Source organism: Eubacterium sp. ER2 (assembly GCF_000765215.1).
Lineage (GTDB): Bacteria > Bacillota > Clostridia > Lachnospirales > Lachnospiraceae > Claveliimonas > Claveliimonas intestinigallinarum.
In genome coordinates this window covers 1-57,671 of record NZ_JPJE01000010.1, presented here as the reverse complement: position 1 = coordinate 57,671, position 57,671 = coordinate 1, and the positions used below count along the sequence as shown (strand labels likewise).

At 54.5% G+C, this 57,671-nt stretch carries 50 protein-coding genes and 1 pseudogene (1 of these 51 running past the window's edge); 15 read left to right on the top strand and 36 right to left on the bottom strand.

Translation table 11 applies throughout. The features are described 5' to 3' along the window. The 4 genes from typA to hpf all read left to right on the top strand — a co-directional run. Window positions 1-725 carry the end of a translational GTPase TypA gene (gene typA / locus NI21_RS0104690; protein ID WP_033125087.1) on the top strand. The gene continues 1,102 nt to the left of window position 1, outside the view, so 725 of the gene's 1,827 nt are visible here — the last part of the coding sequence; its start codon lies off the left edge, out of view; it ends in the stop codon at window positions 723-725. Between the two features lie 24 nt (window positions 726-749). Then, the gene (locus NI21_RS0104685) at window positions 750-1,649 is read left to right on the top strand and encodes a phosphatase PAP2 family protein (RefSeq protein WP_033125086.1); all 900 of its coding nucleotides are present in this window, start codon (window positions 750-752) and stop codon (window positions 1,647-1,649) included. Window positions 1,650-1,667: 18 nt separating this feature from the next. Further along, a complete protein-coding gene (locus tag NI21_RS0104680; protein WP_033125085.1) occupies window positions 1,668-2,282 on the top strand; it encodes a hypothetical protein in 615 nt (204 codons plus the stop codon). Between the two features lie 104 nt (window positions 2,283-2,386). Next, window positions 2,387-2,923, top strand: a complete 537-nt coding sequence (hpf, locus tag NI21_RS0104675) for a ribosome hibernation-promoting factor, HPF/YfiA family (protein WP_033125084.1) — start codon at window positions 2,387-2,389, stop codon at window positions 2,921-2,923. A 37-nt stretch (window positions 2,924-2,960) separates the two neighbouring features. Here the strand turns inward: hpf and NI21_RS0104670 are convergent, their stop codons facing one another. Beyond that, window positions 2,961-3,608 carry a YigZ family protein gene (locus tag NI21_RS0104670; protein WP_330635922.1) on the bottom strand — a complete coding sequence of 216 codons (648 nt, stop codon included), beginning with the start codon at window positions 3,606-3,608 and terminating at the stop codon, window positions 2,961-2,963. A 150-nt stretch (window positions 3,609-3,758) separates the two neighbouring features. Here NI21_RS0104670 and NI21_RS0104665 point away from each other — a divergent pair, with 150 nt between their 5' ends. Continuing rightward, on the top strand, window positions 3,759-6,338 hold the full coding sequence (locus tag NI21_RS0104665) for a transglycosylase domain-containing protein (RefSeq protein WP_033125082.1): 2,580 nt from the start codon (window positions 3,759-3,761) through the stop codon (window positions 6,336-6,338). A 108-nt stretch (window positions 6,339-6,446) separates the two neighbouring features. Here NI21_RS0104665 and NI21_RS0104660 read toward each other — a convergent pair whose 3' ends face one another. From NI21_RS0104660 to ftsH, 4 genes are all read right to left on the bottom strand, one after another. Then, window positions 6,447-7,376, bottom strand: a complete 930-nt coding sequence (locus tag NI21_RS0104660) for an ROK family glucokinase (RefSeq protein WP_033125081.1) — start codon at window positions 7,374-7,376, stop codon at window positions 6,447-6,449. Between the two features lie 25 nt (window positions 7,377-7,401). Continuing rightward, complete coding sequence (gene hprK / locus NI21_RS0104655) at window positions 7,402-8,325, bottom strand: HPr(Ser) kinase/phosphatase (protein WP_033125080.1); 924 nt, start codon at window positions 8,323-8,325, stop codon at window positions 7,402-7,404. A gap of 47 nt (window positions 8,326-8,372) precedes the next feature. Next, entirely contained in the window at window positions 8,373-10,223 is a 1,851-nt protein-coding gene (uvrC, locus tag NI21_RS0104650; RefSeq protein ID WP_138303515.1) for an excinuclease ABC subunit UvrC, read from the bottom strand. 103 nt (window positions 10,224-10,326) lie between these two features. Further along, window positions 10,327-12,309, bottom strand: coding sequence for an ATP-dependent zinc metalloprotease FtsH (gene ftsH, locus NI21_RS0104645; RefSeq protein ID WP_033125079.1), 1,983 nt, complete (start codon window positions 12,307-12,309; stop codon window positions 10,327-10,329). Window positions 12,310-12,482: 173 nt separating this feature from the next. On the opposite strand from ftsH, the gene NI21_RS0104640 reads away from it, so the two are divergent. Together NI21_RS0104640 and NI21_RS0104635 are read left to right on the top strand one after the other, a co-directional pair. Continuing rightward, the gene (locus tag NI21_RS0104640) at window positions 12,483-13,976 is read left to right on the top strand and encodes a DUF1846 domain-containing protein (RefSeq protein ID WP_033125078.1); all 1,494 of its coding nucleotides are present in this window, start codon (window positions 12,483-12,485) and stop codon (window positions 13,974-13,976) included. Window positions 13,977-14,032: 56 nt separating this feature from the next. Then, complete coding sequence (locus NI21_RS0104635; protein ID WP_033125077.1) at window positions 14,033-15,649, top strand: CTP synthase; 1,617 nt, start codon at window positions 14,033-14,035, stop codon at window positions 15,647-15,649. A gap of 167 nt (window positions 15,650-15,816) precedes the next feature. Here NI21_RS0104635 and hemW read toward each other — a convergent pair whose 3' ends face one another. From hemW to argC, 14 genes are all read right to left on the bottom strand, one after another. Further along, window positions 15,817-16,953, bottom strand: a complete 1,137-nt coding sequence (hemW, locus tag NI21_RS0104630) for a radical SAM family heme chaperone HemW (protein WP_033125076.1) — start codon at window positions 16,951-16,953, stop codon at window positions 15,817-15,819. A 12-nt stretch (window positions 16,954-16,965) separates the two neighbouring features. Next, a complete protein-coding gene (lepA, locus tag NI21_RS0104625) occupies window positions 16,966-18,798 on the bottom strand; it encodes a translation elongation factor 4 (RefSeq protein ID WP_033125075.1) in 1,833 nt (610 codons plus the stop codon). Window positions 18,799-18,865: 67 nt separating this feature from the next. Beyond that, complete coding sequence (gene holA / locus NI21_RS0104620; protein ID WP_033125074.1) at window positions 18,866-19,849, bottom strand: DNA polymerase III subunit delta; 984 nt, start codon at window positions 19,847-19,849, stop codon at window positions 18,866-18,868. 64 nt (window positions 19,850-19,913) lie between these two features. Beyond that, window positions 19,914-22,208 (bottom strand): DNA internalization-related competence protein ComEC/Rec2, encoded by a 2,295-nt coding sequence (locus NI21_RS0104615; protein WP_081957974.1) that lies wholly within the window; start codon window positions 22,206-22,208, stop codon window positions 19,914-19,916. 2 nt (window positions 22,209-22,210) lie between these two features. Next, entirely contained in the window at window positions 22,211-23,164 is a 954-nt protein-coding gene (locus NI21_RS0104610; protein WP_052083932.1) for a GerMN domain-containing protein, read from the bottom strand. A gap of 37 nt (window positions 23,165-23,201) precedes the next feature. Beyond that, a complete protein-coding gene (locus NI21_RS0104605; RefSeq protein WP_347562497.1) occupies window positions 23,202-24,602 on the bottom strand; it encodes an ATP-binding protein in 1,401 nt (466 codons plus the stop codon). 22 nt (window positions 24,603-24,624) lie between these two features. Beyond that, window positions 24,625-25,314 carry a response regulator transcription factor gene (locus NI21_RS0104600; RefSeq protein WP_033125073.1) on the bottom strand — a complete coding sequence of 230 codons (690 nt, stop codon included), beginning with the start codon at window positions 25,312-25,314 and terminating at the stop codon, window positions 24,625-24,627. Between the two features lie 36 nt (window positions 25,315-25,350). Then, the gene (locus tag NI21_RS0104595; RefSeq protein ID WP_033125072.1) at window positions 25,351-26,007 is read right to left on the bottom strand and encodes a helix-hairpin-helix domain-containing protein; all 657 of its coding nucleotides are present in this window, start codon (window positions 26,005-26,007) and stop codon (window positions 25,351-25,353) included. 67 nt (window positions 26,008-26,074) lie between these two features. Continuing rightward, window positions 26,075-26,506: a DMT family transporter gene (locus NI21_RS0104590; RefSeq protein ID WP_033125071.1), complete on the bottom strand. Its 432-nt coding sequence runs from the start codon at window positions 26,504-26,506 to the stop codon at window positions 26,075-26,077. A 109-nt stretch (window positions 26,507-26,615) separates the two neighbouring features. Further along, window positions 26,616-27,794 carry an aspartate aminotransferase family protein gene (locus tag NI21_RS0104585; RefSeq protein ID WP_033125070.1) on the bottom strand — a complete coding sequence of 393 codons (1,179 nt, stop codon included), beginning with the start codon at window positions 27,792-27,794 and terminating at the stop codon, window positions 26,616-26,618. Beyond that, complete coding sequence (argB, locus tag NI21_RS0104580) at window positions 27,784-28,683, bottom strand: acetylglutamate kinase (RefSeq protein WP_033125069.1); 900 nt, start codon at window positions 28,681-28,683, stop codon at window positions 27,784-27,786. Before argB ends, NI21_RS0104585 begins: the two co-directional genes overlap by 11 nt. 5 nt (window positions 28,684-28,688) lie before the next feature. Continuing rightward, window positions 28,689-29,912 carry a bifunctional glutamate N-acetyltransferase/amino-acid acetyltransferase ArgJ gene (gene argJ / locus NI21_RS0104575; protein ID WP_033125068.1) on the bottom strand — a complete coding sequence of 408 codons (1,224 nt, stop codon included), beginning with the start codon at window positions 29,910-29,912 and terminating at the stop codon, window positions 28,689-28,691. A 34-nt stretch (window positions 29,913-29,946) separates the two neighbouring features. Then, the gene (locus NI21_RS0104570) at window positions 29,947-30,396 is read right to left on the bottom strand and encodes a GNAT family N-acetyltransferase (RefSeq protein ID WP_033125067.1); all 450 of its coding nucleotides are present in this window, start codon (window positions 30,394-30,396) and stop codon (window positions 29,947-29,949) included. 13 nt (window positions 30,397-30,409) lie between these two features. Continuing rightward, a complete protein-coding gene (gene argC / locus NI21_RS0104565; RefSeq protein WP_033125066.1) occupies window positions 30,410-31,450 on the bottom strand; it encodes an N-acetyl-gamma-glutamyl-phosphate reductase in 1,041 nt (346 codons plus the stop codon). A 432-nt stretch (window positions 31,451-31,882) separates the two neighbouring features. Here argC and NI21_RS0104560 point away from each other — a divergent pair, with 432 nt between their 5' ends. Then, the gene (locus tag NI21_RS0104560) at window positions 31,883-33,115 is read left to right on the top strand and encodes an argininosuccinate synthase (RefSeq protein ID WP_033125065.1); all 1,233 of its coding nucleotides are present in this window, start codon (window positions 31,883-31,885) and stop codon (window positions 33,113-33,115) included. A 270-nt stretch (window positions 33,116-33,385) separates the two neighbouring features. Here NI21_RS0104560 and NI21_RS0104555 read toward each other — a convergent pair whose 3' ends face one another. The 3 genes from NI21_RS0104555 to NI21_RS0104545 are packed head-to-tail and all read right to left on the bottom strand — an operon-like array spanning window position 33,386 to window position 38,196. After that, entirely contained in the window at window positions 33,386-34,801 is a 1,416-nt protein-coding gene (locus NI21_RS0104555) for an APC family permease (RefSeq protein WP_347562498.1), read from the bottom strand. A 24-nt stretch (window positions 34,802-34,825) separates the two neighbouring features. Further along, window positions 34,826-36,874, bottom strand: a complete 2,049-nt coding sequence (locus NI21_RS0104550) for a CocE/NonD family hydrolase (protein WP_033125064.1) — start codon at window positions 36,872-36,874, stop codon at window positions 34,826-34,828. A 41-nt stretch (window positions 36,875-36,915) separates the two neighbouring features. After that, complete coding sequence (locus NI21_RS0104545; protein WP_033125063.1) at window positions 36,916-38,196, bottom strand: nitrate/nitrite transporter; 1,281 nt, start codon at window positions 38,194-38,196, stop codon at window positions 36,916-36,918. A gap of 381 nt (window positions 38,197-38,577) precedes the next feature. On the opposite strand from NI21_RS0104545, the pseudogene NI21_RS17230 reads away from it, so the two are divergent. Together NI21_RS17230 and NI21_RS0104540 are read left to right on the top strand one after the other, a co-directional pair. Beyond that, window positions 38,578-38,775, top strand: a pseudogene (locus tag NI21_RS17230) (helix-turn-helix domain-containing protein); the annotation flags it as partial. Window positions 38,776-38,817: 42 nt separating this feature from the next. Then, the gene (locus NI21_RS0104540) at window positions 38,818-39,270 is read left to right on the top strand and encodes a hypothetical protein (RefSeq protein ID WP_242842814.1); all 453 of its coding nucleotides are present in this window, start codon (window positions 38,818-38,820) and stop codon (window positions 39,268-39,270) included. A gap of 98 nt (window positions 39,271-39,368) precedes the next feature. On the opposite strand, the gene NI21_RS0104535 is transcribed toward NI21_RS0104540, so the two are convergent. The 8 genes from NI21_RS0104535 to NI21_RS0104500 all read right to left on the bottom strand — a co-directional run bounded on the left by NI21_RS0104535 (window position 39,369) and on the right by NI21_RS0104500 (window position 47,005). Continuing rightward, a complete protein-coding gene (locus NI21_RS0104535) occupies window positions 39,369-40,367 on the bottom strand; it encodes a LacI family DNA-binding transcriptional regulator (RefSeq protein ID WP_033125061.1) in 999 nt (332 codons plus the stop codon). Between the two features lie 233 nt (window positions 40,368-40,600). Continuing rightward, window positions 40,601-41,527 carry a substrate-binding domain-containing protein gene (locus NI21_RS0104530; protein WP_369792772.1) on the bottom strand — a complete coding sequence of 309 codons (927 nt, stop codon included), beginning with the start codon at window positions 41,525-41,527 and terminating at the stop codon, window positions 40,601-40,603. Between the two features lie 19 nt (window positions 41,528-41,546). Beyond that, window positions 41,547-42,278, bottom strand: a complete 732-nt coding sequence (locus NI21_RS15820; protein WP_369792771.1) for an ABC transporter permease — start codon at window positions 42,276-42,278, stop codon at window positions 41,547-41,549. Window positions 42,279-42,463: 185 nt separating this feature from the next. Then, window positions 42,464-43,954, bottom strand: a complete 1,491-nt coding sequence (locus NI21_RS0104520; RefSeq protein ID WP_033125060.1) for a sugar ABC transporter ATP-binding protein — start codon at window positions 43,952-43,954, stop codon at window positions 42,464-42,466. Between the two features lie 17 nt (window positions 43,955-43,971). Further along, window positions 43,972-44,382 (bottom strand): D-ribose pyranase, encoded by a 411-nt coding sequence (gene rbsD / locus NI21_RS0104515; RefSeq protein ID WP_033125059.1) that lies wholly within the window; start codon window positions 44,380-44,382, stop codon window positions 43,972-43,974. Beyond that, complete coding sequence (gene rbsK / locus NI21_RS0104510) at window positions 44,379-45,275, bottom strand: ribokinase (protein WP_033125058.1); 897 nt, start codon at window positions 45,273-45,275, stop codon at window positions 44,379-44,381. Before rbsK ends, rbsD begins: the two co-directional genes overlap by 4 nt. 225 nt (window positions 45,276-45,500) lie before the next feature. Further along, window positions 45,501-46,004, bottom strand: coding sequence for a pyridoxamine 5'-phosphate oxidase family protein (locus tag NI21_RS0104505; RefSeq protein WP_033125057.1), 504 nt, complete (start codon window positions 46,002-46,004; stop codon window positions 45,501-45,503). A gap of 29 nt (window positions 46,005-46,033) precedes the next feature. Continuing rightward, window positions 46,034-47,005 carry a dipeptidase gene (locus tag NI21_RS0104500; RefSeq protein WP_033125056.1) on the bottom strand — a complete coding sequence of 324 codons (972 nt, stop codon included), beginning with the start codon at window positions 47,003-47,005 and terminating at the stop codon, window positions 46,034-46,036. A 59-nt stretch (window positions 47,006-47,064) separates the two neighbouring features. Here NI21_RS0104500 and NI21_RS0104495 point away from each other — a divergent pair, with 59 nt between their 5' ends. Beyond that, entirely contained in the window at window positions 47,065-47,814 is a 750-nt protein-coding gene (locus NI21_RS0104495) for a gamma-glutamyl-gamma-aminobutyrate hydrolase family protein (protein ID WP_033125055.1), read from the top strand. 16 nt (window positions 47,815-47,830) lie between these two features. Here NI21_RS0104495 and NI21_RS0104490 read toward each other — a convergent pair whose 3' ends face one another. From NI21_RS0104490 to NI21_RS0104480, 3 genes are all read right to left on the bottom strand, one after another. Beyond that, the gene (locus tag NI21_RS0104490) at window positions 47,831-49,168 is read right to left on the bottom strand and encodes an MATE family efflux transporter (RefSeq protein ID WP_081957971.1); all 1,338 of its coding nucleotides are present in this window, start codon (window positions 49,166-49,168) and stop codon (window positions 47,831-47,833) included. Between the two features lie 43 nt (window positions 49,169-49,211). Next, window positions 49,212-49,640: a MarR family winged helix-turn-helix transcriptional regulator gene (locus tag NI21_RS0104485; protein WP_033125107.1), complete on the bottom strand. Its 429-nt coding sequence runs from the start codon at window positions 49,638-49,640 to the stop codon at window positions 49,212-49,214. Window positions 49,641-49,887: 247 nt separating this feature from the next. After that, window positions 49,888-50,856 (bottom strand): Gfo/Idh/MocA family protein, encoded by a 969-nt coding sequence (locus NI21_RS0104480; RefSeq protein WP_033125054.1) that lies wholly within the window; start codon window positions 50,854-50,856, stop codon window positions 49,888-49,890. 186 nt (window positions 50,857-51,042) lie between these two features. Between NI21_RS0104480 and NI21_RS0104475 the strand changes: the two genes are divergently transcribed. The 3 genes from NI21_RS0104475 (at window position 51,043) to NI21_RS0104465 (ending at window position 53,134) form a co-directional block, all read left to right on the top strand. Then, complete coding sequence (locus tag NI21_RS0104475; protein WP_033125053.1) at window positions 51,043-51,225, top strand: hypothetical protein; 183 nt, start codon at window positions 51,043-51,045, stop codon at window positions 51,223-51,225. 61 nt (window positions 51,226-51,286) lie between these two features. Beyond that, the gene (locus NI21_RS0104470) at window positions 51,287-51,547 is read left to right on the top strand and encodes a spore coat protein (protein ID WP_330635926.1); all 261 of its coding nucleotides are present in this window, start codon (window positions 51,287-51,289) and stop codon (window positions 51,545-51,547) included. 300 nt (window positions 51,548-51,847) lie between these two features. Continuing rightward, entirely contained in the window at window positions 51,848-53,134 is a 1,287-nt protein-coding gene (locus NI21_RS0104465; protein ID WP_033125052.1) for an aminotransferase, read from the top strand. Between the two features lie 75 nt (window positions 53,135-53,209). On the opposite strand, the gene NI21_RS0104460 is transcribed toward NI21_RS0104465, so the two are convergent. Further along, on the bottom strand, window positions 53,210-54,502 hold the full coding sequence (locus tag NI21_RS0104460) for a cytochrome c biogenesis protein/redoxin (RefSeq protein WP_033125051.1): 1,293 nt from the start codon (window positions 54,500-54,502) through the stop codon (window positions 53,210-53,212). A gap of 146 nt (window positions 54,503-54,648) precedes the next feature. Between NI21_RS0104460 and NI21_RS0104455 the strand changes: the two genes are divergently transcribed. Further along, a complete protein-coding gene (locus NI21_RS0104455; protein ID WP_033125050.1) occupies window positions 54,649-55,980 on the top strand; it encodes an MATE family efflux transporter in 1,332 nt (443 codons plus the stop codon). A 90-nt stretch (window positions 55,981-56,070) separates the two neighbouring features. Here NI21_RS0104455 and NI21_RS0104450 read toward each other — a convergent pair whose 3' ends face one another. Together NI21_RS0104450 and NI21_RS16865 are read right to left on the bottom strand one after the other, a co-directional pair. Beyond that, window positions 56,071-57,111, bottom strand: coding sequence for a LacI family DNA-binding transcriptional regulator (locus NI21_RS0104450; RefSeq protein WP_033125049.1), 1,041 nt, complete (start codon window positions 57,109-57,111; stop codon window positions 56,071-56,073). 75 nt (window positions 57,112-57,186) lie between these two features. Then, the coding region (locus NI21_RS16865) for a hypothetical protein (RefSeq protein ID WP_033125048.1) at window positions 57,187-57,671 on the bottom strand (485 nt) is incomplete at its 5' end.

Below are 57,671 nucleotides of genomic sequence, written 5' to 3'. Positions count from 1 at the left end.
AGCTCCATCTGTCCGTCCTCATTGAGAACATGCGCCGGGAGGGCTACGAGTTCGCTGTCAGCAAGGCGGAGGTTCTCTACAAGAAGGATGAGAACGGAAAACTCCTGGAGCCCATGGAGATGGCCTACATCGACGTGCCGGATGAATTTACGGGCGTGGTCATCGAAAAACTGGGCCAGAGAAAAGGGGAGCTGCGCAGCATGGGTCCCATCGGCGGCAACTACACCCGGATGGAGTTCTCCATCCCCTCCCGCGGACTTATCGGCTACAGAGGAGACTTCCTGACGGACACAAAGGGAAACGGCATCATGAACACCGCCTTTGACGGATACGCCCCCTACAAGGGAGACATCCAGTACCGGAAGCAGGGCTCCCTCATCGCCTACGAGACCGGAGAGTCCGTCACCTACGGCCTCTACAGCGCCCAGGAGAGGGGTACCCTCTTTATCGGGCCCGGCGAGAAGGTGTACGCCGGAATGGTCATCGGCGAAAACGGCAAGACGGATGACATCGAGGTCAATGTCTGCAAGACTAAGCACCTCACCAACACCCGCTCCTCCAGCGCGGACGAGGCGCTCCGCCTGACGCCGCCGCGGATCCTCAGCCTGGAGCAGGCCCTGGACTTCATCGACACGGACGAGCTTCTGGAGGTAACTCCCGAGTCGCTGCGCATCCGCAAGAAGATCCTGGATCCCAAGCTCCGCAAGAGGAGCAATAATAAATAATCTTTCTGATCACAAGGAGCATTTATGGTTTTTTTATGGTTTCTGGAGTCGCTGCGCACCCCAGCCGCAGACCGGATCATGCAGTTTATCACACAGCTTGGGGAGGAGACAGCGGTCATACTGGTGCTCTGTCTCCTCTACTGGTGCGTCAGCAAAGGGCTGGCCCTCCAGATCGGCTTTTCCTACTTTCTGGCAGGGCTTGCCGTGCAGACTCTGAAGATCACTTTCCGGGTGCCCCGCCCCTGGGTGCTGGATCCTGCCTTCTCCCCTGTGGAGAGCGCAGTGCCTGCGGCCACAGGCTACTCCTTTCCAAGCGGCCACACCCAGAGCGCTGCCTGCCTGTACGGATCCCTGGGCCTCCAGACCTCCAGAAAGGGGCCGCGATGGCTCTGCTTTGCCGTCGTCCTGCTGGTGGGCTTCTCCCGCATGTACCTGGGATGCCACACGCCCTGGGACGTGCTGGGCTCCCTGGCCGTATCCGCCCTTTTTATATGGCTGACCCGGCGGTTCCTGCCCCGGCTGACAGCTGACCCGGTGTCCATGCGTGTCTTCTTCGCGCTGCTCCTTCTGGTCTGTCTGGGGATCACGGTCTTAGCCCTCCTCCTTCGCCAATACGGCCTCCTGCCCCAGGTGTACGCCGTGGACTGCTTCAAGGCTGTGGGCGCCGGACTGGGCTTTGCCGTGGGATGGTATCTGGAGACCACCAGGCTCCGGTTTCAGACCGCCGCTCCCTGTCTCTGGATGCAGGCTGTCAAATTCGCGGCCGGTATTTTCGGGATTTTTGTCCTGAACAGCACCATTCCCCTCATCACGGGCGAATGTGTGATTGCAAAAATCATAAAATACTTTATACTGGTATTATGGATCATGGTAATCTATCCCGCCCTCTTCAGCCGGGTAGTGCCGCCCTGTCCGAAAAACTAATACCCAAAGGAGGATTTTATGAAAAAGTATTTCGCCGCTTTTCTCTCCCGTCTGGCCATGTTCATGGAATTTTTTATCTCCATCATGCTGGCCGTCGGCATCATTCTTCTGTGCTTACGGCTTGCCAGCTCCCTGATCTACATACCGGACCTGGACAGGTACCCGAACTACGAAGATCTCCTTGAGGCCTGCTTTGAGCTCATCATCGGCGTGGAGCTGATACGGATGATGTACTACCACACGCCGGACACCGTGTTCGAGGTGCTCCTCTTTGCCATTGCCAGGCAGATCATCATCGACCACTCTTCCGCTTTTTCCAGCCTGATCGGCGTGTGCGCCATCGCTGTCCTGTTCGCCACGAGGAAATATCTCTTCTTCGGCTTTGACCTGGCAGAGAAAAATATGTTCCGGGGCTCGTCCCGGGTGCGGGTAGTCAATAAGATCATGGGGTGTCAGATCCCCCACGAGACGGACGCCGAGACACTGGAGGCTGTCCTGCGGGCAAAATGCAGGGCAGAGGATATTGAACCCAGAGAGGGGGCCTGCGTCTATTTTGAAGATACCGGCCTGCGGGTGGCCAAAATGCGTGACGGAAAAATTTCAAGAATTGAAGTAATACATGCTATACATTGACAGAAAAACATGTTATACTCCTTATATCAGATAGAAATGAATTGTCCTACATTTTTGTCAGACATTATTTCTCCTGAAATCATATCGTAAAGGAGTTGGACAGCATGAAATTTATCATTAGTGGAAAGAACATCGAGATCACGCCCGGCTTAAAAGACACCATTACACGCAAGCTCGGTAAACTGGAGAGGTACTTCACCCCTGACACCGAGATCATCGTCACACTGAGCGTGGAAAAGGAACGCCAGAAGATTGAGGTGACCATTCCTGTAAAGGGAAATATTATCCGCTCCGAACAGGTCAGCAGCGACATGTATGTATCCATTGATCTTGTGGAGGAAGTCATTGAGAGACAGCTTCGCAAATATAAAACAAAGCTCATCGCGAGACATCAGGACGGCAGCAATTTCAAGCAGGAATTCTTCGACGAGGAGGACGCTCCCGAGAGCGACGAGGAAATTAAGATCGTCCGCACAAAGCGCTTCGGCATCAAGCCTATGTATCCGGAGGATGCCTGCATCCAGATGGAGCTTCTGGGGCACGATTTCTTCGTATTCTGCAACGCGGAGACCGATGAGGTGAATGTCGTATATAAGAGAAAGAACGGAACCTTCGGCCTGATCGAGCCGGAATTCCAGTAAAAATACAGTCTTCCAAAATACAGGTCCTGGAATGAAATCATTCCAGGACCTGTATTTTTCCGTCTATGTCGCCGTAGAAGCACTTTCCCGCCTCCTCCAGCACCGCTTTCCCGTTTGTCCCGTCTGTCAGCTCCTCCTCCAGGGCAGGCCAAAGCGCCTCCGGCACCAGGGCGGTCAGCTCCACCTTCTCTGTGTAGGAGCTGTCCAGCACCGGTATGCCCCTCTCTCCCAGAATGTACTGTATCTTTCCCAGGCCGGTGTAATCTGTGGTGATCTTCAGTTTAACTCCCTGTATCCTGGTTATAATCAAAGAGGAGGCCAGTCCTTCCTTCGCCGCACCCTGGTAGGCTCTCACAAGTCCCCCTGTGCCCAGGAGGATACCGCCGAAATACCGGGTTACCACCACCGCCGTGTCATGGATGTTCTCCCCCAGGAGCACATCCAGCATGGGCCTGCCCGCCGTGCCGCCCGGCTCCCCGTCATCGCTGTACCGCTGTATGTCCTGGTGATCCCCGATGACGTAGGCGTAGCAGTTGTGCCTGGCGTCCCAGTACTTCTTCCTGACCGTTTCGATAAACTCCGCGGCCTCCTCCTCGCTCTTTACCGGGCGGACTGTGGCGATAAATCTGGACCTTTTCTCCGTGATCTCCCCTTCTCCGCCCCGGAATACCATTCTGTGATCCACTTTGCGTTCCTCCTCTGTTCTTTGCGCTGTCATCTACTACTATAACGGATTTCTTAAGTTTTTCCTACCTAAATATGAAGTTTTCATTTTTTTCTTTATTTCAATATGTATATTTGCTATAATGTCTAAAGTATGAAGGAGGCTGAATACATGAATTATGGAAAGAAAAAGGCTTCTAAAAAACAAAAGCAGATAACGTCGAAATCAACCATGCAGGGTAAGCGGGTCACTGTCCGGCTGTTGAAGGCTTTTATCCTGTGTGTTCTTGCTATATGTATCATCGGGATGATCGGCGGTCTGATTTTTGTGAAGAGGATCCTTGACAATTCACCGGAGGTCACACCTGACGATGTGCGTCCGAAAGGGTACACGACCATCGTCTACGCTGACGACGGGGCCACTGAGCTGGAGCGGTTCGTGGAGGCCGGCTCCAACCGCGAATACAAATCCATCGACCAGATCCCCGTGGATCTGCAGCACGCTTTCGTCGCCATTGAGGACGAGCGCTTCTATGAGCACAACGGTATTGACCCGCAGGGTATCCTGCGAGCCGCTGTCACGGGAATTACTTCAGGCGGCGACTTCTCACAGGGAGCCAGCACGCTGACCCAGCAGCTCATAAAGAACAACGTCTTTCCCGACTTTGTAAATGAGGAAACCTTTTACGACCGTCTGGAGAGAAAGATCCAGGAGCAGTTCCTGGCTCTGGACATCGAAAAACAGATGTCAAAGGACGAAATCATGGAGGCATATCTGAACACCATCAACCTGGGGCAGAACACCCTGGGCGTGCAGTCCGCCTCCAAGCGCTATTTCAACAAGGATGTATCCGAGCTGACGCTGTCCGAGTGCGCGGTTCTCGCCAGCATCACCCAGAACCCGTCCCTCTACAATCCCATCACCAACCCAGACGCCAACGCGAAACGGCGCACCGAGGTTCTGAACAAGATGCTGGATCAGGGATATATCGACCAGGCGGCCTACGATGAGGCGGCAGCCGACGACGTGTACGCCAGAATTCAGGCTGTCAACGCGGCCATCGGAGAGGATTCACCTTATTCCTATTTTATAGACGCCCTCTCCGAGCAGGTCATCGACGATCTCATGTCCCGCCTCGGGTACACGGAAAGCCAGGCATACAACGCCCTCTACAGCGGCGGCCTGACTATCATCTCCACACAGAACACTGCCATGCAGCAGATCTGCGATGAGGAGATGAACAATGACGCCAACTTCCCATGGCTGAAGGAGTACGGTCTCTCCTACGCGCTGACCGTCACCCGGGCGGACGGCACCATAGAGAACTACGGCTCTGAGAGCGTGGAGGCGTACAGGGAAAACACCTATGGCATTGAAAACGCCCTCATCTTTTCCTCCGAGGACGCTGCCAGAGCTATGGTGGAGGAGTGGAAGGCCACGATTGCCCAGGAGGGCGACACCTATGACGAGCGCATCACCATCACGCCTCAGCCCCAGGCTTCTGTCACCATCATCGACCAGGCCACCGGCCAGATCAAGGCCATGGTAGGCGGAAGGGGCGCCAAGGAGACAAGCCAGAGTCTGAACAGGGCCTACAGAGGCTCCACAAGGCAGCCGGGTTCCTGCTTCAAGATCCTGGCCACCTACGCCCCCGCCCTGGACACGAACCAGATCACGCTGGCCAGCGTCTTTGACGACCAGCCCTGGCATTACTCAAACGGCACGGAATTCAAGAACGTGGGCAACAAGTACTACGGCAACGTCACCGTCCGGGAGGCCATCGCCCAGTCCATGAACTCTGTGGCCGTGCAGACCATACAGCAGATCGGTCCCCAGCTGGGATATGAGTACGCAAAGAACAACTTTTCCATGAGCTCACTTGTGGAGAGTGATATGTACGAGCCCATCGCTCTGGGAGGTCTGACAAATGGTGTATACAACTATGAGCTGTGCGCGGCCTTTGCGTCCATCGCCAACGGCGGCGTATACAACACGCCAACCCTATACTCAAAGATCCTGGATCACGACGGCAATGTGCTGATCGAGAACCCCACGGAGTCTCATCAGTCCGTCAAGGACAGCACAGCCGCTCTCCTCACAAGCGCCATGCAGAGCGTTGTGGAGGAGGGAAGCGGATCAGCCGCTGCCCTGGACAACATGCCGGTAGCCGGCAAGACGGGAACAGCGGACAGTGACAAGGATATCTGGTTCTGCGGCTTCACCCCCTATTACACCTGTGCGGTGTGGGGCGGCTACGATGACCCGAAATCCATGACCAACATTGACACTACCTTCCGTTTCCGGATCTGGAAGTCCATTATGAGCCGCATCCACGCGGGTCTGGAGACAAAGCAGTTTGAGATGCCCACATCGGTGGAGCAGAAGACCATCTGCACAGTGACCGGGCAGCTCGCGAGGCCTGGATGCCCCTCAAGGACAGAGTTCTTTGCGTCAGACAATTCACCTACAGAGACCTGTCCGGGACACGGTTCTACGGGATCCACCGACGACACAGGAACTGACACCACCACTGATGGCAGCACTTCCGACACTAGCGGAGGCAGCACCACCACGACCACACCGGGCAGCGGCGGAGATACTACCCCCACTCCCGATCCGGGCGCCGGAGGCGGCGGAGGTGGCGGCGAAACCACCAATCCTGATCCGGGCACCGGAGGCGGAGGTGGCGGCGAAACCACCAATCCTGATCCGGGCACCGGAGGCGGAGGTGGCGGCGAAACCACCGGATAGAAATCAAAATAAAAGCAGGTGCGAATGAGCAGCAGCTCATTCACACCTGCTTTTATTTATACCTCTTTTTTCTACATCTCTGCCTATATCCACCCGGCTCTGTCCGTGTCAGATGATCAGCCTTGCCGCTCCGCAGATACCGGCGTCATTGCCCAGTGTGGCCAGCACGATCTTTGTATCCTTGTTGGCAAAGAAAGCCTTCTCCTGGAAGGGCTTCTCGATGAAAGGCAGAAGGGCAGGTCCCGCATTGGAAACGCCGCCGCCGATGACGATCATCTCGGGATCCACGATCACTGCCATGTTGGCGAGGGCATGTCCCAGATAAGCTCCAAACTCCTCCGCAATCTCAATCGCCACTCTGTCGTCCTTCTTCACCGCGTCAAAGACTGACTTTGCGCTGAGGTTTTTCCCCTCCAGCAGCGTCTTCCCGTGTAGCTTTGCAAGGCGCAGCTTTGCAAGACGGGCGATTCCTGTGGCGGACGCGTACTGCTCCAGACATCCGGTCTTCCCGCAGCCGCACTTTTCTGTCTCGCTGTAGTTCACACAGATATGTCCGATCTCGCCGCCGGCTCCGTTTGCCCCTGCAATGACATGTCCCTGGCAGATCACGCCGCCGCCCACGCCAGTGCCCAGCGTCACCATAATCATGTTGCTGCAGCCCTTTCCGGCTCCCAGCCACATCTCGCCCAGGGCCGCCACATTGGCATCGTTTCCGATTTCAGCCCGGATTCCCGGCAGAAGCTCCTCCATCTCCTTTTTAACATTTTTATAGCCCCATCCGATATTGGCGCTGTTCTTTACAATTCCTTCACTAACCGGAGCCGGCACGCCGACTCCCACGCCCGCTGTCTCCTCCGCGGAAATTCCTTTTTCCTCCATCTTAGCGCGGACAGAGGCCGCGATATCCGGCAGGACCTGCTTTCCCTCATTCTCTGTGTGAGTCTTGATCTCCCATTTCTCGTACAGCTCTCCCTCCGTGGAAAACAGTCCCATCTTCACGGTTGTTCCGCCAATATCTACTCCAAAACAATACTTCATCTTCTGACTCCCTATTCCTTATTTTCTATTTCTTTGCCAGGTTCCTCTGCACCCTTTTGTACAGCTCCTCCGCCGCGTTATAGCCCATCTTCTTCTGTCTGTAGTTGATGGCCGCCGTCTCCACGATGATGGAGAGGTTACGCCCGGGACGGATGGGAAGCTGATGGCAGACAACCTTGTTGCCGAGGAACTCTGTGTACTGCTCCTCCATACCAAGCCTGTCGTATTTCTTCTCCCTGTCCCAGTCCTCCAGGGTGATGACCAGCTCGATATTCTGGGTCTCCCTGACGCTCTGCACGCCGTAGAGCATTTTGACATCCACAATACCGATACCGCGCAGCTCGATAAAATGCTTTGTCACGTCGGGCGCGGTTCCCACCAGGGTGTCGTCACTGACCTTGCGGATCTCCACCACGTCGTCGCTGACAAGACGGTGTCCCCTTCTCACCAGCTCCAGAGCCGCCTCGCTCTTGCCGATGCCACTCTCGCCCATGATCATCACGCCCACGCCGTACACATCTACCAGTACGCCGTGGATGGAAATGCAGGGCGCCAGCTGCACATTCAGCCAGCGGATCAGCTCTGCGGTAAAGGCGGAGGTCTTCATCTCCGTGGAGAAGATGGGCACATCCAGCTCCTGCGCCTTCTCCAGCAGCTCCTGATCCGGCTTCAGGGCACGACAGAAGATAATGCAGGGGATCTTGTAGGCGAGCAGCGTCTCGTAGACCTTGATCTTTGTGGCCTCATCCATCTGCTCTAAAAACGTATATTCCACATATCCGATAATCTGCACTCTCTCCGCGTCGAAATGGTCAAAGAAGCCTGTAAGCTGCAGAGCCGGCCTGTTGATATCCGGCACCTCCACATATTTGTCAGCCAGCCCCACGTCGGGAGTCAGATTTTTCAGGTTCATCTTCTCGACGATCTTCTGAATTTCTATTTTTGACATGTCTTATCTCCTTTTCTGTTTTTAAATACTATGACAAGTATAACACATCAGTGAAAAAACTTATACACCTCCTGCGCTGATTTTTCATTCATGCTGGGCAGTTTTTTCAGGTCCTCCACATCCGCCTGCCGTATCTCATCCAGGCTGGCAAAATGCTTCATCAGATCCTTTCTCCTGGCCGGCCCCACCCCGGGGATATCGTCCAGGACAGAATGAACCTGCTCCTTGCTGCGCAGCTTTCTGTGAAACTCTATGGCAAACCGGTGGGCCTCGTCCTGTATCCTGGTGATCAGCTTAAAGCCCTCTGAATTCCGGTCAATGGGAAGCTCTTTATTATTATAGTAGAGTCCTCTGGTACGATGGCTGTCGTCCTTCACCATACCGCACACAGGTATGTTCAGGTGGAGCTCATCCAGCACCTGGAGGGCGATCCCTACCTGTCCCTTTCCTCCGTCCATGAGGATCAGGTCCGGAAAGGCGGTAAAGCTTCCCGTCTCCTTCCCCTCTTCCCGCTCCTCCAGGCCGTGGCGGAACCTTCTTGTCAGCACCTCTTTCATGCTGGCGTAGTCGTCCGGCCCCTGGACGCTCTTAATGCGGAATTTGCGGTAATCGTTTCTCTTTGGCTTTCCCTTCTCGTAGACCACCATAGAACCGACAGAGGCAAACCCGCTGATATTGGAGATGTCATAGGCCTCCATCCGGTTCAGGTGCTCCAGGCCAAGAAGGCGGGCAATCTCCTTCACCGCGCCGATGGTGCGGCCCTCCTCCCGCTTCAGCCTCTCCCTGTCCTTACTGAGCACCAGGGCAGCATTCTTTTCCGCCAGCTCCACCAGCTTCTCCTTTGTCCCTTTTTTGGGCACACGGATATGCACCCTGTGGCCTCGCTTCTGGCTCAGCCATTCCTCCAGGACCTCCCCGTCCTCGATCTCAGTCTGGGTCATCAGCTCCGCCGGTATATAGGGTGTACCGGCGTAGAACTGCTTGATAAAGCTGGAGATGATCTCCCCTGTGGTCTCGTCCCCGCTCAGCTTCAGATAAAAATGGTCTCTCCCGATCAGCCTGCCGCCCCGGATAAAGAAGACCTGCACCACCGCGTCCTCTTTGTCCGTGGCTGCCGCCAGGATATCCCTGTCGTTGCCGGCTGTGTCGGTAATCTTCTGCTTCTGGGCGATCTTCTTCACGCTTCCCAGAAGCTCCCTGTACTCGATGGCCTTCTCGAACTCCAGGTCCTCGGAGGCCTTCATCATCTTCTCCTCCAGCTCCTTCAAAATAACCTCATAATTTCCTCCCAAAAAGCGGAGCACCTCGTCTATGGATTTCCTGTAGGTCTCCTGGGACACGTACCCCTGACAGGGGGCGTCGCACTGGTGGATATGATAGTTCAGGCAGGGCCTCTCCTTCCCCGTATCTCTGGGAAGGCGGCGGTTGCAGCTCCTCACCTTGTACAGCTTGCGGATCAGCTCGATGGTGTCCTTGACAGCCCCCGCGCTCGTGTAGGGGCCAAAGTATTTCGCCTTGTCCTTCACCATGCGCCTGGCCATCATGATCCGGGGAAAGGGCTCATCCACCGACACCTTGATAAAGGGATAGGCCTTGTCGTCCATGAGCATGGTGTTGTATTTGGGCCTGTGCTCCTTGATCAGATTACACTCCAGGACAAGGGCCTCCAGCTCCGAATCTGTCACAATGTACTCAAAGCGGGTGATGTGGGTCACCATCTGCTCAATCTTCACGCTCTTGCCTCGGCTGCTCTGGAAATACTGCCGCACCCGATTCTTCAGGCTGATAGCCTTCCCCACATAGATGATCTCATCCTTCTCATCGTGCATCAGATACACGCCGGGCTTCCCCGGCAATTTTTTCAGTTCTTCCTGTATATCAAAATTACTGTTTTCCATATTCCTGCTTTCCATGGTTAACATTATACTGTCCCGCATGAAAAAGGACAAGGGAAAATCTTCCCCTGTCCTAAACTCAAGCCTTAGTTATCTCACAATCCGCTTATACTGTGCTGTTGTTCTCAGTTTCGCTCTCATCTGTTGCCGTCTCTTCAGTGTTGCCCTCCACCGGCTTCATGGAGATGCGGGCCTCCTTCGGCTCCTCGCCGTCCTGCCTGTCCTCAGTCTCGGGAAGTCCCTCTACCTCCCGGAAGATCTTCATAAACTCTTTTCCGGTGATGGTCTCCTTCTCAATCAGGAAGGCAGCGATCCTGTCCAGCGCCTCCCTGTGCTCGCTCAGCAGCCTCTTGGCCTCCTCATAGGCCCCCTTGAGCATCTTCATCACTTCCTGGTCGATCTCAGAGGCTGTCTCCTGGCCGCAGTTCAGGACCGGTCTTCCATCCAGATAGCGGTTCTGGATCGACTCAAGGCCGATCAGGCCAAATCTCTCGCTCATGCCGTACTGGGTGATCATGGCCCTGGCAATGCTTGTGGCCTTCTCGATATCGTTGGAGGCTCCGGTTGTGACTGTGTCAAAGACGATCTCCTCGGCGGCACGGCCTGCCAGCATACCTACCAGCATGGCCTCCAGCTCCTTCTTCGTGTTCAGGAACTTCTCCTCCTCAGGCGTCTGCATCACATAGCCGAGGGCTCCCATGGTCCTGGGGACGATGGTGATCTTCTGCACCGGCTCCGCGTGCTTCTCGAGAGCGCTCACAAGGGCGTGCCCCACCTCGTGGTAGGATACGATCCTTCTCTCCTCCTGGCTCATGATACGGTCCTTCTTCTCCTTGCCCACAAGGACTGTCTCCACCGCCTCAAAGAGGTCGCTCTGAGAGACAGCGTTTCTGCCGTGCTTCACCGCATTGATAGCGGCCTCGTTGATCATGTTGGCCAGGTCTGAGCCCACAGCGCCGGATGTGGCCAGGGCAATGGCCTCCAGATCCACGGTCTCATCCATGCGCACGTCCTTGGCGTGAACCTTCAGCACGTCGATACGGCCCTTCAGATCCGGCCGCTCCACGATGATCCGCCTGTCGAACCGTCCCGGGCGCAGAAGCGCCGGATCCAGGATCTCCGGACGGTTGGTGGCTGCCAGAAGAAGCAGTCCCTTATTTGTGTCAAATCCATCCATCTCCGCCAGGAGCTGGTTCAGTGTCTGCTCCCTCTCGTCGTTGCCGCCAAGCTGGGTGTCGCGGCTCTTTCCGATGGCGTCGATCTCATCGATGAAAATGATACAGGGCGCCATCTGCTGGGCCTGCTTGAAAAGGTCGCGGACTCTGGAAGCGCCCACGCCCACATACATCTCCACAAAGGCCGATCCTGACAGGGAGAAGAAGGGCACCTTCGCCTCCCCCGCTACCGCCTTGGCAAGCAGCGTCTTTCCGGTTCCCGGAGGTCCCACAAGGAGGGCGCCCTTGGGAAGCTTGGCCCCCACGCCGGTATACTTTCCCGGATTGTGCAGGAAATCCACTACCTCCTGGAGTGACTCCTTGGCCTCGTCCTGGCCCGCCACATCCTTGAAGGTGACGCCTGTCTGCTTCTCCACATACATCTTGGCGTTACTCTTTCCAATACCCATCATGCCGCCGCCCTTGGACATCTTCTTTGTAAACCACACGCAGAGGCCCACAATGCAGGCAATGGGAAGGAAGGTAAAAATGATACTCAGCAGCATGGAGGATGTGGTGTCAGGTATCTCCTGGTTCACCTCCACTCCCGCATCCAGCAGGCGGTCCACAAGCTGGTCATCGTTGACGATACCCGTGTAGTATTCCTTCTGCACAGTGTCGTCCTTTCCCTGCTTGGCTGTTATATCGATCTGGTTGGCTCCTATATCAACCTTTTCTACGTCTCCGTCCTCTACCATCTTGATAAACTTGTTGTAGGATATCTCCTCAGCGCTCTCCATTCCCTGGAACTGGAAGAGGAGCAGCACGAGGATCGTTGTGATCAGCGTTACGATCAAAACGAACGAGGCTCCCTGCCGGTTGTTCCGGTTCGGATCCTGGTTGTTATTTCTGTTCTGATTGTTCTGGTTGTCCATATTTCTCCTCCTGTACGTATGTACCATCTTATTATAAGTATCCCCTGTTTTAAAATCAATAAAAACATTATGAAAAGATTGTAAACTCGGGCTTTCCTGTAGTATACTTGTGAAGGAAATGTGTATTTTTCTTTACATATATTACAGGGAAAATAAATGAAAGGAACTGACAAATGAAAATTGGATTTGACAACGAAAAATATCTTCACATGCAATCCTCCCACATCCGTGAGAGGATTGACAAATTCGGCGGGAAGCTCTATCTGGAGTTCGGCGGAAAGCTCTTCGACGACTACCACGCCTCCAGAGTGCTGCCCGGCTTTGCACCTGACAGCAAGCTTCGGCTGCTGAAGCAGCTGGCAGACCAGGCGGAGATCGTCATTGTCATCAGCGCGGGGGACATCGAGAAGAACAAGGTGCGGGGAGATCTGGGGATCACCTACGATTCAGACGTTATCCGCCTGCGGGACGAGTTCATCCGGGCCGGACTCTATGTGGGGAGCGTTGTCATCACCCAGTACAGCGGGCAGAGCAGCGCGGATCTTTTCAAGGCCCGGCTGGAGCGCCTGGGCATCCGCGTGTACCTCCACTACATCATTCCCGGCTATCCGGGAAATGTGCCTCTTATCGTCAGCGACGAGGGCTACGGAAAAAATGATTATATTGAGACATCCAGACCTCTTGTAGTCATCACCGCTCCGGGGCCGGGAAGCGGAAAGATGGCCACCTGCCTCTCTCAGCTCTACCACGAGCACAATCGGGGCGTCCAGGCGGGGTACGCGAAATTCGAGACCTTCCCCATCTGGAACATTCCTCTGAAGCACCCGGTGAACCTGGCCTACGAGGCAGCCACAGCGGATCTCAACGACGTGAACATGATCGACCCCTTCCACCTGGAGGCCTACGGCGAGACAACGGTCAACTACAACAGGGACATTGAGATTTTCCCGGTCCTGCGCACTACCTTTGAGCGCATTTACGGGGAGAGCCCCTACAAGTCCCCCACAGACATGGGCGTAAACATGGCCGGCAACTGTATCTGCGACGATGAGGTATGCCGCCAGGCCTCCCTCCAGGAGATCATCCGCCGGTACTACGACACCATGGACCGGTTTATCGCCGGCGCCTGCTCCGAGGAGGAGGTGTTCAAGATCGAGATGCTCATGAACCAGGCAGGGATCACCGCCCACGACCGTCCTGTTGTGGACGCGGCCCTGAACCGGGCGGAGCAGACCGGGGCTCCGGCCGCCGCCCTGGAGCTACCGGACGGAAGGATCGTCACCGGAAAGACAAGCGACCTGCTGGGCGCCTCCGCAGCTCTTCTTCTGAACGCGCTCAAGGAGCTGGCAGGCATTGACCACGCATGCCACGTGATCTCCCCGGAGGCCATTGAGCCCATCCAGAAGCTGAAGGTCAACTACCTGGGAAGCCACAATCCCCGGCTTCACACGGACGAGGTGCTCATCGCCCTCTCCGTCAGCGCGGCCACGGACAGAAACGCCCAGCTGGCTCTGGAGCAGCTGCCGAAGCTGAAGGGCTGTCAGCTTCACACCTCTGTCATGGTCAGCCAGGTGGACATCAATATCTTTAAGAAATTGTTTATACAGGCAACTTTCGAGCCAAAATATGAAAAAAAGACTGTTTTTCAGGAAGAAAAAGGTATATAATATGTTTTTTAAAAGAAATGAACCACGAAACATCTGACAGACAAAAGGAGGAAACTATGGCAGTAAAATATGTATTTGTGACAGGCGGCGTAGTATCGGGACTTGGCAAGGGCATCACAGCCGCATCCCTTGGCCGGCTCCTGAAGGCGAGAGGGTATACGGTGACCATGCAGAAGTTTGATCCCTATATCAACATCGACCCGGGAACCATGAACCCGGTACAGCACGGAGAGGTCTTTGTCACAGACGACGGGGCGGAGACGGACCTGGATCTGGGCCACTATGAGCGCTTTATCGACGAGAGCCTCACAAAGAATTCCAATGTGACCACAGGCAAGATCTACTGGTCTGTCCTGCAGAAGGAAAGGCGGGGCGATTTCGGCGGAGGCACCGTACAGGTGATCCCCCACATCACGAACGAGATCAAGAGCCGCTTCTACCGCAATCCTGTCGCAAAGGATACAGAGATTGCCATTATCGAGGTGGGCGGCACGGTAGGCGACATTGAGAGCCAGCCCTTCCTGGAGGCCATCCGGCAGTTCCAGCACGAGAAGGGACGGGAAAATGTCATCCTCATCCACGTCACCCTCATCCCCTACCTGCGGGCATCCCAGGAGATGAAGACAAAGCCCACCCAGGCCAGCGTCAAGGATCTGCAGGGCATGGGCATCCAGCCTGACATCATCGTGTGCCGCTCCGAGCATCCTCTGGACCAGGGCATCAAGGACAAGATCGCCCTCTTCTGCAATGTGCCGGCTGACCATGTGCTCCAGAACCTGGATGTGGAGTATCTGTATGAGGCTCCCCTTGCCATGGAAAAAGAGCACCTGGCAGAGGTTGTCTGCGAGTCACTTCACCTGGAGTGCCCTGAGCCGGATCTGAAGGACTGGACAGAGATGGTGGACTACTTAAAGAGCCCCAACACAGAGGTCACAGTGGCTCTTGTCGGAAAATATATCCAGCTCCACGACGCCTACATCAGCGTAGTGGAGGCGCTGAAGCACGGAGGCATCTTCTCCCGGGCCACCGTCAACATCAAGTGGGTGGACTCGGAGACTGTCACGCCTGACAACGTGGGCGAGCTTCTGGGCGATGTGAGCGGTATTCTCGTACCCGGCGGCTTTGGCAGCCGGGGCATTGACGGCAAGATCCAGGCCATCCGCTATGCCAGAGAGAACAACATCCCCTTCCTGGGCCTGTGCCTTGGCATGCAGCTTGCCATTGTGGAATTTGCCAGGGATGTGGTTGGCTTCCACGACGCACACAGCGCGGAGCTGGACCCGGACACCACGCACCCGGTCATCCACATCATGCCGGACCAGATCGGCATCGAGGACATCGGCGGCACCCTGCGTCTCGGCTCCTACCCCTGTGTGCTTGATAAGAGCTCCAAGGCCTACGCCCTCTACGGCAAGGAGGAGATCCACGAGCGTCACCGCCACCGCTATGAGGTGAACAACGACTACAGGGATGACCTCACCTCTCACGGCATGATGCTCTCCGGCCTGTCACCGGACGGACGCATCATCGAGATGATCGAGATCCCCTCCCACCCGTGGTTTATAGCCACCCAGGCTCACCCCGAGCTGAAATCAAGACCCAACAGGCCCCACCCGCTGTTCAAGGGATTTGTGGAGGCAGCGCTGAAATATCAGGGTGAGCACGAAAAATAGAACAAAAGAAAGACTGGAAATATATAGGGAAAAGCGAAAAAGTTCAGGAGCTTCCGCAAGGGCTCCTGAACTTTTTCTTTGTGGCGTCATCATAATGCTCTGCGCCGTTACAACCTCTGTTGCAACGATTTCCGCCGCTGTCTGCTCCCCCTTCCCACTTTTGCCTCCTACTCCTCATCCAACAGGAACTCGCTCATCACATAGTTGCTGACATCAATCCCTCTCTTCGTAAGCCGCACCTTGTCCCCGGCTGATTTTAGCAGTCCCTGGCCCTGCAGGCGCTCTATGACCGCTCCGTAGACCTGATCCATGTCCTCCTGAAACTGCTCCTGAAAGCGTCGGCGGGAGACCCCCTCCATCTTCCGCAGTCCCAGGAACATGAACTCCTCCATGGCATCCTTCCTGGTGAGGGTTTCCGGCTCCTCCCCTTCCGTCCAGCGCCTTCCGCCCATGAGGGAGGCAGCTCCCGGTCCGATGCCCAGATACTCCCGGCGATCCCAGTAGCCCAGATTGTGGCGGCACTCGTACCCGGGGCGGGCGTAATTGGAGATCTCATAGCGATGGAGGCCGTACTCCGACAGTATTTCCTCTGTCCGCTCATACATCCGCCTCTCTGCGTCCTCGTCCGGCAGCTCCTCTGCGTGCCTGCCACCTCCATACCTCTCATAGAAGGGCGTCCCCTCCTCTATGATGAGACTGTAGGCGGAAATATGGGCAGGTGGCGGGGTCAGTCCTGCCACAGCCCGCAGGGTCTTCTCCCAGCTCTCCTCTGTCTGAAAGGGGATGGCGGACATGAGATCCACATTGATATTGGAAAATCCCGTCTCCACCGCAGCCTGGTAGGTGTCCCTGAAGTCTCTCCATGTGTGGATCCGCCCCAGAGCCTCCAGCTCCCGGTCGTCCGCCGACTGCAGCCCGATGCTCAGCCGGTTGATGCCGGCCTGCCGCCAGGCCCTCAGCTTCTCCCGGGAAAGTCCCATTTCTTCTGCCCCGGACCCGGCCACGGTTCCCGGGTTGCACTCCAGGGTGATCTCCGCATCCCCGTCCACAGAAAAGGCCCCCCGGATGGCCGCAAAAATCTGCAGGATCTGCTCTCCTGTCAGGATGGACGGCGTTCCCCCGCCAAGGAAAATGCTGACAACATGATAAGCCTTCGCGATGTCCCGGTAAGACCGGAGCTTTTCGCAAAGGCTGTCCACATACTCCTGCCGCTCCCGCCGGCCTGCGGGGGCGGACAAGAAGTCACAGTATTTACATTTTCTGACGCAGAAGGGAATGTGGATATATAATTCCAGTTCTTTCATCTGCTTCTCCTCTTATTTTTCATCCAGCTTCAGCACGCTCATGAAGGCCTTCTGTGGGATCTCCACATTGCCCACCTGGCGCATCCGCTTCTTTCCTTCCTTCTGCTTTTCCAGCAGCTTTCTCTTCCGGCTGATATCGCCGCCGTAGCACTTGGCAAGCACGTCCTTGCGCAGCGCCTTGACCGTCTCTCTGGCGATGATCTTGCTTCCGATGGCAGCCTGGATAGGGATCTCAAAGAGCTGGCGGGGGATCTCCTCCTTCAGCTTCTCGCACATCTTCCTGCCCCTCTCGTAGGCAGTCCCGGCGTGGACGATAAAGGACAGGGCATCCACCTCCTCCTTGTTGATCAGGATGTCCAGCTTCACCAGCTCAGATCTCTGGTAGCCCAGCATCTCATAGTCAAAGGAGGCGTAGCCCCTTGACCGGGATTTGAGAGCGTCAAAGAAGTCGTAAATGATCTCGTTCAGGGGCAGGTGATACCGGAGAACCGCTCTCGTCTCCTCAATGTACTCCATGCCCTGGTACTCGCCCCGCCTCTCCTGGCAGAGCTCCATGATGGAGCCGATGTACTCGGAGGTCACCATGATCTCCGCTTTTACCATAGGCTCCTCCATGTATTCGATCTCCGAGGGATCCGGCAGGTTGGAGGGATTGGTCAGCTCGATGACCTCCCCGTTTGTCTTGTGCACCTTGTAGATAACACCCGGTGCCGTGGTCACCAGATCCAGGTTGTACTCTCTCTCCAGTCTCTCCTGGATGATCTCCAGGTGGAGCAGTCCCAGGAAGCCGCAGCGAAATCCAAAGCCCAGGGCCACAGAGGTCTCCGGCTCGAACTGCAGGGACGCGTCGTTGAGCTGCAGCTTTTCCAGGGCGTCTCTCAGATCCGGATACTTGGCCCCGTCTGCGGGATACATGCCGCAGTACACCATGGGCTGCACCTTCTTGTAGCCCGGAAGGGGCTCGCTGCAGGGATGGTTCGCGTCTGTCACCGTATCTCCCACCCGGGTGTCCTTTACATTTTTCAGGCTGGCTGTAAAGTAGCCCACCATGCCGGCCTCCAGCTCATTGCAGGGGATGAACTGCCCTGCTCCGAAGTAGCCCACCTCCACCACATCAGCGGTAGTGCCTGTGGCCATCATGTGGATGGACATTCCCTTGCGGATTGTCCCCTCCATGATCCGGCAGAAGACAATGACACCCTTGTAGGAGTCGTACAGGGAGTCAAAGATCAGGGCCTTGAGGGGCGCCTTCGGATCCCCTGTGGGGGCAGGTATCTTCTGGATGATCTGCTCCAGCACCTGATCCACGTTCAGGCCTGTCTTGGCGGAGATGAGGGGCGCGTCCTGGGCCTCGATCCCGATCACATCCTCGATCTCCTCGATGACTCTCTCCGGCTCCGCGCTTGGCAGATCCACCTTGTTGATGACCGGCATCACATCCAGGTCATGATCCAGCGCCAGATACACATTGGCCAGCGTCTGGGCCTCCACACCCTGTGCCGCGTCCACCACCAGGATCGCGCCGTCGCAGGCCGCCAGGCTCCGGGACACTTCATAGTTAAAGTCCACATGTCCCGGTGTGTCGATAAGGTTGAAAATATATTCGTGACCGTCCTTTGCCTTGTAGACGGTCCGGACGGCCTGGGACTTGATGGTGATGCCCCTCTCCCGCTCCAGATCCATATTATCCAGCACCTGGGACTGCATCTCACGGCTTGTGAGAAGGCCGGTCATCTCGATGATGCGGTCCGCCAGGGTTGATTTCCCATGGTCAATATGGGCAATGATACAAAAATTCCGAATTCTGCTCTGTTCTATTTCTCCCACTTCTATCGTTCCTTCCATAGTAAGTAATATTCCATTTCAGCTCCCATATCATAGCATGACTGCCCCGCTTTGCGCAAGCGCACTGTCATGCCTGAGCGCTGTATTTTACAATAAAGATCTCCACGCACATGGTGTTGTCCAGCCGCCCCGTCTTGGCCGCCTCCTCCATATCCGCGGCGTCCTCCAGTATACTGCGGATCTGCCGCCCGGAAAATCCTTTGCTCTGATCCATACATTTCCCAGCCACGTAGGGGTGTAGCCCCGCGCTCTGGGCAATCTGCTGCCTTCCGAGGCCCTTCTTCATCAGGTCCTTCACCTCCAGCAGGATGCGGAACTGCCTTGTCAGGAGGGCCAGGATCCGAAGAGGCGGCTCCTTCAGCGCCACCAGGTCATAGTAGTAGTCCAGTGCCTTTTTCTGCTGCTTTTTGGCCACAGCGTCCACCATGTCAAAGATCCGGTTTGTGATTTGGGTCGTGCAGATGTCCTCCACGTCCTGTATGGTGATCTCATCCTTAAAAGCCGTGTAGGAGAACAGCTTCTCCAGCTCCTTTTCCAGATTTTCCATATCTGTCCCAGCCTTTGAGATCAGATACCGCACCGTAGACTCCTGGATCCTTTTGTTCTCTCTTTTCACAGCCGAGGCGATCCACAGAAGGAGGGTCTTCTCGTCCTGCATGCCCATCTCCACGACGCGCCCTTTGTCCTTGACCGCCTTGTACAGCTTTCCCCGCTTGTCCACCTCTGTCTCGACAAAGAGAAAGATCACCGTGTCCGGCATGGTCTTAATATAGTCCGCCAGCTCCGGGGATGCGGTCTTGAAAAATCCCGAGTTCTCCACCACAATGAGCCGGTGGTCCGCAAAAAAGGGCATGGTCTCCGCCAGATCTATAATCTCCGGGACACTGGTATTTTTCCCCTCATAGTAGGAATAGTTCATAGTGTCCCCCTCAGGGATGATGGCCTTTGTGAGCCGCTGCTTGTATTGTTTCTTCAGGTAGGCCTCCTCCCCGTAGAGGAGATATACGTTTTTAAATTGTCCGGTCTTTATATCTTCATTTAAATTCTTCATGTTGACTATTATAAGCGATTTGTGCCGGTCTTGACAAGGGAAGATAACATCCGGGGCAGCGAAATCAGATCAGGAACCCGCGGATACTCATTTTCCTGCCGTCTGTCCGGATGGTCACAGCTCCGCTGCGTGCCGTCTGGTATACCAGGCAGCCAGCCTGCGAAAGCCTCTCCATCGTCTCCTTATGGGGATGTCCGTACCGGTTGTCCCGGCCGGCTGAAATAAGGGCCACATCAGGGGATGCCTGCCTTAGAAGCTCCTCTGATGTGGAATTTTTCGAGCCGTGATGGGCCACCTTCAACACATCGTATGTCTTTTCCAGCCTCTGTGCCAGCACCTCCTCGCCCTCCCCCTCCACGTCACCTGTAAGGAGCATGTCAAAGGCACCGCAGGATACGTCCAGCACAAGGGAGGCCCCGTTTCCCGGCATCAGCTCATCTCCTCTCCCGGGCTGGAGGCAGGTCACTGTGAGGCTGCCCCAGGACAGAGCACCTCCCCTGTCCATGAACGCAAGGGGAACGCCCCGCTTTTCAGCCTCCTTTGCCAGAGCCTGCAGCTTCTCATCCCACACTTCGGGAACAGGCAGCACAAGGCAGCACACCTTCACTCCCATCTCCTGCCTTCCCAGCAGCTCTTCCACCCCATTCATGTGGTCGCCGTCCCCGTGGGTCACGAATACATAGTCCAGCTTTCCCACACCTTTCGCCTTTAAAAACGGCTCGATCCGGTATCTGCCGGCCTGGTCCGTATCGCTGCTGCCCCCGTCCACAAGAATGCTGGTTCCGTCGTCCGCCCGGATAAAAATGCTGTCCCCCTGGCCCACATCCAGCACAGTGATCTCCGTCTGGCCCAGACTGCCCAGCCGGGAGGCAGGCCCGGCAAAGAGCAGGACTGCCAGCCCCGCCAGCACAGGGACGAAGGCTCTGCGCCTCTCCCGCGGGCAGTGCCGGTCCTCCTTCCTCTCCCTTCTTCTGGCCAAAGCCCAGAGAACCATGGTGATCCCCAGCGCCGCATAGTAGAACCAGACCGTATCCATCCCCGGCTGCCCTGTCACAAGGCGGCTCCCCGGGAGGGCAAGGGCAGCCCGGCAGCTGACCTCATAGACATCCAGTATCCTGCCGGATATCCAGAGGAGCGCCAGCCCTGCCGGCTCAACTGCCATGTACAGAAGGCTGCCCGCCATCCCCAGAAAAAGGAGGGCTGACATGAGGGGGATCACAAGCAGATTTAAGAGCACAGAGTAGACGGGAAACTCAAAATAGTGGTACAGTGTGACCGGAAAGAGGATCATCTGCACACCCAGGCTGGATTGCAGCGCCTGCACCAGACCTGTCTTTGCTTTCGCCAGCCTGCCCCTGCTCCCTGCCTGACGTCTCCTGTTCTCCTCCGCCTGCCGGTTCTTTCCTGGCAGCCGGATCAGCTCGCCGAGAAGCCACATCCCAAGGATCGCCCCGAAGGACATCTGAAATCCCCCGTCATAGAAGGACAGGGGCTGCCACAGGATGACCACCACAGCTGCCGCGGACAGGGCGGTGATCATGTCGTAGACCCTTCCTGTCATATCTGCTCCCACCCGTATGAGAAACATGACAAGGGAGCGCAGCACCGCCACGCCTGCGCCGATCATGAGGATGTACAGCAGCAGAAACCCAATGCCGAGAAGACCTCCCACCAGATAGGAGCCTGTGCGGCGCCTCAGAAACTGATAGGAGCCGATGCCGATAAAGGACAGGTGTAGCCCTGATATGGACAGGATGTGGGCAATGCCGTTGACCTGGTAGAGCTCCTTTGTCTCCGGATCCATGCCCTGCCGGTCCCCCAGGATCATAGCCGCCAGGATGCCGCCGTCCTTCTCTCCCGCCGCCTCCAAAAGAGCGGCTTTCCACGCTCTGCGGAACCTCTCAAGAGCGTCCCGCAGACGCCAGAAGGTGCCATCTGTCACCTCTACGCTCTGTGTCCACAGGCCTGCGTGTATGTTCTGTCTCTGATAATAAAACTTCTGATCAAAATTTCCGGGATTTCGCGCCTCATCGAAGAAAAAGAGCTGTCCCCTGGCGCGCAGGATATTTCCTGTCCGAAGATCCGTCTTATCAGGATCGTATAAGATCACGCCGGCCTCCCCCACGGTTCGGCCGGACTTTGTGATAGAATTCTCTCTTAGATAAAATACATTGTAATCTGCCTTCTCTTCCCTTTTCCACACCTGCCCTTCTATAAGGACCGTGTCCCCCTCCTCAAAGGCCGCCCGGGCAGGGGGATCCCTAAGCTCCTCCAGGAAAACGTCTCCGCCCAGGTGGACGGCGAGAAAAGCGGCAAGCAGGAAGAGCGAGCAAAAAATAAACAATCGTCTTTCTTTCAATATTATTCCGTTTCCTCCACCAAATCCGGATTTCTCTCCAGGGGATGGCTCAGATCCACCGCATTTCTGAATTTGATATCAGACTCTCCATTCACAGAGATCTGCACAGACTGAACCTCCCCGTCTCCGTTCTCCACAAGGGAATTCACTATGGAGTAGACTGCCAGCTCCGGGGAGACCTGGTAATCCTGGGAGAGAAATCCCTCATCAAAATTCACATAGCAGATGCCATCCTTTACAGAAACTCCCAGGAGGATCGTGTCCGACGGCAGCGTGTCCTGGCACTCCTGGGTCCGGGGCCCCTTCAGGAGCTGCTCCAGGATCAGCTTCTGCAGGGATGTATTGCTGTTGTACCTCACATTTACCGTCTCCCGCGCCAGACTGTTCCCATCTGCGTCGGCAAAGTACAGAGTCAGATCTGTCTTCTCATAGGAATTCAGGGCAGAGCCTATATTTCGCACAAAGTCCTCCGCCCCCATGTAGCCTGTCTCTGTCCCGTCCGCCTCCCGGAGAGGCTGATCGCCTATGAAGAAGCGGACCCTGCTGATGCCCTCGATCTGCGTCAGGGACTGAACCACAGCGGCCCGCAGCAGTACCTCGCTCTTCTTGGAGAGACTGCTGTAGGAGTCGCTGAAGGTCAGGTCCAGCTTCCCGTTCCGGAGATCCTTTACCTCCACGGACACCTCCTCAGGGATCGCACTCACATACCCCTCCGGGGCCCCGGGCTCTTTCATCTCCTCAAGGGCCTCCCGAACCATATCCCGGGTTTCTCCTGCGGACGGCTCCCAGGCCACCGGCATAAGAGACACGCTTCCCTGCTCCACATAGAGCAGATACTCCTCTCCCTGCTTCGGGGCGCTCCTATCCCCACCGCATCCGGTGAGAAGTCCCAGGGCCAGAAGAAGGGCCGCAGACAGGGCTGCCGCTCTCTTCACTGGTCTGTACAGATTTTTCATATGCAGAAACCTCCTTCCAATCTCCCTGTCCAGGCGATCAGACAACATAGCTCAAGGGGATGCGCACTGTAAATGTGGTTCCCTCCCCCACCTGGCTGTACACCTTGACAGCGCCCCGGTGAAGAACCACCGCATTTCTGGCAATGGCAAGGCCAAGCCCGGTGCCGCCGATCTCCCTGGAGTGGGATTTATCCACCCGGTAGAACCGCTCGAAAATGTGCTCCTGTGCCTCCGCCGGTATGCCGATGCCCGAGTCAGCCACCTCGATGTAGAAGAATTTATGGTCTGCGTTCAAGGACACATGAACCCATCCGCCCTCCACATTGTACTTCACAGCGTTCTCCACAAGATTTGTAATAGCAAGGGAAAGCTTTACCTCGTCAATTTCTGCGTTTACAGGCCGAAAGCTTTCAAAGACCACCTCGATGTTGGCCGCCGCCGCGATGGGCTGAAGCCGCTTCAGGATCTTCTCCACCAGTTCGTTGATGTTGGTCTGCTTCACATCCAGAGTGGAAGCCGTCTTGTCCATCTTGACAAGGGACAGAAGGTCGTTGATGATCTTGTCCTCCCGCTCGATCTCCTCCGAAAGATCCGCCATAAACTCCCTGTACAGCTCCACAGGCGCGTCCTCCTGCACAAGCAGGGAGTCCGCCAGCACCTTCATGGAGGTGATGGGTGTCTTCAGCTCGTGAGACACGTTGGCCACAAACTCCTGCCTGGAATCGTCTAGTATCTTCAGACGGCCCAGCATCTTGTTAAAGGCCTCAGACAGAAGACTTGTCTCTGTGTATGCATTTTCGTGGAGATAGTTGGTGTCATAGCCCTCGCTGACCGCCTCGATGGAGGAGGTGATCCTGGCAAAGGGGCGGACCATGACAGAGCCCAGTATGACAGCGAGAGCTGCTACCAGGAGGGCTGTCACTCCCACAGCCACCCAGGCTGTGCCTCCCAGCACGCTCAGGCCGTCCAGGACAGAGTCAGCGGACACGCTGGCAAGCAGAACGCCGGACACCTGCTCGCTTCCCGGGACGAACACCGGAGAAGTCACCTCAATATACTGGTTGTCCCGGTCGTAGATCTTCGTTCCCTCCCCCTCAAAGCACTGCATCACATCCTCGGACACAATGATCTTCCCTGTATCCAGGTCGTATGTATCCTCCGTGATCTGATACTGACTGTTGATCAGCATGATGCGGCCATTGTAAATACCTGACATCTGCTCCAGCTCAGCCTCCAGCACCTCCGAGAGACCTGTATCCAGGTATCCCCCGGCGCCGATCTGATTGCACAGGATCGTGCACTGGTTCTGCAGCTGGGCGGTCCGCACATCGACCGCCCTGTTTTCATAGCTTTCCAGGATAACTGCTTTCAAGACAAGGCAGGGAATGATCCCCACTGCTATAAAAAGAAATATGATTCGAAACTTCAGACTTTTCAAAAAATGATTTCTGAAATATAATCTAACCCCTGAAATAGTAACCAACTCCCCACTTTGTGTACACGTATTTCGGATCGCTGGGCTGCGCCTCGATCTTCTCCCTGAGCCTTCGGATATGTACATCCACTGTGCGCACGTCGCCCGGGTACTCGTAGCCCCACACAAGGTTCAGCAGATTCTCCCGGCTGTACACCTTATTCGGATGGGTAGCCAGAAGCTCCAGAAGGTCGAACTCCTTGGCAGTCAGGTTAATCTCCCGATCACCGATCACCACTCTGCGGCTCTCGCAGTCAATCTTCATATCTCCCTTGACCACCAGCTTTCCGTCTTCCTTCTGATCCTTCTTCTTCCTTGTGCGGCGAATGATGGCCTTGATCCTGGCCTTCACCTCCAGGATGTTGAAGGGCTTGGTGATATAGTCGTCAGCCCCGTACTCCAGCCCCAGGATCTTGTCCATGTCCTCTCCCTTGGCGGTCAGCATGATGATAGGGACGTCCGAGTACTCCCGAATCTGTCTGCACACCTCAAAGCCGTCATGCTTGGGCAGCATGACGTCCAGGAGGATAATGTCGTATGTATTTTCGGCGGCCAGCTTTAAGGCCTCCTCCCCGTCGTAAGCGCAGTCCACTTCCATGTCGTCCTGCTCCAGACTGAACCGTATTCCCTTCACGATCAGTTTTTCATCGTCCACAACCAATACTTTCCAACCCATAATGTCTCCCTTAGCTTTTTTGTTCTTCTTCTGTCATCACACAGTGATCTCATCCTTCAGCTTCTCGTAGATGCCTTCCTTGATGCCGTCCACCTTCATAATATCCTCCGGCGCTTGGAAAGCTCCCTCTTCCTCCCGGTAGGTGATAATGGCCTCCGCCCGGGTCTGTCCGATCCCCGTGAGGGTCATCAGCTCCTCCAGACCAGCGGTGTTCAGGTTCACCTTTCCTCCGCCCTGCTCCCGGGAAGAAGACGCCGCCCCCCAGGAGTCGTCCTGAGGAAACGTGCCCGCCTCTGCCTCCTCCTTTGAGGGGACATAGATCTTCTGTCCGTCCTCCGCCTGCTGGGCCAGGTTCAGGCTCTCCGGGCTGGCCCCCTCCAGAGTGCCTCCGGCCCTCTCTATGGCCTGGTACACGCGGGCCCCCGCAGACAGCTCATAGACGCCCGGGGCGGCCACCTGGCCGCACACATAGACAAAGATGGCGTCAGTCTCCTGTTCCGGCTCCTGCCCCTTCTCCCGGGTCTCCTCACCTGTCTTCTCCGGGGAGTCCTCCTCGCCTGAAGAGGCCTCCTCCCCGTCTTCTTCCAGAGAGATCTCCTCTATGCCGGAGGTCTCTTCCTTCTTTTCACATCCGTTTAAACAGCCGGTCAGGATCACAAGAATCCAGAGAACCGCTGTCAGTCTTCTACGCATAATTTACTCCTTTACAGCCGTATCCCAGCTGCGGACACCCCTCTTATGCTTAGATAAAGCCATTGTACTATTTCCACTGAAAAATTGCAACTCCAATCAGAGCCAGGGCCATGCCTCCCACCTTCCGCCATTCCAGGGGCTCCTTCTCCACACCAAAAAGCCCTGCCAGCTCGATGAGATAGGCCACGATGAGCTGGGCGATGACGATGAGAAGAGCCGCCTTTGCAGGCCCCAGCTGCTCCATGCTGCGGATGACAGTCCAGGTGATCCCCGCCCCGATGACGCCTCCCAGGAGCATATATTTCGGTTCCACCCGGGCGATGGCCCCAAAGCTGTCCCTCCCCGCAAAGAACCAGACCCCCAGACAGACCGCCAGGGCAGAGAACTGCACCCAGGCATTGCTCACATACTCCCCCGTGGTCTTGGTGACCTGGGTGTTAAATACGCCCTGCACACTCATGAGGGCGCCCGACAATAGTGCAATAAAAAAGCCGGCCATAGAAAATCACTTCCTTCCTCTTGATCAGAAGTTAGTATTTCCCACAGCCAGCCTGTATATTCCGCCGAAATCTGTATTTATCCGGTCATTTTCTTTTGTGGATCTTCTCCTAGAGCGCCTTCTCCAGCTTTTCGATCATCTCGTCCACATGCTCCTCCGTGATCACAAGGGGCGGAACCATGCGGAGCACATTTCCCCCGGCGGTGATGACAAGAAGCCCCTCCTTCTGCGCCTTCACCACGACCTCGCCCACCGGCACGTTCAGGACAAGGCCCTGCATCAGGCCCTTTCCTCTGCGCAGCTTCACGGACTCTTTGCGCTCTGCCAGGGCGTCCAGCTGCTTCTCCAGGTAGGCTCCCACCTGCTTCACGTGATCGCAGAGCTTTTCCTTTTCAAAAATGTCCAGCACTGCGCTGACCGCCGCGCACACAAAGGGATTTCCCCCGTAGGTGGTGCCGTGGTCTCCCGGAGCCAGGGACTTCTCCGCCACCTTCTCTGTCATGGCAAAGGCACCCACCGGGACGCCGCCGCCGATGGCCTTGGCCATAGCCATGATGTCCGGCTTCACGCCATAGTCCTGCCAGGCGAACATGGTGCCTGTGCGCCCCATACCGCACTGGATCTCATCCAGGATGAGGAGCACATTGTTCTCATCGCAGAGCTTCCTCACGCCCTGCAGGAATTCCGGGTCAATGGGATAGATGCCTCCCTCGCCCTGGAGTGTCTCCATGATCACCGCGCAGGTGTGCCCGTTCATCTGCTCCTTCACGCTGTCCAGGTCATTGTACCGGGCAAATCGCACGCCCCCTATAAGGGGCTCAAAGGGAGTCCGGTATGCCTCGTTGCCTGTCACAGCCACAGCCCCCATGGTGCGCCCGTGGAAGGAGTGCTCCATGGCGATAAACTCATACCGGCCGGAGCCCTCTGTGTAGGCGTATTTTCTGGCCGCCTTCAGGGCTCCCTCTATGGCCTCGGTGCCGCTGTTTGTAAAGAAAACCCGGTCCATCTGAGCCGCCTTTGTCAGCTTTTGGGCCGCCTCAGCCGCCGGTTTGCTGTAGTACAGGTTGGAGGTGTGGAGCAGGGTGTCCACCTGGTTCTTCAGAGCCTCTGTGTACTCCTTGTGGCCGTAGCCAAGTCCGCACACAGCGATGCCTGCGGCAAAGTCCAGGTATTTTTTCCCCTCCGTGTCATACAGGTACACGCCCTCGCCCCTCTCCAGGACGATGGGATACCGGTTGTAGGTGTGCAGGAGCGACTGCTCCGCCTCGTCGATCCATTTATTTGTCATTGTAAAATCTGCTCCCTTCATCGTCTAAGATGGCGGTTCCGATTCCTCTGTTGGTGAAAATCTCCAGCAGGAGGCAGTGGGGGATCCTGCCGTCCAGGATATGCACTCTGGAAACGCCGTTTTCAATTGCGTCGATACAGTTGTTCAGCTTGGGAAGCATGCCGCCTCCGATGTAGCCCTCCTCCATCAGCTTTCTGGCCTCAGACACCTTCAGCTCCGAGATCAGTGTCTCCGGGTCCTTGGAATCCTTGTAGACACCTTCAATGTCTGTCAGGAAGGCCAGCTTCTCCGCATGCATGGCCCTGGCGATGGCGCAGGCCGCGTCGTCCGCGTTGATGTTGTAGGTGTTGTTCCTGTCGTCCAGTCCCACAGGGCACACGATGGGGAGGAAATCCTTCTCCAGCAGATCCCATAGGATGTCCGCGTTCACTTCCCTCACATCTCCCACAAAGCCGATGTCCTGGCCGTCGGAGAGCTTCTTTGTCACCCGCAGGAGGCCTCCGTCCTTTCCGCTGATGCCGATGGCCCGCACGCCCAGGCCCTCCACGAACTGGACCAGCTCTTTATTTACCTTTCCAAGAACCATCTCCGCCAGCTCCATGGTGGCCGCGTCGGTCACCCGCAGACCGTTGACAAAATGGGGCTCCATGCCCACCTTGCCCACCCAGCGGCTGATCTCCTTTCCGCCGCCGTGGACGATGATGGGCTTAAAGCCCACCAGCTTCAGCAGGGTCACGTCCTGAATCACTCTCTCCTTGAGGGTCTCGTCCACCATGGCGCTGCCGCCGTATTTCACAACAATGACTTTCCGGTTAAACCGCTGGATGTAGGGGAGGGCCTCGATGAGCACCTCCGCCTTGTCCAGATATTTCTGCATATTGTTATCCATTTTTTTTAACTCCTGTAATCCGCGTTGATTTCAATGTATCCGTGTGTCAGGTCGCAGCCCCAGGCGGAGGCGCTCTCCTGTCCCAGCTTCACGTCCGCGATGGCTGTCACCTCCGGCTGGGAGAGGATTTTCGTTGCCTCCTCCTCGCTGTAGTCCACAGCCGTGCCGTTCTCTATGATCTGGATTTTGCCTGCCTGGCTCTCAAAGAAGAGATCCACCTTTTCCGGGTCAAACTGGGCGCCGGAGTAGCCCATGGCGCAGAGGATCCTTCCCCAGTTGGCGTCGTGGCCCGCGATGGCTGTCTTGGTCAGATTGGAGCAGACGATGGATTTGGCCAGCACCTTGGCCTGCTCCTTGCTCTCGGCTCCGATGACCTTGGCCTCGAAGAGGGCTGTGGCACCTTCTCCATCCCCGGCGATCTTCTTTGCCAGGTACTCGTTGATCACGTGGAGAGCTGCCTTGAACTCCTGGTATTCCGGCGTACCGCAGGTAATCTCCTCGTTTTCCGCCATCCCGTTGGCCAGCAGGAGCACCGTGTCGTTGGTGGAGGTATCCCCGTCCACGGAGATCATATTGTATGTATCCGGCACATCCTCACTGAGAGCGCTCTGGAGAGCCTCCTTTGTGATGACTGCGTCTGTTGTGATAAAGGAGAGCATAGTGCACATGTTGGGATGGATCATTCCGGAGCCCTTTGCCATGCCGCCGATGGTGACGGTCTTATCCTTCACCTGGATAGTGACAGCAATCTCCTTCTCCTTTGTGTCTGTAGTCATGATGGCCCTGGCTGCCTCCGTGCCGGCCTCCAGGGTGGACGCCTTTTTCGGGGCCAGAGCCTCAATGCCGGCCTTCAGCTTTTCAATGGGCATCTGCTTTCCGATCACGCCGGTGGAGCCGATGAGCACTCCGGCCGGGTCAATGCCCAGCACCTCTCCGGCCTTGTCCGCCGTGTCCTTGCAATAGCCGAAGCCCTCCGCTCCTGTGCAGGCATTAGCAATTCCTGAGTTTACAATGATAGCCTGTGATTTCTTTTCACTCTTCACAACCTGCTGATCCCATTTCACCGGAGCCGCTTTCACCACATTTGTGGTAAAGGTCCCCGCTGTCACGCAGGGCACCTGGCTGTAGACCAGTGCCATATCCGTGCGGTCCTTGTACTTCAGCCCTGCAGCCGCGCAGGCTGCCTCAAATCCTTTTGCCGCGGTCACGCCGCCTTCTATTCTCTCCATGTTATCCACCTTCCTCTGAAAATATTTTTCTTTATTACTGTTCATTGAACGCCGTGATGTTGGCGTCATTCAGCACGAAATCGTAGTAGTTCAGATCTTCTCTCTCTGTCCAGCCGATGGTGTTCCAGAAGGCATTTCCGATGTCATTTTTTGTAAATGCAATAAGACAGACCTTGTTGATCTTCTCCGCCTTCAGGGCCTCCATGGCCCTCACCACCATGGCCTTTCCTATGCCGTGGCGCCGGTAGGCCTCGTCCACGCACACATGGTAGAGACAGCCTCTCCTGCCGTCATGTCCGCACAGGATGCTACCCACGATCTTCCCGTCCTTCTCCGCCACTACACTGGTGGTGGGATTTCTCATAAGGAAGCGCTCCACGCCCTCCCTGGAGTCGTCAATACTCCGGATGCCGAAGCCCTTGATCTGCTTCCAGAGGTGGTACACCTCCTCGTAATCATCTATTGTCATTTCCCGGATTGTCATGTCTGGTTACCTCCTATGGGAACATGGGCACAAGATCCAGCCCTGTATCCTCGGTCAGTCCGAAGGCCAGGTTCATGTTCTGCACCGCCTGTCCGGCCGCTCCTTTCACAAGATTGTCAATGGCTCCGATCATGATGATGCGGCCTGTCCTCTCATCGATCTTAAAGCCGATGTCCACGTAATTGCTGCCCTCCACCCACTTGGTTTCTGGGTAGACGCCCTCATCCAGAAGGCGGATGAATTTCTCATCCTTATAATATTTCTCGTACACGGCCTTCACGTCCTCATAGCTCACATCCTTTGTCAGCTTCGCGTACTCTGTGGCCAGGATGCCCCGGTTCATGGGTACCAGATGAGGCGTAAAGTTCAGCACCACCGGGTGTCCGCAGGCGTAGCCGAGCTGCTCCTCAATCTCCGGAGTGTGCCTGTGGGAGGCGATGCCGTAGGCCTTCATGTTTTCATTGACCTCACAGAAGAGGTTGGGCACCTTGGCCCCTCTCCCTGCGCCGGAGGTGCCGGACTTGGCGTCAATGATGAGAGTGTCCATGTCGATGAGCCCCTCCTTCGCCAGAGGGTAGGCCGTCAGGATGGAGCAGGTGGTGTAGCAGCCCGGGTTTGCGATGAGCCGGGCCTTCTTCACATCCTCCCTGTTGATCTCGCACAGGCCGTAGACTGCCTCCTTTATAAACTCCGGGCTCTTGTGTTCTATGCCGTACCACTTCTCGTAGGTAGCCACGTCCTTGATTCGGAAATCCGCGCTCAGGTCAATGATCTTCACCTTGCTTAGGATGTCCTCATTGACAAGGGAAGCGCACAGTCCCTGGGGGGTGGCTGTGAAGATCACGTCCGCCGCCGCTGCCAGCTCGTCCATGTTGTCATCCATGCAGACCGCGTCCACGATCTGGAACATATTCTGGTACACACTTGCGTACTTCTTATCTATATAGCTCCTGGAGCCGTACCACACGATCTCGGCGTCCTTATGTCCCATCAGGATGCGGACCAGCTCTGCTCCCGCGTATCCGGTGGAACCGATAATTCCTGCTCTTATCATCTTTCGCATATCCTTTCTTATTAAAATAGAATAACACTTGTTAAAGTTTATACCACTTTTCTTTCTGTGTAAAGTGGATTGCCGGAACTTTTTCCCCGCTGTACGTTTGTACTACATGATTATACATCCATAATGAATATTATGCAAGTTTTTTCTGTCATTATTTCCTGTGCCCCTCCTGTTTCCCTCTGTTCGCCCAGCGTTCCCTGCTCCCGCGCGCTCTCGTCTATCCCTCATTTTTATGCGGTTTCTCCCGGCGCAATCGGATTTTTTCCAAAAGCTTTGTATAATATACACTAAAATTCGTTTTTTTTGCATTACACTTGCATAATTATAAAATATGGTGTATAGTAAACCTTGCGATTTAGGTTATTTTAAGCGCGGCTCACAGCAGCGCAGAAAAATGAAAATACATTTCAGGAGGAAAATGCAATGAAAGAAAAAGTGGTACTTGCCTATTCAGGCGGACTTGACACAACAGCCGTCATCCCGTGGCTGAAGGAGACATTCGGATACGATGTTATCTGCTGCTGCGTGAACTGCGGACAGGGCGAAGAGCTGGACGGTCTGGAGGAGAGAGCGAAGATGTCCGGCGCTTCCAAATTATATATAGAAGATATTGTGGATGATTTCTGCGACAATTACATTGTTCCCTGCGTGCAGGCCCACGCAGTGTACGAGAACAAATACCTTATCGGCACGGCCATGGCCCGCCCCGCCATCACAAAGCGACTCGTTGAGATCGCAAGGAAGGAAGGCGCTGTCGCCATCTGCCACGGCGCCACAGGAAAAGGAAACGATCAGATCCGCTTTGAGCTGGCCATCAAGGCTCTGGCTCCGGACATCAAGATCATCGCCCCCTGGCGGATGACAGATCTTTGGACCATGCAGTCCAGGGAGGACGAGATCGAGTACTGCCGCCAGCACGGCATCGACCTTCCCTTTGACGCAAAGCACAGCTACAGCCGTGACCGCAACCTGTGGCACATCAGCCACGAGGGCCTGGAGCTGGAGGATCCGGCCAACGAGCCAAACTACGATGATCTTTTAGTCCTCACTGTACCTCCGGAGAAGGCACCGGACGAGCCGGAGTATGTGACTATGACATTTGAAAAGGGTGTTCCAAAGAGCATTAACGGCGTTGAGATGAAGGTTTCCGACATCATCCGCAAGCTGAACGAGCTGGGCGGCAAGCACGGCATCGGCATCATTGACATTGTAGAGAACCGTGTAGTGGGCATGAAGTCCCGCGGCGTCTACGAGACCCCTGGCGGAACTATCCTCTATGAGGCGCACCAGCAGCTTGAGGAGCTAGTTCTGGACCGCGCCACAACGGAAATGAAAAAGGAAATGGGCGACAAGCTGGCCCAGGTCGTATACGAGGGCAAGTGGTTCACACCCCTCCGGGAGGCCATTCAGGCATTCGTGGAGAGCACCCAGGAGTATGTGACCGGCGAAGTCAAATTCAAGCTCTACAAGGGCAACATCATCAAGGCCGGCACCACCTCCCCCTACTCACTGTACAGCGAGTCCCTGGCAAGCTTCACAACAGGCGATATGTATGACCACCACGACGCTGACGGCTTCATCACCCTGTTCGGGCTTCCGCTCAAGGTCCGCGCCCTGAAGATGCAGGAGATGAAAAAGCAAAGCGAGAGTAAATAATGAATTGGGGACGTAATGCTTTACAAAAGTGTTACGTCTCAAACTAATCCAACTGGTGTATAATTGTGTCAAACCACCACTGTGTTCACACACAATTTCCACTCATATCGTGATTAATCTGAAAAAAGCAAGAGCTTCTTCCGCGTAATACGTGAGAAACTCTTGCTTTTTTCGTGATACCAATCAAAACAGGCGGAGTCGCAACCGATTATATTTGACACAATTACACACCAGTTAGTCTAAATCCAGACGTAATACTTTTGCAAAGTGTTACGTCCCCATTTTGTTCTCCAGCCCGGATCGCTTCCAAAGCCACAGGCCGGACAACAGTACGAACAACGCGCCGCCGATCAGCTCAATCTCGTAAATGATGTTCTCACCTGTTGTGGACATCACCGGTAGGGCGGAGCATACGATGGCGATCCCGCAGATCACCAGCTCTGAATACCCAAGGAAGCAGCCCCACTTTTTATTCGTCGTCATCTGATACAGCTCCGGCTTATCCTCTTTTTCCTTCTTTATCTTAATGTACGCTGCAAACAGCAGCACATAGGGGAACAGGGATGTCAGCGCTGTCATGGTGACGAGCACGTTGTAGATGGTCTCCACTGCCGAAAAAAGATTGACTCCCGCCAGGAGCACTGTAATCAGCACAGCCTGGAACAGGATGGCTTTCTCCGGCACATCGTACTGGTTTTTCTTCATGAACTTATCCGAGAAGATCCCCGGCTCTGAATAGCCAAACAGCATCTTCACCGGCTGCACAATGTACAGGACAAGAGCTCCCAGAACAGACAGGGCGATACCAAACGCCAGGATCTGCACAAGAACCTGCGGCACTCCAAGGAGCTCACTTGCCTTTGCCAGAGCATCCAGTGTGCCTGTATAGGCGAAGATCTCCGAGGTGGGAAGCAGCATAGTCATGCAGACAGCTCCCACAACATAGAGCACGCAGATCAATCCCGCCGCGATCATGATAGCCCGTGGATAATCCTTCTGGGGGTTTTTCATGTCGGACACAAAGTTGGCTGTAAATTCCGCCCCTGTGTAGGCAAATGTAATGCCGGATATAGCCACAAGAGAATTCATATTCATTTTCGGCGTCAGCGTAGACACCGTGTACTCGGAAGCGCTGGGGGCAGCCTTCAGGACAACTACGGCCAGAATGGCCATGCCGATCAGAAAAATGGTCGGTATCACCGACCCGAAGGCCCCCACGCTTGTAAAGTATTTTCCAAGCTTCATGCCCCTCATACTGACAAAGGACAGCCCCCAGATCACCACCAGCGACATGATCAGCACAAATGGCTTATTGTCCGCCAGTTCCGGCTTCCCGATCATGTAGCTGATGTTAATGGCCAGAAAGGTCAGGAAGGAGGCGTACCAGAAGATCAGAGCTGTCCAGTGCATCCAGGACACGAGAAATCCGTACTTTGTTCCAAACGCGATCTTCACCCAGTCATTGAGTCCCCCATCTGTGGGATAGGCCGAGGCCAGCTCCGCACACATCAGCGCCTGTGGGATGAAAAAGATCAGCATAAAAATGACCCACATGGGGATTGCCCCCAACCCCAGGCCAAAGCTGTCTGAGGTTGATTTGGCAATCCATCTGATCCCGTAGAGTGCGGAGACATTCATCAACACAAGTTCCTTAAAACTGATTTTTTTATACTTGATGGTCCTCACCCCTTTCGGTTCTGTCTTCTGTCCTTAAAGACCGTTTCTCTTTACTTTATAATCGTAATCCCGGTGGAACACATGCTCCCCATTGATGGATGCATCCATATAGCCGGTGATGTAGAAGTTTTCCAGATCCGCAGTCTGGGTCACCACGATATCGCAGTCCGTAAGCCAGCCCTCCCGTCCGTTCTTCATCTTCTGATAAATTGTATATTTCGCTGAGAGGGGATCCTTGTTGCTCATGGTCAGCTCCCTCTTCAGATTGTGCTCTACAACTGTGCCGATATCGTCAAAGCGGTACACGCCCTCTCCGAACACTCCTCCCACGCCATCAGTGATGGAGGTCCACGTATCCGTGATCAGATCATATGTGATCTGCCGGTCCACATGTCCCGGCGAGAGTGTAGTCATTGGTGTGAGCGGCGCGCATCTTGCCTCCATGTCCGGTCCCTTGGCATCCTTTCCCTTAAACAGGGGCAGGGAAAATTTGGCAGTGGACAGATCCAGCTTCAGCGTAGCAAGCTCCGGCGATGGCCATATCATGGGCCAGAAGGAATTGGCAATGGCAAGTCTGATCCTGTGGCCGGCAGGGAAATTGTGTCCGCACACATCCAGCTGCACCCTGGCCTTATATTTCTTGCCCGGCTCCAGATAAACCACCTTCTCGTGGCCCTCCAGATGGGTCAGGTTCATCAGCCCATAGGACACTCTCGTGGCCGCTCCGTCGGGATGGATGTCACAGAGCTCAGCGTAGAGGAAGGCGTTTGGCTTATCGCTGGTAAGCTCCACCTCAAATTCCGGATAGCCTAATATTTCCACCTCTTCCTTTAAAATGTCAGAGTCAAATACCATGGCCATACCGTCGTCCACCCGCATATCGGCCGGGCTCTCTCCCGGAACTCCAGCTCCCATCCACTCGTTGGCCAGAAGCCCGTGATTGGGAAGGGTGCACAGATCCACCACTTCCTCCTTCGTGTTTGCCTCCTCCTGGAGATGTCCGTAGGTCATGGACAGCGTCTTTGTCTCCACATCCGCAGAGGGCCATTTGTCCAGTGCCACCCAACGGCCATCGCTGACAGGGTGTACCGTCTCCGGCTTCATGCTGTCTTCCAGCCATACCTGTACCATAGGGCAGTCCAGTGTATCATTGTCAATGCCTTTGAGCCATTTATCCCACCACTTTGTAGCCTCTCCCAGAAAATCGATGGCTGGCTGGGGAGCCCCGTCATGGGCAAACACGTGGGCCCAGGGTCCGATAAGCGCCTTTCTCGGAACGCTCAGCCCCTCCATCAGGGTGAGCACGCTGTTTGTGTAGGAGTCAGCCCATCCGTCCAGGGCAAAGACCGGCACCTTGATGTCATCGTAGTTCACGCTGACTGAGCCGTGCTTCCAGTAGTCATCCCTTGTCTGATGCTCCAGCCAGTTAGCCGGCCACAGAGGCATCTCCTCCAGGCGCCGGATAGACTCCTCATACCAGGTGTCCGGCTTGATCTCAGAGTCAATGGCACGGCACATGTAGGCCAGCATAATGTTGCCCCACCAGAAATTGTCATTCAGCAGACAGCCGCCTTTATAGTGAATATCCTGAGTATATCTGTCATCCACAAAGCCCACGCAGATAATAGCCTTCAGCCCTTTTGGCTGTCTCGCCGCCACCTGCAGGGAGTTAAAGCCGCTCCACGATTTTCCCATCATTCCCACATTACCGTCGCACCAGGGCTGCTGGGCAATCCACTCGATGCACTCCACCGCATCATCCTGCTCCTGCTTCAGATACTCATCGTAAAAGCACTGGTCAGACTCTCCCGCGCCCCGCATGTCCACGCGGACCACATTGTATCCCATGCCGGCGAAAAATCCGTACATGGGCTCGTCCCGCCCTCTCATGCCGTCCCGCTTGCGGTAGGGCTGGGTCTCAAACACTGTGGGCAACGGCTTGTCTGTCTTTGGATGCCAGACGCGGGCAGACAGCCTGCACCCGTCTGACATGGTGATCCACTGGTTCTCGATCACATCCCACTCATAGGGGAACTCCTCTCTCTTCATCACCCGTTTTGCTTTTGGTTCTACTTTTGCCATATTCACGAACCTCCTTTATTAATAAATATATGAAAATAGTTTTAGATTTCCTCACTTTTGGCCGCTGCCGGCTTTTTCGCATATTTTTTTGTCCAGATAACAGCCACGATGAGACCGATAATGCCCATCGCGATCATATACATATGGTTCAGGTGATAGCCTTGGTATCCCGGATATGTATCCAACAGCTTTCCTGCGATGGTGTAGCTCAGTACCTCTGGCAGATAGCCGAATGTGGATGCCATGCCGATAGCCACTCCTCCCAGCTCCACCGGGATTCCCGCCTCTGAGATAAAGGAAAAATACAGTCCGAAGTTGGAGAACATACCCGCATATACAAGCACGCAGGCTGCCACAACAAGGATCATCCTCGTGTCAGAGCTCATTCTTCCCGTCATATCCATGATGATCACTCCGGCTACCATGAGAACGTATCCCACGATCATGGTCTTGCTCTTTCCCACCTTATCCCCTGCAAACCCGCCGATGGTAGCGGCAAAGGGGCGAATATACTGAGACATGACTGTCAGGATCGCCGCAATCACAGCCGTAACTCCGATGATATTGCTGGCGTACGGTGTAAAATAGTAGGAAGACATATTAAATGTATAGCTTGTGTAGATCATAATAATGATCAGCCACATAACAGGCATTTTCAGGACGCTCAGGATCTGTTTGAAGGAAACCTGCTGTGAGGAGCCTGTCTCATCCACTGTATCCGGCTCCTTCAGGATAAATATAAAGATGATACCCACGATCAATGGCGCCAGGGAATAGAACCAGATGATGGCATCAATTCCCATATAGGGCATTGCCCTCGCCTCGAACACGCCGAAGATCGCAGTTGCCACAGCCAGATGCGCCGCATTGAACACGCCCCGGCCTCCCTCGAAAATGCCATAAGCCCTGCTCTGCTCCTCGTCCGTCGCCTGGATCCTTACAATCTTCATCAGGGCCGGCCAAAAGGTCAGGAGCGAGGTCACGCCCCACAGTCCGTAAATAGCCGCCAACGCGTAGAAGTCGCTCACCACCAGATGCAGAAGTCCTCCAAGACCTGTGGCAATCATGGAGAAAATCAGCAGCTTCTTCGCCTTGATCTTGTCCGCCAGAACCCCTCCTATAACATAGGAAAACACGCCGAGGAGGCCATAGGCGCTCCCCAGAAGTCCCATCTGCGTGTTGGTCAGATTATACATATTCTGATAGGTGTCATAATAGTAGGAGCGAAAATAGGGAAGTCCGTAAATAATCGATCCGGCAAATGCCAGCAAAAGGATCGTTCCCAGATTTTTCTTGTAGCCTTGTTTGGCCTCTTTAGCCATCCATACCGCCTCCATTCCAATCTCTCATTTTCATGTGTTCATATGCGCCGCGCCTCTTTTTTTACAAAGATCTTTACAAAGATTATAGCTTTATTGATAACAAATTCACAAATCCGGTCTTTTTCGTATTACGAAATTTTGTTCCCCACAAATTCTATTAAAGAGATAATTATTTGGCTTTTCATCTCCCTCCCTTCAATTTTCAATTTATTTTTATCGTTTTTCATCTATTTTTCTCAATATAGGATAGGAAACACTATTTTTAGTCAACTTTATCCATTCCGCTTTTATTTTCCCAAAAAACATTTGTCCATCTCACTGTTTATATGGTAAAATCTGTATTAAAATGAAGATTGTTTTTATGCAGAGAGGAATGATCGTATGAATTCTGGTTCTTTTTACACAACCTTAGGTCAGAAGCTCCGGGCCAGACGCCGGGCCAAGCATTTGACCTTAAATGATCTGGCAGAAAAATTGAACAAAAGTACAGCCACTATATCCAAATACGAAAAAGGGGAAATATTCATCAGTATTGACACTCTTGTAGACATCTGCAGAATCCTCAATATCGAAATCTCCTCCCTGTTGCCCGACACCTGCGTAACAGAGGATTCAAATGATTTGACACGATATCAAAAATATTTTTCAGAGCAGCTCTATCTCTACTGGTTTAACGGGGAGAAAAATAAACTGCAGAAGGCAGTTCTCATCAACCAGAAAATGTCCTTCAAGTCTACCATGTATTACGATGTGGCAGACACGGCAAACTATTATGATGCCAACTATGTCTATGACGGAAGGGTATCCTACACGGATTCCTGCATTGATTTTATCCTGAGCTGCACAGAGCCGCCATTTGACACCCTCACCCTCCGGGTTTCATCCCTGAACCGGCACACCTCCTACAAGATCGGTCTTCTCACGACCATCAGCTATTTCTACCAGAATATCGCCATGAAGGTCATTGTCTCGGAGACACCGCTGCCGGAGGACGAGGCGCTTATCTCCTCCCTGCGCCTGACGCCGGAAGAGCTGAAAAATATCAAGCGCACCAATTTCTTCTATGCGCAGTAAATTAGCGCTTGCTAAACACAAGAGGGGCTGCCTCTGAATAGCAATTCAGGACAGCCCCTCCCATATTTCTTGTTTTACCTTTTATTTTATTCTCTCTTCTATTTCTTCTGCTCTTTTTTCCTTCTCGTCGTATCCCGCTCCACCAGCTTCACATCGAACACATTCTCCTGCAGGAACTCCTCCCCCTCCACGTGCCGGATGATGATGCCTGCCGCCAGGGAGCCCATCTCCCTGATAGGCTGGGACACTGTGGTCAGCTCTGGCGTGCACATCCTGCTGAATTTGATATCGTCAAATCCAATCAGCTGGATCTCCTCCGGTATGCGCCTGCCCCGGGCCGTAAGCTCCTTGTATACAGAGATGGCCACCATATCGTTGCAGGCAATGATGCCATCTGTGTCCGGGAATCTTCGCATCAGCTCGCCTGCTGCCCGCCGTCCGGCCTCATAGTCGTAGGTGCAGTTCACGTACTGTTCCTTCAGACCGTATTTTTCGCATATGTCCAGATAGCCCTGGTAGCGCTGCCGGCCGCTGGAATAGGCCAAAGGTCCCCGCAAACAGACGATATTCTTACATCCGCACTCCACCAGATGCCGGGCCGCCAGACGCCCGCCCTTATAGTGGTCCGCCTCGATAAAGGCGGTGCCGCTCTCACCCTTCAGCTTTCTGTCCACCACCACCACAGGGATGGGGCAGTCCCCCAGCACCCGGCTGGTGCTGTCGCAATTGGTGGTGATGATGATCCCGTCCGCCTTCATCTGGACAAGCATCTGGATATTCATCATCTCCTTTTGCGGATCATCGTCAGAGTTGCACAGAAGGATCCGGTACCCGGTCCGGTATGCCTGCTCCTCCACCGCCTTGGAGAGCTCACTAAAAAACGGATTCTCAATGTCCGGGACGATCACGCCGATCATCCGGGACGACTTTTTGTAAAGGGCCCGGGCCAACTCATTGGGGCGAAAGCCTGTCTTTTCTATAGCCTCCAGCACTCTCTGCCTTTTTTTCTCATCCACGTTTGCGGTGCCGTTCATCACCCGGGAAACAGTGGCGGGGGACACACCTGCTAGCTTTGCCACTTCTCTGATACTGGTCATATATGGTCTGTTTGCTCCTTCCGTTTTGAAACCTGTTTCATACCCTTTATTATATTTTTCGCCCAACAGTCTGTCAACCCGGCCCGGCAGGGATCCGGAAAAGGCAGACGAGGGCAGCCAGACAGGGTTCCAAAAAGGGCAGACAATGCGCCAAAATGCCCGGCGGAACCGTATCAGTCCGCCGGGCATCCTCTTTTTTTTTCTTCTTTTTGCTCTTCTTTTATTCTCTTATTTTACTCTGTGATCAGCTCCACCTCAACCGGGATCTCCTTTTCCACTGTCTCGCCGTTTACCAGGCTGATGGCTGTCTCCACCGCTGTAGCGCCCATAAGGTCTGGCTTCTGTGCAACGGTTGCTGCCATTCTTCCCTGCTGGATGGCTGCCAGGGCATCGTCTGTGGCGTCAAATCCCACTACCACAATATCCCTGTTTCCGATGGCCTCCACCGCGCCCAAGGCCATCTCGTCATTGTGGGCAAACACGCCCTTGAGATCCGGCTGAGCCTGGAGGATGTTCTCCATGACAGTCATTCCCTCTGAGCGGCTGAAGTTAGCTGTCTGGCTGGACACAACGTCGAGCTGCTCATCTGCCACAAGGTGGAAGCCCTCTCCTCTGTCGATGGTGGCGCTGGCCCCGGAGGTTCCCTGGATCTCCGCTGTCTTTGCCCCCTCGCCGATGAGGCTCACCATATACTCTGTGGCCATCCTGGCTCCCTCCACATTGTCGGAGGCAATGGCACAGTCCACGTCCACTCCGTTGACTACGCGGTCCACGGAGATGACCTTGATTCCCGCCGCGACCGCGTCCTGCACGGCCGGAGCCACTGCGTCAGAGTCCACCGGATTGACAATGAGGACGCTGATATTTCTGGAGATCAGATCCTCGATATCACTTGTCTGCTTTGCCGCGTCATCGCCGGCGTCCACCACGATCAGATCTGCTCCCTCCTCCTCGGCCTTTGCCTCGGCGCCTTCGCTCAGAGTCACAAAAAATGGATTGTTCAGTGTGGATACGGAAAAGCCAATGCTGCCGTTTCCCCCGCTTCCTCCCTCTGTGATACTCCCCTCTTCGCCGTCGATGGTGATGGCGTTGCAGCCGGCCAGCGAAAATCCCATGACTGCTGTCAGCAGAAGTGCTGCCATTTTCTTTATTTTCATCATTGCTCTTCTCCTTTCTCTCCTAGCGTTTTCTGTCGGACAGCACCGCGATCAGGATCACGATACCCTTTACCACATCCTGGTAGTAGGATGAAACGCCCAAGATGTTCAGCCCGTTATTCAGGACAGCGATGATCAGTACGCCGACAAAGGTTCCCCAGATGCGTCCCCGGCCGCCGTTCATACTTGTACCGCCAAGAGCCACCGCGGCGATGGCGTCCAGCTCATACCCGTCTCCCAGGTTTGGCTGGGCAGATCCCAGTCTGGACAGGAGAATGAGTCCGGACAGCGCTGCCATACCGCCGGAGATGGCATAGACGGCAAGCTTTGTCCTGTGGATGTTCACACCCGCCAGCCGGGCTGCTTCCCAGTTGCTTCCTGTGGCGTACACTCTTCTGCCGAATGTAGTCTTCTCAAGAATGAACATAAAGAGGGCGAAAATCAGGATAAACAGGATTACAGGGATGGGAATGTGATAGAAATTCCCCTTTCCCACTACCTTTAAGGTAAAGCTGTCTCCCAGGTTGGAGATGGGCTTCCCGTCCATGAAGATCATGGTCAGTCCCCTGTAGACTGTCATAGTCACAAGGGTAGCGATAAAGGGCTGCAGTCTTCCCTTTGTGACAAGGATACCACTGATAAAGCCAAGTCCTGTCCCGATCACCAGAGCCAGCAGCATGGCAGCCCCCACGGGCATCCCGTTTGATATAAATCCCGCGCACAGCGCAGTGGACAGAGCCCACGGACAGGTCAATGCCCCCGGTCAGGATAACGCAGGTCATTCCAAATGCGATCAGTCCGTTGATGGAGGACTGCCTCAGCAGTGACAAAAAGTTTCCCACAGTCCGAAACTCCGGGCTGATGATACCGATGACTACCACTAAAAGGATCAGCGCGATCAGGGCGCCCAGATCCTGTATCTTATTGATCGTTTTCTGCTTATTCATTTAAATTCCCTCCTGTCGCCAGGATCATGATATTTTCCTGGTCCGCCTCTTCCTTACTCAGAATTCCCCGCACAAGTCCCTCTCTCACGACCATGATGCGGTCCGCCATTCCCAGCACCTCCGGGAGCTCCGTAGACACCATGATGATCGCCACGCCTTTTGCGGCAAGGTCATTGATGATATTGTAAATCTCCTTTTTTGCGCCTATATCCACGCCTCTGGTGGGCTCGTCCAGGATCAGCACCTTCGGATCTGTGTAGATCCACTTTGCGAAGACCACCTTCTGCTGATTTCCGCCGCTCAGTCTGCCGCACTCGTGCTCCGGCCCAAAGCATTTGATATGTAGTTCTTCGATTCCCTTTTGCACCAGCTCCCGCTCCTCTTTTTTCCTGAGAACGCCCCTCCTGGAAATGCGTCCCAGATTGGCGAGGGAGATGTTCTTGCGGATGCTCTCCTCCAGCATCAGGCCTTCGGTCTTGCGGTCCTCGGTGATAAAGCCGATACCGTTTTTCATGGCCTGCCCGGGATTATGGTTATGTATTTCCTCTCCGTTCAAAAAAAGCTTCCCGGTGACATGGGGCATATTTCCAAATATCGCCTGCATGATCTCTGTTCTTCCCGCGCCCATCAGGCCTGATACGCCAAGCACCTCCCCGGCATGGACTTCAAAGGACACATCCTTAAATACGCCCGGACAGGTGAGTCCCTCTACCTTAAAAACAACCTCTCCGATGCTGGCTTCGCGGAGGGGGTAACGCTCTCCGATCTCCCGGCCGATCATCATCTTCACCACATCGTTCATATCCGTGTCCTGGATACGTTTTGTATCAATGTAGGAGCCGTCCCGGAGCACAGTGATCCGGTCGCAGAGCTCAAAGATCTCCTCCATTCTGTGGGAAATGTAGACGATGGAGACGCCCTTTTCCTTCAGCGATCTCACCACCTGGAACAAAACCTCCGTCTCACTCTGGGTCAGCGCCGCGGTGGGCTCATCCATGATTATGACTTTGGCGTCCACCATAAGCGCCTTGGCGATCTCGATCATTTGCTGCTGCCCCACGGACAGCTCGCTCATTCTCTGCTGTGGATCAATGGACACGCCCAGTCTGTCCAGGATCTTTCTGACCTCGGCCCTCATAGCCTTCTTGTCGCACACGCCAAATCGGCCGTGTATCTCTTTTCCAAGGAACATATTTTCCTCCACTGTCAGATCAAACAGTACATTCAGCTCTTGGTGAATAAAGACAATCCCCGCCTTTTCCGCTTCCTGCGGATTTTTGTAGCACACCTCCTGTCCGTCCACAATGACCTGCCCGGCGTCCTTTGTGTAGACTCCCGTCAGGATCTTCATCAAGGTGGATTTCCCCGCACCGTTCTCGCCCATCAGCGCGTGGATCTCACCGTGATCCAGCAGAAATCCGGCTTCCTTAAGAACCGCGTTGCCGCCAAAGGACTTGTCAATTCCGCGCATTTCAATCTGCATGGTTCTCCCTCCTTTTCCTAAAAAATGCATCCCGACTGCAGGATGATATTTGCATTGGGTGTCGTCTCTCCTGTCCGAATCACTGCCCTACAGTCTCTGGTCAACCGTTTCAGCTCCTCATGGGGAACGAACTCGATCATCTCCCCGTCAATCCCCTCTCCCCTCAGATATTCCTCTATTTCTTTGAGCAGGGCGGGGCTTTTCTCTTTGATCTCCTCCGCCAGGATGACCTTCTCAATCTTCATGTCAGCGCCCGTCTCACAGAGCACATCCATAAAGGAGGGAAGTCCGAACCGCAGGGCCAGATCGATGCGCCTGGTGTCCTCCGGAATAGGGAGACCGCAGTCCCCGATGCAGATCCTGTCCGTGTGTCCCATGTGAGCCAGGACATCCGCCACCTCACTGTTCAAAATACCGTGTTTTTTCAACCTATCTTCCCCCTTAATTCTCGCTCCACTTCCTCAGCAGAGGGCATCCCGCTCTGAGCGCCGAACTTTTCTGTGGAAAGTCCTGCCGCTGTATTGGCGTACACAAGGGCGTCCCGGATGTCATCGCCTGCGCAGATCCGCACACAGAAGGCTCCGTTCAGCGTATCGCCTGCCCCTGTCGAGTCTGCCACCTCTGACTTTCTCGCCGGTACCCGCAGGATTTCCCCGCTCCTTAAACATGTCACCACGCCTCTGGATCCCTGGGTAATGACCAGCTTTTCCGGATATTTCCTGAGCATATCTTCCGTGTCCTTCTGCTCTCCAAAAATCAGCACTGCCTCGTGCTCATTGGGGGTCAGGTAAGTCACCATATCCACGATCTCCTCCGGAACAGCGGCTGCCGGCGCCGGGTTCAGCACGACCGGGATTTTCTTTTCGTGACACATTTTCACGGTGTAAATGACTGTCTCCAGAGGGATCTCGTGCTGGAGCACCACCATGTCATATTTTCCCAGCTCACCGCTGATGCTGTCCACATAGGCCTGATCCACTTTCCCGTTTGCGCCCGGAACCACTACGATTGTATTGTCATTTTCCGCCACTGTGATCATGGCCAGCCCTGTAGGGACTCCCTCCAGAACCCGGACGTGATCCGTTCTGACACCTGCGCCCTGCAGGTTTTTCAAGAGGAGCTTCCCGTTGTCGTCATCCCCCACGCATCCGAACATCTCCACCTCAGCTCCCAGTCTTGCCATGGCCACCGCCTGGTTGGCGCCTTTTCCTCCGGGTATGCGGCTGATGCTGTCCGCCCGGAGCGTCTCTCCCTTCAGAGGAATCCGCTCTGCCGTCACTGTCATGTCCATATTGATGCTTCCCACTACTGCAAGTTTCATCCCATGTCTTCTCCTTTCATTTCCTCTTTTTTTGAAACCGGTTTCAAATCTTTTGAAAAAGTAGGATCTCCATCTGAGATCCACTTCGTTTCATCGCATTTCCGGTCTCGTTCTTTCTTGAAACCGGTTTCAATTTCTGGCTATATTATAGGTCTACTTCCCTTTCCTGTCAATCTGTTTTGTTCTTTTCGTCAGACATGCACATTTTTCAGATTTATTTTTTGTCTATTTTTCACAATCCATTTTTTCTTTTACCAGCTCAATGGCCTCTTTTCCTGTCATGTGGTCAATGGTCATCTCCAGCATGCACAGGGGCTTCCACTCCCGGTCAATGGCCGCCGCCCGGTCCTGCGGTGTGCTCCGGGGCACATACTTTTGGGCCAGCTTTTCTATTGCCTGACGCTTTTCTGCCTCATCCTCCATGACCCGAACCCGGCCAAAGGCGATGACGCTCCTGAAATAGGTAGTGTACTCCTCCGGCACGATCCTGTCCTGATCGATGACACAGAAGGAAGCCTTCGGCTCCGCTGCGATGGCATCCAGCTTGTGTCCGCTTTTCGCGCTGTGAAAATAAAGCTTCTTCCCATCATACACGTAGCTGATGGGCACCGCATAAGGGTATCCGTCATCTCCCGCCAGCGCCAGCACGCCGGACGTGCCCCTCTTTAATATTTCCCCTGCCTCCTTCTCTGACAGGAGCTGTCTTTTTCTTCTCATTTCTCGAAACATATGTCCTCTTCCTTTTCTCAATGCCTGTTTTATCTTTCCTTCCAGATTCGGAGGGCGTTTTTATACCAGATCTTATCAAGCTGACTCTCCGACAGCCCCTCCTTCTTCAGCGCCTCCCACAGTCTTCCCATGCACCCTGTGTCGGGAATATCCATCCTTTTCATTCCGTCGAAGCCGTCAAAATCTGTCCCGATGGCGGGAAGATCCTCTCCCCCTGCCCGGAGCATGTGAAGCACGTGGGCCGTCATCTCCTCCAGCCGGGACTCCTCCGGCGTGCCAAGGAAGGGGCCGTAAAGATTAAGGCCCGTCACGCCGCCACGCTCTCCCAGAGCCCGCAGCATTCCATCTGTCAGGTTCCGGGGGTGGGCCGCCAGGGCGCGGCAGTTGGAGTGGGTGGCCGTCACAGGCTTTTTGCTGCATTTCATGACATCCCAAAACACGCCGTCAGACGCGTGGGAGACATCCACGATCATGCCCAGCTCGTTCATCCTCTCCACGACCCGGACGCCAAAGGGTGTCAGACCCCGTTCCATGACAGAGGGCTCCCGGCTGCCCGGGGCGCCGATACAGTTCTCGTAGTTCCAGAGGAGGGTGATGAGCCGCACATCCCTTCTGTAAAGCTCCTCCAGGCGCTCCAGGCTGCCGTTCAATATGCCGCCCTCCTCCACAGTGAGGACTGCGGCTGTCTTTCCCCTCCTGCGGATGGCTTCTATATCCCCCGGCTCCGCTGCGATCTCAAGCCGGCCGCCCCACCTTTCTGCCTGCTCGTGCAGATAATCTGTCATAGCCAGTACACGGCGGTACCCCGCATCGTACTGCTCCGCGGAGTTATTTCCCTCCATGGCGTCCCTGTAGGCAAAGCAGGCAAAGAACTGGGCGAGGGCTTCCTCCTCTTCCAGCTTCCGAATGCTGACAGATCCGTCATTTTCCAGGAGATCCCCCTCTCCTCCCAGGTCCAGAAGTCTCCACAGCGTGTCGCAGTGCAGATCGATCAAATTCATGTCTTACCTCCTCCTTTCGCACATATACTATACTACATTATTTTCGAGGAGGAAAGCGTATGACTCCTGTTCGTACCTCTGCCGGAACTCCTGTGATCGGGATCGTCACCTGTGGCTTTGCAGGGAACCGCCAGTTTGTCACAGACAGCTACATTTCTTCCGTGTGCCGCGGGGGAGGCTGCCCGGTCCTTCTGCCCTGCGTGGAGAACGGGAACCGGAGACTGATGGAGGTCATGGCCTCCTGCTGCCACGGATTTCTATTCTGCGGCGGCGGGGACATCACCCCCTTTCTTCTGGACCGCCCTCCCCTGTCTCCCTCCGGGGAGACGGACATAAAAACGGACATATTTCAGATTCTTTTCCTGAAATATGTCCTTTCCACGTCAAAGCCCGTCCTCGCCATCTGCCGGGGCATGCAGGTTTTGAACGCCGCCTGCGGCGGGGAGCTTCTCCAGGATCTCTCCTTAAGGGAGGAGCCGGTCCTGAACCACATGCAAAGATCCCGGCTGCGCAGCGATTTCTGCCATACTATCTCCGTCAAAAAAGATAGCATCCTACATAAAATCTTTGGAGAAACCACAGCTGTCAACAGTTTTCATCATCAGGCAGTCCTGACGCCGGGGGAAGGGCTCACAGTCACTGCCAGGGCTCCGGACGGAATCCCCGAGGGGCTGGAGATGCCCTCCCACCCCTTTGTCCTGGGAGTCCAGTGGCATCCCGAGTGCATGACCCGGTCCCTCAATATGCGCCGCCTGTTTCTCGCCTTTGTGGATGCGGCAAGAGGCCAGGACGGCAGGGAAGGGAGATAACAGCGGCAGGTCATTTTTACAGAGATTTCCGGATCTTTCTCCAGATGATGATGGAGAGGAGCACCGCAATGTAATCTGTGATGGCCTGCCCGTAGATCACCCCGTTCAGACCGGCCACCGCCTGCAGCAGATAAAGGAGAGGGATAAGAAGAACCCCCTGTCTCATGACCGACAGGATCGTAGCCGGCAGGGCGTGTTCCACAGACTGCATGCAGTTCATGTTGACGAAGAGGATGCCGATAAAGGGGCCGGAGACCATGTAGGCCACCAGCATCTCCACGCCGTAGCGGACCACGTCGCTGTCACTGATAAACAGGCGGATGATGGGCTCCCTCGCCACAAAGAAGAGAACCGTGGCAGCCACGCCCACGACAACGCAGCATTTCTTCGTAAAGCTCTCCACCTCCCGGAACCGGGCTGTGCTGCCCGCCCCATAGCTGTAGCCGAGAAGAGGCTGGACGCCGTTTGCAAGTCCCATCTGGAGGAATGTGATAAACATATTTGCCTTGAACACAATACCGATAGCTGCTACCGGATCATTTCCGTAGGCCACAAGGATCTGGTTCAGCACAATGGTGGACACACTCATGAGGGCTGAGAAGATGGCTGTCGGAAGGCCGGTAGAGCAGACTCCCTTCAGTATGCCGTCCCCACAGTTGAAATCCCTGGGGCTCAGGGACATGGACACAGACTTTCTCAAAAAGTACCACAGGTAGTAGGCACTTGCCATGACATTTCCAATGGTGGTGGCAATGGCCGCCCCGGCAGCTCCCATGCCAAAGCCGGATATAAAGAGGGGATCCAGCACAATGTTGGCGATAGTCCCGATCATGCTGCCGATCATGGCCTCCCTGCTGGCTCCCTCCGCCCGGACCACAAAGCTGGCAGCGGCGGACCAGATGATAAAGGGGGCTCCAACGGCCACGTAAATCGTGTACCCTCTCGCATACTCATAGGTCTGGGCATCCGCTCCAAAAAGAGACAGGATGGGACCGGTGAACACAAGAAGAACCACAGCAAAGAACACGCCTACAATAAGAGAGGCGTAGGTGACAAAGGAGGATACCTGCCGCACTCTTCTCTCATTTTTCTGTCCAAGGGCCATGGAAGCGGCGGCACTGCCGCCCATGCCGAACATGTTTGCAAAAGCCATAAAGAGGATGAAGATGGGGTTCGTCAGACTCACAGCCGCCACCTGCAGGGCATCGCCGGTCTGTCCCACGAAAAAAGTGTCCGCCATGTTGTAGAGCACGGTCACAAGACTGCTGATGACGCTGGGAATAGCCATCTTCGCCACCGCGCTGGACACCTTCATAGTTCCCATCCAGTCCTTTTCCAGTTCATTTTCCTTCATTTTCTGCTCTCTCCTTCCAGTTTCATCTATTGTGCTGTCTGCTTTACCTGTAATGCTCATCAAGATTTTTCAGCATTTTTCCCGCAATCTCAAGAAATGTCTCCTGCTCCTCCCGGGAAATGCCCCGCAGGAGGAGGGCCTCCGACTCCTCGATCTCCCGCCTGAGCGCCTCGTGGATCTTCTCCGCCTTCTTGGTGAAGACAATCCGCTTCCAGCGGCCGTCCTCCTCGTCCGGAACACGGCAGATCAGCTCCCTTTTCTCCAGGGCTTTAAGTACCTCCGATGCGGTGGGCGGCCGCAGTCCGAACTCCCTCTCTATATCCTTCTGGTAGACCTTGCGCTTCATGCCCTCCACCAAAATGTAATCCAGTATATTCCCCTGGGAACCGCTGATCCCCACTGATTCCTGCACCGCCATAGAGCGCCTCCTGAGCCGGTTGGAGATCATGTTGATCATTTTTCCTGTTTCCACACACAACACCGCCTTTCTTCCGCGCAGCTCCGAAACTCACCTCAAATCCGGTAAAGTCCCGTAAATTCGGGCCATTCATTTATTTAGGTTCCTAAGTATTATAGTGTCAATTGTCGCTATTGTCAAGAAAATATGCGGTCTGACACACCAGACCGGGCACAATTATGCACCAGTAGATGTAAACGCAGACGTAATGCTTTTAAAAAGCATTACGTCTGCGTTTACACGTGCATCTACATATTTCCCTCTATTCAAACGGATATTTCACGCCCCAGTCGGCCCGGAGGGCGTCCATCCACTCCATGATCCGCAGCGTCTCGGCGTGGGGCATCTCCTCGCATTCCAGCTCTCCTGCGGCGATGGCGCGCCGGCAGGCCTGAACCTCGTACTCGTAGCCTGTGATCTGCTCCGGCACTTTTATCTCCCGCACAAGATGGCGGTCCGGCGCATAGATTTGAATTGTATCAATATTGTTAATATTGCAGGCAATCATATACCCCTTTGTTCCATAAATAATCCCGTACTGCTCTGTATCCGCCCACATGCCTGTGTGGAGCACAGCCAGCTTTCCGTCCCTGTAGGTGAGGATGATAGCGTCCTGGCCATCCACGCCTGTGTCGGTCTTCACGCACTCGGAGGTCATTTTCACAATGTCGTCCCCCAGCACCATGCTGGCAAAATTAAGGGTGTAGACCCCCACATCCAGAAGAGCGCCGCCGGCAAGGTCAGGTCTTAACATCCTTTCTTTATCTGTCAGCTCATATCCCAGATTGGCGCTGATCATCTTGATCTCTCCCAGCTCCCCGGAGGCGATGATGTCGTCGATCATCTTCCGGGAGGGCATATATCTTGTCCAGATGGCCTCTGTGATAAACACCTTCTTTTCCGCCGCATAGTCCAGCAGCTCCCTGGCCTGGGCCGCGTTGGCTGTAAACGACTTTTCGCAGAGTACCGGCTTGCCGTAGGAAATACACAGCTTCCCATGCTCCAGGTGATGGGAATGTGGCGTGGCTATGTACACCAGCTCCACCTCCTCGTCAGCCAGCATCTCCTCGTAGGAGCCGTATGCCTTTTCCACATGATTTTTCCTGGCAAATTCCTCCGCCTTCTCAGGGCTCCTGGACGCCACGGCGTAAGCCTCCGCCTCCTTCATCCCATTTAATGTCTTTGCCATGGTTGCTGCGATCCGGCCCGCCCCCAAAATACCTACCTTCATATTCTGTCTGTACCTCCTGTTTCCTTATTAATGATATCTGTCTGTAATATATCACCTGCCGCCCGGGAAGTAAAGAAGGAAGCTGTTCGACGCGTCCATATGGCAGGATTTTTTTCGTATCCTGTATATTTTCTCCTGTTTTCCCAAACACTAACAGCGCAGTACACAAAAAGGAGGTAGAAAAACATGTCTGAAATATCTGTTCTCGACCTGCAGAACCTGCGCCATCTCATCGGCGGCTACGAGACCAGCTGTCAGAAAATGTCAGAGTACGCCAGCATGGCTCAGGACGCTGAAGTAAAAAAGCTGTTCCAGGACGCAGCCGACAGCGCCATGCAGAACAAGCAGGAGCTCCTTCGCTTTCTGTAGGCTCTGCCTGCCGGAAGCCAAAGACAGAAAAAGGAAAAAATAACAGCGAGGAGGAAAGAAAATGCTGAATGAAAAGACAATGGTTGCGGACGCCCTTGCCGGAGTGAACGGGGAGCTCACCCGATTTGGCGAGATGATCCCACAGACAGAAAACAAGGAGCTGAAGCAGTGCTTAAAGCAGATGCGGAACGCCTGTGAAATGTCCCAGGAAAAGCTCTACGATCTGGCCCGCGAGCGCAGCTACTATGTGCCCGCCGCCAAGGCGAGCCAGCAGGAGATCGAGCACGTCCGCTCGATTCTGACCCAGCCGTCCATGAAATAGGCGGATCATCCTTTGCAGCGCGTGGCCGGAGCGGACGCCCTCGGCCACGCCGCCTACATACCGGGATAGCCCGGACAGGCCAGAGCTGCGTCCCCCTCTTTCCCATCCGCTCCAGTCACTCCTCTCCCTCCTGCAAAATGAATGAAAAACGCTCATAAATTTCATTTTTCTTGATATTTCTTACGAATTTCCTTATTAAATGGATATTTTTTGCAGGAAACGATTGACGGGCGTTCAGTTTGCCGCTACAATGGTAACATTGAGTGAAAAATGAGAAAAATGATGATGGAGGATGCAAGGATGGCAGCATATGAAGAATTGTCAAAAGAGGAACTGTTGAAAATCAAATCTGAACTGGAGGCTGAGTTTGAGCAGGTAAAAGCCCAGGGGCTGAAGCTGGATATGTCCAGAGGAAAACCGTCCACAGAGCAGTTAAATCTGTCCATGGGCATGATGGATGTTCTGAACAGCAGCTCTGACCTTGTGTGCGAGGAAGGCGTAGACTGCCGCAACTACGGCGTTCTGGACGGCATCCGGGAGGCGAAGCAGCTTCTCGCCGATATGATGGAGGTCCCGAAGGACAATATCGTGATCTTCGGCAACTCCAGCCTGAATATCATGTACGACACCATCGCCCGCTCCATGACCCACGGCGTGATGGGAAGCACCCCATGGTGCAAGCTGGACAGGGTAAAATTCTTATGTCCTGTCCCCGGCTATGACCGCCATTTCAAGATCACAGAGTACTTTGGCATTGAGATGATCAATGTGCCCATGACTCCCACCGGCCCGGACATGGACATGGTGGAGGAGCTGGTGAGCACTGACCCGGCCATCAAGGGTATCTGGTGCGTTCCGAAATACTCCAACCCCCAGGGCATCACCTACTCTGATGAGACTGTACACCGCTTTGCCAAGCTGAACCCGGCCGCGGAGGACTTCCGCATCTTCTGGGACAACGCGTACGGCATCCACCATTTATATGAAGATAAACAGGATTACCTCATCGAGATCCTCATGGAGTGCAAAAAAGAGGGGCATCCGGATATGGTATACAAATTCTCATCCACATCCAAGATCAGCTTCCCCGGCTCCGGCATCGCCGCTATCGCCGCCTCCACAGCCAACCTGAAGGCAATCCGGGAGCAGATGAGCATCCAGACCATCGGTCACGACAAGGTGAACCAGCTCCGCCACGCGAGATATTTCAAGGATATCCACGGCATGGTGCAGCACATGAAAAAGCACGCGGACATCATGCGTCCCAAGTTTGAGGCTGTCCTCTCCACTCTGGAAAGAGAGATCGGAGGCCTTGGAATCGGCTCCTGGCTGTCCCCGAGAGGAGGCTACTTCATCTCCTTTGACGCCCTCCCGGGATGCGCGAAGAAAATCGTGGCAAAGGCAAAGGAGGCGGGCCTGATCATGACAGAGGCGGGCGCCACCTTCCCCTACGGAAAGGATCCCCAGGACAGCAACATCCGCATCGCTCCCTCCTACCCCACAGCCGAGGAGCTTAAAATCGCCACAGAGATCTTTGTCCTCAGCGTCAAGCTGGTGAGCATTGACAAGATCCTTGAGAGCAAATAAAAAGCAAGTTATAAATGTACAAAAACGTGCGCAAAGAAGAAATCTCCTTCCGCGCACGTTTTCTTTTTTCCTCTCTCAGCTCTCTTTGGCTCCCTCCAGCGTCTGCCGGATGATGCTCTCCATGTTCTCCCGGCTCAGGGCGCCGCTGACATAGCCGTACACCTTCCCCTCCCGGTCGATCATGTAGGTGGTGGGGTAGGCGCTGATCCCGAACATGGCACTCACCTCCCCTGTCTCATCCATAAGAACCGGGTAGGTGTAGCCATTTTCTTCCATGAAGCTTATCACCTCTTCCTTTGTCCCCTCGCCTCCCAGCCCCGGCGTGGCGACACTCAGGAAAACAACCTCTGCCTCCTCTCCCATAGCTTCGTATTCCTGGTAGAGTGCCTGGATATCCGGCATCTCCATCCTGCAGGGAGAGCACCAGGTGGCCCAGAAGTTCAGGAAGATGACCTTCCCCCTGTAGTCGGAAATGCTGTGCCGCGCGCCGTACTGATCTGTCAGTGTGAACTCCACCGCACCGGAACTGCTCTCCTGGTCAGTGCCGCCCTGCTGACTGCCCTCGCCTCCGCTCTCCTCTCCGTCGCTCTCGCCGCCATCCTCTGTATTTTCGGACACACGCTCCTGGCCCGTGTCTCCCACGCCGGACAGATAGCCCGTGATATCATTCATTTTCCCGGTAAACATCATAAGTCCCATGAGGATCATCAGCACAGCCCCGATCTTGACCGTGTACTTTACAATATTCATATGCCTCCTGAAAAGCTTCAGAAGGGAAGTGGTAAAAATGCCCACCGCCAGGAAGGGCAGGACAAATCCCAGGGTGTAGACGCCGATCATGAGAAATCCCTTCGCCCTTGTGCCGGCGGAGGCCGTCATGAGGAGTACACTGGATAGGGCCGGTCCCACGCAGGGCGTCCAGGCAAAGCTGAAGGAAAAGCCCATCAGGAGGGCTGTCACAGGGGACATGGCCATCCGATCCAGGTGAAAGGGCAGCCTGTGCTCATTTCCCAGCAGTCTCGAGGAGCCGAACACCCCCAGCTGGTAGAGCCCCAGGGCGATGACAAGGATACCGCCCGCCTTTGCGAACATGCTCTGATAATCTCTGAAAAAACTGCCCGCCGCGGACACGCCAAACCCCAGCAGAAAAAAGGTAAAGCTGATGCCGAGGACGAAAAATACGGTGTTTACCAGTACCTTTCCCCTGGGATAGTGCCAGACTCCCTCCTCATCCTTCACTCCTGTCCCACCCGACAGGTAGCCGATGTAGAGCGGAATGAGGGGGAATACGCAGGGGGAGAGAAAGCTCAAAAGCCCCTGGATCAATACTGTCAAAGCCGGAATACTCACATCCAGATCAAAACCCATAGAAACCTCCAAAGGGCGGCCCAGGCCGCCAATAATTTTCTCCTATCATATCTGTTTTTCCCCATACCGTCAACCGCTATCCTGCATTGACACACACTGTTTCCCTCCCTATAATAGAAAATAGTGCATTTGGGAGGGAAATTTTTATGCAGGAAAGCAAACTTCTGACAGGCAGCATCACAAAGAGCCTGCTCATCTTCGCACTGCCCATGATCGCGGGAAATCTCCTGCAGCAGTGCTACAATATCGCGGACACCATCATCGTGGGCCGCTTTCTCGGGGCGGACGCCCTGGCGGCAGTGGGGAGTGCCTACACTCTGATGACCTTTCTTACCTCTATCATCCTGGGGCTCTGTATGGGCAGCGGCGCCTCCTTTTCCATCAGCTACGGCCAGCAGGATTTTGACCGGATGAAGTCGGGCATCTTTCAGTCCTTTGTCTTTATCGGCGCGGTGACAGTCGTGCTGAACGTGGCGGTCTTTGCCGGCATCCGGGGAATCATCTGGTTCCTGCGTGTCCCCGGCTCTATCACAGGATTGATGGAGGATTATCTCCTTGTCATATTCGCAGGAATTGTCGGGACATTTCTCTACAATTATTTCGCCTGCCTGCTGCGGTCCATCGGGAACTCCAGAGTCCCCCTCATCTTCCTGGCTGTGTCCGCGGTGATGAACATTGTGCTTGATCTGGTGTTTGTGGTTGTCTTTTACTGGGGCGTGGCAGGGGCTGCCTTTGCCACCATCCTCTCCCAGTATGTGTCCGGCGTCGGTCTTGCCGTCTACACAAGGATCCGCTTCCCGGAGATGATGCCCGGGAAGCAGCACAGAAAATGGGACCACAAAATCTTCCACGAAATCACCAGCTTTTCCTTTCTCACCTGCCTCCAGCAGTCTGTCATGAATTTTGGCATCCTCATGGTCCAGGGGCTTGTCAACAGCTTCGGCCCTGTCATCATGGCGGCCTTCGCGGCGGCGGTGAAGATCGACTCCTTCGCCTACATGCCGGTACAGGACTTTGGGAACGCGTTTTCCACCTTTATCGCCCAGAATTACGGCGCAAAAAAAGAAGACCGGATCCGGAAGGGAATGAAGAGCGCTTTCCTGTGCGCCTTCTTCTTCTGTCTCATCATCAGTCTTCTTGTATGTGTCTTCGCCAAGCCTCTGATGCAGATTTTTGTGTCTGCCGGAGAGACGGAGATCATCGCCGCCGGCGTCCACTACCTGCACATTGAGGGCTCCTTCTACTTTGGGATCGGCCTTCTTTTTCTCCTCTACGGGCTCTACCGGGCCATCGCCCGGCCCGGCATGTCCGTGGTGCTCACAGTCATCTCCCTCGGCACCCGGGTGGCTCTTGCCTACATCCTGTCCGCTGTCCCCTGGATCGGGGTCACCGGCATCTGGATGTCCGTCCCCATCGGGTGGGTGCTGGCCGATCTGACAGGGGTGCTGTACTATATACGCCTCAAACGCTGGAAATAGTTCCAATACTGCAATCCGCCAGATACTCTTGCCTTTCAAATGCGCATTTTATAGTTTACAAGTAAGCATATATAACATGGACTAAACATATCATACAGGCGCCAGGGAAATATTCTGTTTGATGTAGATCGTCAGTTCTGTATAGTAATAAGCCTGCGGGACAATCCCCAGTCCTATATAATCATATAGAATCTGCAGCGGCAAAGTCCCTTGTTTTTCAGGTTGCTGGCCGATCGTGGCAACAATGATCCCTTCATCCATCAGTCTTTTCTGTTCTTTGACAATGTCATTCGTTATGATCCGGATCTTCTTTCCCGTATCCAGCTCTGCTATCTTTTCGCATATTTCATAGTTTCCTGGATTGACTACATAAATGCTGTCTATATCCCTGTTCTCCTGTATCACTTTTTGTATAGAAGAATAATCGTTTTTCTGGAAAATGATCTGTGTATTGCGATTTACGATCTCCAATTTCGGGTAGTTCTTATCCAACTCGTTTAGAAAACCGATATAACGATCATGAAACGATGGCGATTCTTCATCGAAGATAGATGCTATCGCAACTTTCCCGTTTTCGGGGGATACCAGACCAATAAGACCTGCCGCCACCCGTCCAGATTCGTAATAATCACATCCAACATATGAAAGTTTCTGCTTACTTTCAGCATCCAGATTAAAAAACACCATAGGAATCTGTTTCTCATCTGCTTTTTTAATAAACTCCATGACTGATGGAAGCTTCAGCGGCACCATCGCAATCCCATCCAGCTCGTCAAGATCCACCGTCTCTAGGACTTTACCTATAGAATGATCTTCCAATTCACGTATCAGATAAAACTGTACTGTCACACCAAACTGCTCCAACTCCTCTGCCTTTTTTATCGCAGAAGAGTACACACTCTTAAAAAAGAGATCTACGGTAGTATCACATACAATATATCCTACTTTTATTTTTTTCTTTCTGGATGCCAGCATCTGACCAGCCAGATTCGGTTCATATCCTAGCTCTTCTGCAATTTCTTTGACTTTCTGGAATGTTTCTGCGTTGACTCCCGCCCGGTTATTGAGAACTCTGTCGACTGTTCCTCTGGACACGCCGGCTTTCTGGGCAATCATTCTTATCGTTACCATATTTTCCCTTCGCTCCCATAGTTATGCTGTATTTTCTACAATTATAGCACTGTTTAGGGAATTTTTTCCAATATCTTAAAAAATCGTCCTGAAAATTTCCTGAAAATCCATAGTTCCATACCTTTTAACTAGTGAATCAAGATTCAAGAGCGCCATTCCATTGACAAATCCATTGCATGTATCATTGTCATCCCCTTTATTCTTGGCGGCTGCGCCGGAAAAGCTACTATTGTGCGTATCAGCCAACCAGAGGGATGTCATATATCCCTCGCACTGCACACCTTCCAGCGCATACCCATACATATGGCCCGGCATGGAAAGGCCATGCTGCATCCCGCGTGTCACAATCCTCGCCAGGGTCGCCAGTTCCTTGTCATGGCAGTACTCCGCCACCTTAAGAAGATCAGGGACCACTTCCTGGAAAGAACAGTCTACAAAACTAGAACCCGGAATCACGTCACATCCTGCCCAGCCTGTTGTACCAAATCCATATTTTCCTAGCAGTGTCTCCTTGTCAAACGGGATATCCCACAGATACGTCCAGCTTCCCAGTATCCGCG

Excerpts from the sequence above, each read along its gene's own strand:
- NI21_RS0104685 (WP_033125086.1), top strand. The coding sequence starts at position 750 with ATGGTTTTTTTATGGTTTCTGGAGTCGCTGCGCACCCCAGCCGCAGAC.
- NI21_RS0104680 (WP_033125085.1), top strand. The coding sequence starts at position 1,668 with ATGAAAAAGTATTTCGCCGCTTTTCTCTCCCGTCTGGCCATGTTCATG.
- hpf (WP_033125084.1), top strand. The coding sequence starts at position 2,387 with ATGAAATTTATCATTAGTGGAAAGAACATCGAGATCACGCCCGGCTTA.
- NI21_RS0104665 (WP_033125082.1), top strand. The coding sequence starts at position 3,759 with ATGAATTATGGAAAGAAAAAGGCTTCTAAAAAACAAAAGCAGATAACG.
- NI21_RS0104660 (WP_033125081.1), bottom strand. The coding sequence starts at position 7,376 with ATGAAGTATTGTTTTGGAGTAGATATTGGCGGAACAACCGTGAAGATG.
- hprK (WP_033125080.1), bottom strand. The coding sequence starts at position 8,325 with ATGTCAAAAATAGAAATTCAGAAGATCGTCGAGAAGATGAACCTGAAA.
- uvrC (WP_138303515.1), bottom strand. The coding sequence starts at position 10,223 with ATGGAAAACAGTAATTTTGATATACAGGAAGAACTGAAAAAATTGCCG.
- ftsH (WP_033125079.1), bottom strand. The coding sequence starts at position 12,309 with ATGGACAACCAGAACAATCAGAACAGAAATAACAACCAGGATCCGAAC.
- NI21_RS0104640 (WP_033125078.1), top strand. The coding sequence starts at position 12,483 with ATGAAAATTGGATTTGACAACGAAAAATATCTTCACATGCAATCCTCC.
- NI21_RS0104635 (WP_033125077.1), top strand. The coding sequence starts at position 14,033 with ATGGCAGTAAAATATGTATTTGTGACAGGCGGCGTAGTATCGGGACTT.
- hemW (WP_033125076.1), bottom strand. The coding sequence starts at position 16,953 with ATGAAAGAACTGGAATTATATATCCACATTCCCTTCTGCGTCAGAAAA.
- lepA (WP_033125075.1), bottom strand. The coding sequence starts at position 18,798 with ATGGAAGGAACGATAGAAGTGGGAGAAATAGAACAGAGCAGAATTCGG.
- holA (WP_033125074.1), bottom strand. The coding sequence starts at position 19,849 with ATGAAGAATTTAAATGAAGATATAAAGACCGGACAATTTAAAAACGTA.
- NI21_RS0104610 (WP_052083932.1), bottom strand. The coding sequence starts at position 23,164 with ATGAAAAATCTGTACAGACCAGTGAAGAGAGCGGCAGCCCTGTCTGCG.
- NI21_RS0104600 (WP_033125073.1), bottom strand. The coding sequence starts at position 25,314 with ATGGGTTGGAAAGTATTGGTTGTGGACGATGAAAAACTGATCGTGAAG.
- NI21_RS0104595 (WP_033125072.1), bottom strand. The coding sequence starts at position 26,007 with ATGCGTAGAAGACTGACAGCGGTTCTCTGGATTCTTGTGATCCTGACC.
- NI21_RS0104590 (WP_033125071.1), bottom strand. The coding sequence starts at position 26,506 with ATGGCCGGCTTTTTTATTGCACTATTGTCGGGCGCCCTCATGAGTGTG.
- NI21_RS0104585 (WP_033125070.1), bottom strand. The coding sequence starts at position 27,794 with ATGACAAATAAATGGATCGACGAGGCGGAGCAGTCGCTCCTGCACACC.
- argB (WP_033125069.1), bottom strand. The coding sequence starts at position 28,683 with ATGGATAACAATATGCAGAAATATCTGGACAAGGCGGAGGTGCTCATC.
- argJ (WP_033125068.1), bottom strand. The coding sequence starts at position 29,912 with ATGGAGAGAATAGAAGGCGGCGTGACCGCGGCAAAAGGATTTGAGGCA.
- NI21_RS0104570 (WP_033125067.1), bottom strand. The coding sequence starts at position 30,396 with ATGACAATCCGGGAAATGACAATAGATGATTACGAGGAGGTGTACCAC.
- argC (WP_033125066.1), bottom strand. The coding sequence starts at position 31,450 with ATGATAAGAGCAGGAATTATCGGTTCCACCGGATACGCGGGAGCAGAG.
- NI21_RS0104560 (WP_033125065.1), top strand. The coding sequence starts at position 31,883 with ATGAAAGAAAAAGTGGTACTTGCCTATTCAGGCGGACTTGACACAACA.
- NI21_RS0104550 (WP_033125064.1), bottom strand. The coding sequence starts at position 36,874 with ATGGCAAAAGTAGAACCAAAAGCAAAACGGGTGATGAAGAGAGAGGAG.
- NI21_RS0104545 (WP_033125063.1), bottom strand. The coding sequence starts at position 38,196 with ATGGCTAAAGAGGCCAAACAAGGCTACAAGAAAAATCTGGGAACGATC.
- NI21_RS0104535 (WP_033125061.1), bottom strand. The coding sequence starts at position 40,367 with ATGACCAGTATCAGAGAAGTGGCAAAGCTAGCAGGTGTGTCCCCCGCC.
- NI21_RS0104530 (WP_369792772.1), bottom strand. The coding sequence starts at position 41,527 with ATGATGAAAATAAAGAAAATGGCAGCACTTCTGCTGACAGCAGTCATG.
- NI21_RS0104520 (WP_033125060.1), bottom strand. The coding sequence starts at position 43,954 with ATGCAGATTGAAATGCGCGGAATTGACAAGTCCTTTGGCGGCAACGCG.
- rbsK (WP_033125058.1), bottom strand. The coding sequence starts at position 45,275 with ATGAAACTTGCAGTAGTGGGAAGCATCAATATGGACATGACAGTGACG.
- NI21_RS0104505 (WP_033125057.1), bottom strand. The coding sequence starts at position 46,004 with ATGTTTCGAGAAATGAGAAGAAAAAGACAGCTCCTGTCAGAGAAGGAG.
- NI21_RS0104500 (WP_033125056.1), bottom strand. The coding sequence starts at position 47,005 with ATGAATTTGATCGATCTGCACTGCGACACGCTGTGGAGACTTCTGGAC.
- NI21_RS0104495 (WP_033125055.1), top strand. The coding sequence starts at position 47,065 with ATGACTCCTGTTCGTACCTCTGCCGGAACTCCTGTGATCGGGATCGTC.
- NI21_RS0104490 (WP_081957971.1), bottom strand. The coding sequence starts at position 49,168 with ATGAAGGAAAATGAACTGGAAAAGGACTGGATGGGAACTATGAAGGTG.
- NI21_RS0104480 (WP_033125054.1), bottom strand. The coding sequence starts at position 50,856 with ATGAAGGTAGGTATTTTGGGGGCGGGCCGGATCGCAGCAACCATGGCA.
- NI21_RS0104475 (WP_033125053.1), top strand. The coding sequence starts at position 51,043 with ATGTCTGAAATATCTGTTCTCGACCTGCAGAACCTGCGCCATCTCATC.
- NI21_RS0104470 (WP_330635926.1), top strand. The coding sequence starts at position 51,287 with ATGCTGAATGAAAAGACAATGGTTGCGGACGCCCTTGCCGGAGTGAAC.
- NI21_RS0104465 (WP_033125052.1), top strand. The coding sequence starts at position 51,848 with ATGGCAGCATATGAAGAATTGTCAAAAGAGGAACTGTTGAAAATCAAA.
- NI21_RS0104460 (WP_033125051.1), bottom strand. The coding sequence starts at position 54,502 with ATGGGTTTTGATCTGGATGTGAGTATTCCGGCTTTGACAGTATTGATC.
- NI21_RS0104455 (WP_033125050.1), top strand. The coding sequence starts at position 54,649 with ATGCAGGAAAGCAAACTTCTGACAGGCAGCATCACAAAGAGCCTGCTC.
- NI21_RS0104450 (WP_033125049.1), bottom strand. The coding sequence starts at position 57,111 with ATGGTAACGATAAGAATGATTGCCCAGAAAGCCGGCGTGTCCAGAGGA.